The sequence below is a fragment of the Salinisphaera sp. S4-8 genome, assembly GCF_040361235.1.
Classification (GTDB): domain Bacteria; phylum Pseudomonadota; class Gammaproteobacteria; order Nevskiales; family Salinisphaeraceae; genus Salinisphaera.
Genome location: NZ_APNF01000010.1, coordinates 57672 through 113989, shown reverse-complemented (window position 1 = coordinate 113989; position 56318 = coordinate 57672). Strand labels below are relative to the sequence as shown.

General features: G+C 62.6%; 55 protein-coding genes. 30 read left to right on the top strand and 25 right to left on the bottom strand.

All coding sequences use genetic code 11. The features are described 5' to 3' along the window. Positions 1-89: 89 nt before the first annotated feature. On the bottom strand, positions 90-758 hold the full coding sequence (locus S4A8_RS15000; RefSeq protein WP_353220746.1) for a YoaK family protein: 669 nt from the start codon (positions 756-758) through the stop codon (positions 90-92). A gap of 344 nt (positions 759-1102) precedes the next feature. Between S4A8_RS15000 and S4A8_RS14995 the strand changes: the two genes are divergently transcribed. Both S4A8_RS14995 and S4A8_RS14990 read left to right on the top strand, forming a co-directional pair. After that, positions 1103-1669, top strand: coding sequence for a manganese efflux pump MntP (locus S4A8_RS14995; protein ID WP_353220745.1), 567 nt, complete (start codon positions 1103-1105; stop codon positions 1667-1669). Positions 1670-1699: 30 nt separating this feature from the next. Then, positions 1700-2515 carry a DUF72 domain-containing protein gene (locus S4A8_RS14990; protein WP_353220744.1) on the top strand — a complete coding sequence of 272 codons (816 nt, stop codon included), beginning with the start codon at positions 1700-1702 and terminating at the stop codon, positions 2513-2515. A gap of 342 nt (positions 2516-2857) precedes the next feature. Here the strand turns inward: S4A8_RS14990 and S4A8_RS14985 are convergent, their stop codons facing one another. The 3 genes from S4A8_RS14985 to S4A8_RS14975 form a co-directional block, all read right to left on the bottom strand. Further along, on the bottom strand, positions 2858-4594 hold the full coding sequence (locus tag S4A8_RS14985; RefSeq protein ID WP_353220743.1) for a SulP family inorganic anion transporter: 1737 nt from the start codon (positions 4592-4594) through the stop codon (positions 2858-2860). Positions 4595-4812: 218 nt separating this feature from the next. Next, positions 4813-5820 carry an NADP-dependent oxidoreductase gene (locus S4A8_RS14980; RefSeq protein ID WP_353220742.1) on the bottom strand — a complete coding sequence of 336 codons (1008 nt, stop codon included), beginning with the start codon at positions 5818-5820 and terminating at the stop codon, positions 4813-4815. A 124-nt stretch (positions 5821-5944) separates the two neighbouring features. Further along, complete coding sequence (locus S4A8_RS14975) at positions 5945-6730, bottom strand: thioesterase family protein (protein ID WP_353220741.1); 786 nt, start codon at positions 6728-6730, stop codon at positions 5945-5947. A 117-nt stretch (positions 6731-6847) separates the two neighbouring features. On the opposite strand from S4A8_RS14975, the gene S4A8_RS14970 reads away from it, so the two are divergent. The 3 genes from S4A8_RS14970 to S4A8_RS14960 all read left to right on the top strand — a co-directional run bounded on the left by S4A8_RS14970 (position 6848) and on the right by S4A8_RS14960 (position 10244). Then, entirely contained in the window at positions 6848-7816 is a 969-nt protein-coding gene (locus S4A8_RS14970) for a YihY/virulence factor BrkB family protein (RefSeq protein ID WP_353220740.1), read from the top strand. Between the two features lie 130 nt (positions 7817-7946). Further along, positions 7947-9134 carry an acyl-CoA dehydrogenase family protein gene (locus S4A8_RS14965; protein ID WP_353220739.1) on the top strand — a complete coding sequence of 396 codons (1188 nt, stop codon included), beginning with the start codon at positions 7947-7949 and terminating at the stop codon, positions 9132-9134. Between the two features lie 12 nt (positions 9135-9146). Further along, positions 9147-10244 (top strand): acyl-CoA dehydrogenase family protein, encoded by a 1098-nt coding sequence (locus S4A8_RS14960; RefSeq protein WP_353220738.1) that lies wholly within the window; start codon positions 9147-9149, stop codon positions 10242-10244. A gap of 66 nt (positions 10245-10310) precedes the next feature. On the opposite strand, the gene S4A8_RS14955 is transcribed toward S4A8_RS14960, so the two are convergent. The 6 genes from S4A8_RS14955 to S4A8_RS14930 form a co-directional block, all read right to left on the bottom strand. Continuing rightward, positions 10311-10745: an EF-hand domain-containing protein gene (locus S4A8_RS14955; RefSeq protein ID WP_353220737.1), complete on the bottom strand. Its 435-nt coding sequence runs from the start codon at positions 10743-10745 to the stop codon at positions 10311-10313. Between the two features lie 79 nt (positions 10746-10824). Then, on the bottom strand, positions 10825-11487 hold the full coding sequence (locus S4A8_RS14950; RefSeq protein WP_353220736.1) for a DUF799 domain-containing protein: 663 nt from the start codon (positions 11485-11487) through the stop codon (positions 10825-10827). A gap of 1 nt (position 11488) precedes the next feature. Further along, a complete protein-coding gene (locus S4A8_RS14945; protein ID WP_353220735.1) occupies positions 11489-11869 on the bottom strand; it encodes a DUF4810 domain-containing protein in 381 nt (126 codons plus the stop codon). Then, positions 11866-12558: a CsgG/HfaB family protein gene (locus tag S4A8_RS14940; RefSeq protein ID WP_353179768.1), complete on the bottom strand. Its 693-nt coding sequence runs from the start codon at positions 12556-12558 to the stop codon at positions 11866-11868. The genes S4A8_RS14945 and S4A8_RS14940 overlap by 4 nt, the downstream gene beginning before the upstream one ends. A 234-nt stretch (positions 12559-12792) precedes the next feature. After that, the gene (gene rsgA / locus S4A8_RS14935; RefSeq protein ID WP_353220734.1) at positions 12793-13887 is read right to left on the bottom strand and encodes a ribosome small subunit-dependent GTPase A; all 1095 of its coding nucleotides are present in this window, start codon (positions 13885-13887) and stop codon (positions 12793-12795) included. Positions 13888-13917: 30 nt separating this feature from the next. Continuing rightward, positions 13918-14472 (bottom strand): DUF2058 family protein, encoded by a 555-nt coding sequence (locus S4A8_RS14930; protein ID WP_353179772.1) that lies wholly within the window; start codon positions 14470-14472, stop codon positions 13918-13920. A 169-nt stretch (positions 14473-14641) separates the two neighbouring features. On the opposite strand from S4A8_RS14930, the gene S4A8_RS14925 reads away from it, so the two are divergent. After that, a complete protein-coding gene (locus tag S4A8_RS14925; RefSeq protein WP_353220733.1) occupies positions 14642-15421 on the top strand; it encodes an MBL fold metallo-hydrolase in 780 nt (259 codons plus the stop codon). A 518-nt stretch (positions 15422-15939) separates the two neighbouring features. On the opposite strand, the gene S4A8_RS14920 is transcribed toward S4A8_RS14925, so the two are convergent. Both S4A8_RS14920 and S4A8_RS14915 read right to left on the bottom strand, forming a co-directional pair. After that, positions 15940-17229, bottom strand: coding sequence for a sensor domain-containing diguanylate cyclase (locus S4A8_RS14920; protein WP_502950749.1), 1290 nt, complete (start codon positions 17227-17229; stop codon positions 15940-15942). A 24-nt stretch (positions 17230-17253) separates the two neighbouring features. Next, the gene (locus S4A8_RS14915) at positions 17254-17382 is read right to left on the bottom strand and encodes a hypothetical protein (protein ID WP_353220732.1); all 129 of its coding nucleotides are present in this window, start codon (positions 17380-17382) and stop codon (positions 17254-17256) included. 179 nt (positions 17383-17561) lie between these two features. Here S4A8_RS14915 and S4A8_RS14910 point away from each other — a divergent pair, with 179 nt between their 5' ends. Both S4A8_RS14910 and S4A8_RS14905 read left to right on the top strand, forming a co-directional pair. After that, positions 17562-17966 (top strand): hypothetical protein, encoded by a 405-nt coding sequence (locus S4A8_RS14910; protein ID WP_353220731.1) that lies wholly within the window; start codon positions 17562-17564, stop codon positions 17964-17966. Positions 17967-18216: 250 nt separating this feature from the next. After that, entirely contained in the window at positions 18217-18648 is a 432-nt protein-coding gene (locus S4A8_RS14905) for a 3D domain-containing protein (RefSeq protein WP_353220730.1), read from the top strand. A gap of 27 nt (positions 18649-18675) precedes the next feature. Here the strand turns inward: S4A8_RS14905 and S4A8_RS14900 are convergent, their stop codons facing one another. Both S4A8_RS14900 and S4A8_RS14895 read right to left on the bottom strand, forming a co-directional pair. Beyond that, positions 18676-19437: an ABC transporter permease gene (locus tag S4A8_RS14900; RefSeq protein WP_353220729.1), complete on the bottom strand. Its 762-nt coding sequence runs from the start codon at positions 19435-19437 to the stop codon at positions 18676-18678. Beyond that, the gene (locus S4A8_RS14895; RefSeq protein ID WP_353179783.1) at positions 19434-20384 is read right to left on the bottom strand and encodes an ABC transporter ATP-binding protein; all 951 of its coding nucleotides are present in this window, start codon (positions 20382-20384) and stop codon (positions 19434-19436) included. Before S4A8_RS14895 ends, S4A8_RS14900 begins: the two co-directional genes overlap by 4 nt. Before the next feature lie 166 nt (positions 20385-20550). Here S4A8_RS14895 and S4A8_RS14890 point away from each other — a divergent pair, with 166 nt between their 5' ends. From S4A8_RS14890 to S4A8_RS14880, 3 genes are all read left to right on the top strand, one after another. Then, positions 20551-20922, top strand: coding sequence for a VOC family protein (locus S4A8_RS14890; RefSeq protein ID WP_353220728.1), 372 nt, complete (start codon positions 20551-20553; stop codon positions 20920-20922). Between the two features lie 42 nt (positions 20923-20964). Next, complete coding sequence (locus tag S4A8_RS14885) at positions 20965-21495, top strand: cytochrome b (protein WP_353220727.1); 531 nt, start codon at positions 20965-20967, stop codon at positions 21493-21495. 231 nt (positions 21496-21726) lie between these two features. Beyond that, a complete protein-coding gene (locus S4A8_RS14880; RefSeq protein ID WP_353220726.1) occupies positions 21727-21912 on the top strand; it encodes a CsbD family protein in 186 nt (61 codons plus the stop codon). Positions 21913-21993: 81 nt separating this feature from the next. Here the strand turns inward: S4A8_RS14880 and S4A8_RS14875 are convergent, their stop codons facing one another. From S4A8_RS14875 to S4A8_RS14865, 3 genes are all read right to left on the bottom strand, one after another. Further along, positions 21994-22386 carry a hypothetical protein gene (locus tag S4A8_RS14875; protein WP_353220725.1) on the bottom strand — a complete coding sequence of 131 codons (393 nt, stop codon included), beginning with the start codon at positions 22384-22386 and terminating at the stop codon, positions 21994-21996. A 104-nt stretch (positions 22387-22490) separates the two neighbouring features. Then, the gene (locus tag S4A8_RS14870; protein ID WP_353179793.1) at positions 22491-23660 is read right to left on the bottom strand and encodes an MFS transporter; all 1170 of its coding nucleotides are present in this window, start codon (positions 23658-23660) and stop codon (positions 22491-22493) included. 55 nt (positions 23661-23715) lie between these two features. Beyond that, entirely contained in the window at positions 23716-24288 is a 573-nt protein-coding gene (locus S4A8_RS14865) for a DUF421 domain-containing protein (RefSeq protein WP_353220724.1), read from the bottom strand. A 384-nt stretch (positions 24289-24672) separates the two neighbouring features. Between S4A8_RS14865 and S4A8_RS14860 the strand changes: the two genes are divergently transcribed. The 3 genes from S4A8_RS14860 to S4A8_RS14850 all read left to right on the top strand — a co-directional run bounded on the left by S4A8_RS14860 (position 24673) and on the right by S4A8_RS14850 (position 26870). Continuing rightward, positions 24673-24942: a DksA/TraR family C4-type zinc finger protein gene (locus tag S4A8_RS14860; protein WP_353220785.1), complete on the top strand. Its 270-nt coding sequence runs from the start codon at positions 24673-24675 to the stop codon at positions 24940-24942. Positions 24943-24974: 32 nt separating this feature from the next. Next, on the top strand, positions 24975-25172 hold the full coding sequence (locus S4A8_RS14855) for a hypothetical protein (protein WP_353220723.1): 198 nt from the start codon (positions 24975-24977) through the stop codon (positions 25170-25172). Between the two features lie 63 nt (positions 25173-25235). Further along, positions 25236-26870, top strand: coding sequence for an acyl-CoA synthetase (locus S4A8_RS14850; RefSeq protein ID WP_353179799.1), 1635 nt, complete (start codon positions 25236-25238; stop codon positions 26868-26870). 54 nt (positions 26871-26924) lie between these two features. Here the strand turns inward: S4A8_RS14850 and S4A8_RS14845 are convergent, their stop codons facing one another. Together S4A8_RS14845 and bhcB are read right to left on the bottom strand one after the other, a co-directional pair. Beyond that, on the bottom strand, positions 26925-28193 hold the full coding sequence (locus S4A8_RS14845) for a dicarboxylate/amino acid:cation symporter (protein ID WP_353220722.1): 1269 nt from the start codon (positions 28191-28193) through the stop codon (positions 26925-26927). A 180-nt stretch (positions 28194-28373) separates the two neighbouring features. Next, positions 28374-29321, bottom strand: a complete 948-nt coding sequence (gene bhcB / locus S4A8_RS14840) for a beta-hydroxyaspartate dehydratase BhcB (protein ID WP_353220721.1) — start codon at positions 29319-29321, stop codon at positions 28374-28376. Positions 29322-29500: 179 nt separating this feature from the next. Here bhcB and S4A8_RS14835 point away from each other — a divergent pair, with 179 nt between their 5' ends. Further along, positions 29501-30745, top strand: a complete 1245-nt coding sequence (locus S4A8_RS14835) for a magnesium transporter (protein WP_353220720.1) — start codon at positions 29501-29503, stop codon at positions 30743-30745. Beyond that, entirely contained in the window at positions 30742-31287 is a 546-nt protein-coding gene (locus S4A8_RS14830) for a DUF427 domain-containing protein (protein WP_353220719.1), read from the top strand. Before S4A8_RS14835 ends, S4A8_RS14830 begins: the two co-directional genes overlap by 4 nt. A 153-nt stretch (positions 31288-31440) precedes the next feature. Here the strand turns inward: S4A8_RS14830 and S4A8_RS14825 are convergent, their stop codons facing one another. Next, entirely contained in the window at positions 31441-32334 is an 894-nt protein-coding gene (locus S4A8_RS14825) for a LysR family transcriptional regulator (RefSeq protein ID WP_353220718.1), read from the bottom strand. A gap of 142 nt (positions 32335-32476) precedes the next feature. Between S4A8_RS14825 and S4A8_RS14820 the strand changes: the two genes are divergently transcribed. From S4A8_RS14820 to S4A8_RS14810, 3 genes are all read left to right on the top strand, one after another. Further along, complete coding sequence (locus S4A8_RS14820; RefSeq protein WP_353220717.1) at positions 32477-32983, top strand: (R)-mandelonitrile lyase; 507 nt, start codon at positions 32477-32479, stop codon at positions 32981-32983. Positions 32984-33187: 204 nt separating this feature from the next. Beyond that, positions 33188-33589, top strand: coding sequence for a (R)-mandelonitrile lyase (locus S4A8_RS14815; RefSeq protein ID WP_353220716.1), 402 nt, complete (start codon positions 33188-33190; stop codon positions 33587-33589). Positions 33590-33636: 47 nt separating this feature from the next. Next, positions 33637-34383 (top strand): SDR family oxidoreductase, encoded by a 747-nt coding sequence (locus S4A8_RS14810; RefSeq protein WP_353220715.1) that lies wholly within the window; start codon positions 33637-33639, stop codon positions 34381-34383. Positions 34384-34444: 61 nt separating this feature from the next. Here the strand turns inward: S4A8_RS14810 and S4A8_RS14805 are convergent, their stop codons facing one another. Next, positions 34445-35239: an SDR family NAD(P)-dependent oxidoreductase gene (locus S4A8_RS14805; protein ID WP_353220714.1), complete on the bottom strand. Its 795-nt coding sequence runs from the start codon at positions 35237-35239 to the stop codon at positions 34445-34447. A gap of 218 nt (positions 35240-35457) precedes the next feature. Between S4A8_RS14805 and S4A8_RS14800 the strand changes: the two genes are divergently transcribed. The 3 genes from S4A8_RS14800 to S4A8_RS14790 all read left to right on the top strand — a co-directional run bounded on the left by S4A8_RS14800 (position 35458) and on the right by S4A8_RS14790 (position 39630). Next, positions 35458-36369 (top strand): LysR family transcriptional regulator, encoded by a 912-nt coding sequence (locus S4A8_RS14800; protein WP_353179814.1) that lies wholly within the window; start codon positions 35458-35460, stop codon positions 36367-36369. 134 nt (positions 36370-36503) lie between these two features. Continuing rightward, positions 36504-37499 (top strand): TAXI family TRAP transporter solute-binding subunit, encoded by a 996-nt coding sequence (locus tag S4A8_RS14795; protein ID WP_353179816.1) that lies wholly within the window; start codon positions 36504-36506, stop codon positions 37497-37499. A gap of 115 nt (positions 37500-37614) precedes the next feature. Beyond that, positions 37615-39630 (top strand): TRAP transporter permease, encoded by a 2016-nt coding sequence (locus tag S4A8_RS14790; protein WP_353220713.1) that lies wholly within the window; start codon positions 37615-37617, stop codon positions 39628-39630. Between the two features lie 447 nt (positions 39631-40077). On the opposite strand, the gene S4A8_RS14785 is transcribed toward S4A8_RS14790, so the two are convergent. Both S4A8_RS14785 and S4A8_RS14780 read right to left on the bottom strand, forming a co-directional pair. Then, complete coding sequence (locus S4A8_RS14785) at positions 40078-40521, bottom strand: hypothetical protein (RefSeq protein ID WP_353220712.1); 444 nt, start codon at positions 40519-40521, stop codon at positions 40078-40080. A gap of 18 nt (positions 40522-40539) precedes the next feature. After that, positions 40540-41706: a porin gene (locus tag S4A8_RS14780; protein ID WP_353220711.1), complete on the bottom strand. Its 1167-nt coding sequence runs from the start codon at positions 41704-41706 to the stop codon at positions 40540-40542. A gap of 457 nt (positions 41707-42163) precedes the next feature. On the opposite strand from S4A8_RS14780, the gene tadA reads away from it, so the two are divergent. From tadA to S4A8_RS14765, 3 genes are all read left to right on the top strand, one after another. Next, a complete protein-coding gene (gene tadA / locus S4A8_RS14775) occupies positions 42164-42619 on the top strand; it encodes a tRNA adenosine(34) deaminase TadA (protein ID WP_353220710.1) in 456 nt (151 codons plus the stop codon). A 112-nt stretch (positions 42620-42731) separates the two neighbouring features. Next, a complete protein-coding gene (locus tag S4A8_RS14770; RefSeq protein ID WP_353220709.1) occupies positions 42732-43880 on the top strand; it encodes an isocitrate/isopropylmalate dehydrogenase family protein in 1149 nt (382 codons plus the stop codon). Positions 43881-43998: 118 nt separating this feature from the next. Then, positions 43999-45261: an aspartate aminotransferase family protein gene (locus S4A8_RS14765; RefSeq protein WP_353220708.1), complete on the top strand. Its 1263-nt coding sequence runs from the start codon at positions 43999-44001 to the stop codon at positions 45259-45261. A gap of 251 nt (positions 45262-45512) precedes the next feature. Here the strand turns inward: S4A8_RS14765 and S4A8_RS14760 are convergent, their stop codons facing one another. Further along, positions 45513-46532 carry an alpha/beta fold hydrolase gene (locus S4A8_RS14760; protein WP_353220707.1) on the bottom strand — a complete coding sequence of 340 codons (1020 nt, stop codon included), beginning with the start codon at positions 46530-46532 and terminating at the stop codon, positions 45513-45515. A 157-nt stretch (positions 46533-46689) separates the two neighbouring features. Here S4A8_RS14760 and glnT point away from each other — a divergent pair, with 157 nt between their 5' ends. The 5 genes from glnT (at position 46690) to ybiO (ending at position 55380) form a co-directional block, all read left to right on the top strand. Next, positions 46690-48048 (top strand): type III glutamate--ammonia ligase, encoded by a 1359-nt coding sequence (gene glnT / locus S4A8_RS14755; RefSeq protein WP_353220706.1) that lies wholly within the window; start codon positions 46690-46692, stop codon positions 48046-48048. 45 nt (positions 48049-48093) lie between these two features. After that, a complete protein-coding gene (locus S4A8_RS14750) occupies positions 48094-49149 on the top strand; it encodes a putative urea ABC transporter substrate-binding protein (protein WP_353220705.1) in 1056 nt (351 codons plus the stop codon). Between the two features lie 79 nt (positions 49150-49228). Beyond that, a complete protein-coding gene (locus S4A8_RS14745; RefSeq protein ID WP_353179831.1) occupies positions 49229-49858 on the top strand; it encodes a TetR family transcriptional regulator in 630 nt (209 codons plus the stop codon). A 106-nt stretch (positions 49859-49964) separates the two neighbouring features. Continuing rightward, a complete protein-coding gene (locus S4A8_RS14740; RefSeq protein WP_353220704.1) occupies positions 49965-52649 on the top strand; it encodes a DUF8508 domain-containing protein in 2685 nt (894 codons plus the stop codon). Positions 52650-53007: 358 nt separating this feature from the next. Continuing rightward, positions 53008-55380, top strand: a complete 2373-nt coding sequence (ybiO, locus tag S4A8_RS14735; protein ID WP_353220703.1) for a mechanosensitive channel protein — start codon at positions 53008-53010, stop codon at positions 55378-55380. 493 nt (positions 55381-55873) lie between these two features. Here the strand turns inward: ybiO and S4A8_RS14730 are convergent, their stop codons facing one another. Then, on the bottom strand, positions 55874-56272 hold the full coding sequence (locus S4A8_RS14730; protein ID WP_353179836.1) for a tautomerase family protein: 399 nt from the start codon (positions 56270-56272) through the stop codon (positions 55874-55876). Between the last annotated feature and the right edge of the window lie 46 nt (positions 56273-56318).

Sequence of the window (56318 nt, the reverse complement as noted above, 5' to 3'; positions counted from 1 at the left end):
GGCGGTATCGGCGCTGCGCGGCGCGGACTTAGGAATAACCCATAGGTTTATCCAATTCAAGCGCGCATGGGCAGCATGTCGGCTTGGTGCTAACGCTGTGCCGAGGCGCCAACGCCCTCGTCGGCATTGATATAGCGATGCGCCGCAAGGCCGAGCGCGGCCGCGGCCAGCGCGGCGAACCAGAGCCCATCGAGGCCGATGAGGGTATAGACACGCGTGCCGATCAGCGTGCCCATGACCAGGCCCAGCCAGAGCATGAGATACCAGGCCCAGGCCAGGCGATCGCCCTGGCCGAGCAGGGCGGCTGTAATACGTTGGCCGAGTTTGACCAGCGTGCCGGTCATATAGGTCAAACCGATGGTGACCTCGCCGTTGCGCTCGAACACCGTGTTTTCAGCCCCCATGGCCAGCGCCATGCACATGATGGCAAGCGTGCCCAGGCCCACGTCGTGGCATATTGCGGCGATGCCCAGCAGCAAGGCGACGACCGCCACCACCGCGCTCGGGCGCCGGTGGCGCGCCCGCTGGCCGATGAGCGTGCCCAGCATCACGCCGGCGACGAACAGGCCGATCAAGGCCGCTGGCAGCGCCGCTTTCGACCAGGCGCTTTCAAGCCCGACACCCAGGCGCGTGGAATTGCCGCTCATGAAAGAGACGAAGTAACCGCCCAGGGCGATAAAACCCATGGCATCGACATAGCCGGACAGGGCTGTCAGACCGGCAGCAATCACACGTTCGCGGCGACGATAGCTGATCACGGAAGCGGGTTTCGTTGGCGAAAGAAGGCGCAGATTCTGCGGCGTCGATGGCGGGAGTACAACCGCGCGGTGCCCTGTGCGCACGGGCACCACGTGGTGGGGACATCGCGGCTGCGCGGTTTTTGCGCGCCCGCATGCCCGCGTCACTGCTTTTCGCTACCGCGCTTGCCGGTTTGCGGCCGGGTGGTGCCGGCCAAACCCATGAAAAGAGGACGGATTATCGACGCGCGGTAGCGTTTCTGAGCATAGGCTGAATATATGAGTCGAGCGTAAAAACTTGTTTTCACGAGGGTTTGAATTAATCTCGCCGCCGTCCGAGCTGCCGCGAAGAAGCGGGATAGGCCATGTCACTCGTTACATCTTTTTCCTTGGGGCTAAGCCTGTCGATGGATGCCTTTGCGGCTTCGGTAACCCAGGGCGCACGGCAACGTCATACGCCGATGACCGAAGCGCTACGGGTCGCGTTTTATTTCGGGACCCTGGAAGCGTTGTTGCCGCTCATCGGCTGGTCTTTGGGGCTGGCTCTGGGGTCCATGATCGCGGCGGTCGATCACTGGATCGCCTTCGTGCTGTTGCTGGGTATCGGTACGAAAATGATCTACGAGGCCGTGCGTTCTGGCGGCAGGCAAAGCGCATCGACCGCCCCCGCCAGTACGGCCCGTATGCTGCTACTGGCGCTGGGTACGAGTATCGATGCCGCCGCGGTCGGCATGCCCTTGTTGGTGCTCGGGGTACCGATCGTGCCTGCGGTGCTGATCATCGGCGCCACCACCTTTGCGATGACCTGTCTGGGCTTCATGCTCGGTGGCGTGGCCGGCAAGCGCGTGCCGCGCTACGCCGAAGGGTTTGGGGGCTTTGTGTTGATCGGTATCGGCACAGCCATTCTGATCGAGCATGTCGGTCTGGTGTAGGTTGTGTGCAGGCACAACGACGACTGATTGATGGTGAGCGCGGCATATCGTATTCGTACCGGCATCGGTGGCTGGACCTACAAACCGTGGCGGGGCAGCTTCTACCCGCCCGATTTGGCCCAGAAGGATGAGTTGGCCTATGCCGCGGGCCAGCTCGCGACTATCGAGATCAACGGCACCTATTACCGTACGCAGAAGCCGGCCACCTTCGAACGCTGGGCGCAGGCGGTACCGGATGGTTTTGTCTTTTCGCTCAAGGCGCCGCGCTATGTGGTCAACCGCAAGCACCTCGACGAGGCCGGCGAGGGCATCGCGCGTTTCGTCAACTCCGGCATCGTAGCGCTGGGCGATCGGCTTGGCCCGATTCTGTGGCAGCTGCCGCCGACCAAGCCATTCGCAGCAGACGAATTCGGCGCCTTCCTCGACGCCCTGCCGGATTCGGTCGACGGCATGGGTTTGCGCCATGCCGTGGAACTGCGGCATGACAGCTTCGCCTGTAGCGAGGCGATTGCTCTGTGTCGCGCGGCCGGCGTGGCGATCGTCTATGCCGATAGCGACGACTACCCGGCGATCGCCGATACCACCGCGCCGGATTTTGTCTACGCAAGGCTACAGCGTGGCGACAATGACTGCAATACCGGCTATTCGCCGGCCGCGCTCGATGACTGGGCTACGCGCTTGCGAAACTGGGCCGAGGGCAGCCAGCCCCAGGATTTGCCCTGTTTCGATACGCAGGCGAGTCCGAGTACGGCGAAACCCAAGGATGTATTCGCCTATTTCATACGCGAAGGCAAGGTGCGTGCCCCGCAGGCGGCAATGGCCTTGCAACAGCGTATCGACGCGTAAAGGGTCGCGCTTGTTTCCCAGCTCATCGACGAACGCGCGCATGTACACGGTTCCGGAAGTCATGTCTCCGCAGATTACACAGATCGAAGAAGAAGAATAAGAAACCGCGTTCGTTCGCTGTGATGTAGCGCACCGGCCGCGCGCTTTTTCATCTGCGGAATCTGCGAAATCTGTGGTTGCTCTTGAAGAACGAAGCCGTCACACAGTCGAGGACCGAAATGCGAATACAGCGTGCTGCGTCTGCGGATTGTCTTTAGCGCAATCCGTCTTTGCCTTATTCGCGTGTTTTCGCGTTCATTCGCGGACAATCTACCGGCTTGAGGACAGCCCGTTACGTTGCCATCAGCGACTGGATGGCGTGTCTTGCACCAGCGTGCGCCAGGCGTCGTAGGTGCTCAAGAAGACGTTACCGTTGAGTCGCTTTAGAAATGCGGTGTGCTGGAGCCGGTCCATGACCGGGCCCTTGACCTCGGCCAGATGCAGTCGTACGCCGTGGCGTTCGAGCTTGTCGCTGATCAGCTCCAGGCTCTCCAGGGCTGAATAATCGATGAAATTGACTGCCGGACACATCAGCACCAGATCGGTCAGACCCGGTTGCTGGCGGCGAATCTCGTCGACCACCTGCTCGAAAAAACGGGCGTTGCCGAAATAAAGACTTTCGTCGATACGCAAAATCGTGACGTGTTCGGCGGTTTGGACACCGTGACGACGAACATTGCGAAAATGTTCAGAATTCGGCATCAGGCCGACGATGGCATAGTGCGGTTTCGACGTACGATAGATATAGATCACCAGCGACAACGCCACACCGATCATCAGCCCGCCACTCACGCCTAGAATCAGCGTGACTGCAAAGGTCGCGAGCTGGGCGAAGCCGTCCTGCCGGCTATAACGCCAGGCGCGGATAAACGAGCCGGTGCCGATCAGGCTCTGCACGGCCACGATGATGATGCACGAGAGCGTGACCAGTGGCAGATAGGCCAGCAGCGGCATCAGAAACAACGCGCTGGCGGCCACGCCGACCGCGGTCAGCGCCCCGGCGGCGCGGGTGCGGGCCCCGGCTTCGTCGTTGACGACCGAGCGCGACAGACTGGCGCTTACCGGAAACGCGCCGGACAGGGCCGACACCATATTGGCCGCGCCCAGCCCGGCCAGTTCGCGATTGGGCGCGACCTGCTCGTTGCGGGGGCCGGCCAGGGTCTGGGCCATGGACACCGACTCGGCAAACGTCACGATGCTGATCAAAAGCGCGGGCAACCACAGATACTGCAGCGATGCGATCGGCGGCAACGGCAGGGCCAGCGCGGGCAGACCAGCTGTCACCTTGCCCACGGTGGCGATGCCGTGACCGTCGAAATCGAATGCGGCACTCGCGGCAGTGCTCGCCAGCACGAGCAGAATCGGGCCGGTACGGCCGAGCAGGCCAGCGGTGGTTTCGCCTATGCCGAGCGCGCTCAACAAGGCGGCCAGATACCAGCGGGTCGCGATGAGCCAGGCCAGACAGGCGCCAGCGAGGAGCACGGTCAGCGGTTCGAACGCCGCGCGATGTTGCCAGAGGGCTTCGACGATTGCCCACAGGGTCTGGCCGCTGGCCGGCACGCCGAGCAGGCGGCCGAACTGACTGGCCGCGATCAACACGCCCGAGGCCGCGATAAACCCGTAAATCACCGGCCGGCTGAGGAAGTTGATCAGAAAGCCCAGGCGCAGCGTGCCCATGGTCATGAGCATGACGCCGGAAAGCAGGGCGAGGGTAATGGCCGCGCTGGTGCTATCGATATCGGTATGGGCCGCCACCTGGGCCGCCGCCGCTGCGGTCATGATCGAAACCACCGCGAACGGGCCCACGGCCAGCGTACGGCTGCGTCCGAAGATGGCATAGGCCACCAAGGGCAGCATGCTGGCATACAGCCCGGTTTCGGGTGGCATGCCGGCGAGCAACGCATAAGCCAGCGCCTGCGGGATGAGCAGGGTGGTGACCACGAGCGCGGCGAGCAGATCCGCGACGAGCGCATCGGGTGGGTAGCCGCCGGGCTTCAGGCCCGCCCATAGCCGATCGAACTGCAACCGGCGCTCTCTCATGCGCGGCTGGCAGGGATCGATCGTTCGCCGCGATGGGCGGGTCTGCGATTCATGGGCTCAAGGTCGCGCGTAGTCGATAGCACGGACTATAGAGCTTGGCGCGCTCGTGTACGAGCCATGGCCCCGAGGCGCTGTTTCCGACAGGCGCAGAACGACTCGCTCGACGCCTGGGCGTTCGCCTCGCGCGCTATGGCGGCGAGGCGAATGCCGGCGCATGGTCAGACCTTGAGCACCAGTTTGCCGAAGTTGCTGCCTTCGAAGAGCTTGAGCAGCGTATCCGGGAAGTTTTCGAAGCCTTCCACGATATCCTCTCGATGCTGGATCTTGCCTTCGGACAGCCAGCCGGCCAGGGCCTTGGCGGCCTCGCCGTAGCGATCGGCATAGTCGAACACCACGAAGCCTTCCATACGGGCGCGGTTGACCAGCAACGACATGTAGTTCTTGGGCGCATACATGCCGTCGGTGGCGTTGTACTGCGAGATCGCACCACAGATCACGATGCGTCCCTTAAGGGCCAGATTGGCCAGGGCGTAGTCCAGGATCTCGCCACCGACGTTGTCGAAGAACACATTAATGCCCTCGGGGCAGTGTTGCTTCATTGCCTTGTAGACGTTTTCGTTCTTGTAGTCGATGGCTGCATCGAAGCCGAGGTCTTCGCTGACATAGCGGCATTTCTCCGCGCCGCCGGCGATGCCGACCACGCGCGCGCCCTTGAGTTTGGCGATCTGGCCGACCAGCGCGCCGACCGCGCCGGAGGCCGCCGACACCACCACGGTTTCGCCTTCGGTGATACCGCCGACATCCAGCAAACCGAAGTAGGCGGTCATGCCCGGCATGCCCAATACACCGAGATAGGCCGGCAGCTCGGCCAGGCGGGTGTCGACCTTGCGCGCATCGCGCCCGGCGACCACAGCATGGGTCTGCACACCGAAGTTGCCGGTCACCTTGTCGCCCTCGGCAAAGTCGGCGTGGTTGGACTTGAGCACGATCCCGGCGGTGCCGGCACGCATCACTTCGCCGATTTCCACGGGCTTGATATAGGACTTGCCGGCGTTCATCCAGCCGCGCATGGCCGGGTCCAGCGAAATATATTCGACAGCGACGAGGATCTCGTCGTTGCCGGGCTCGCCGATGGCCTCGCTGACCAGGTCCCAGTCACTATGCTTGGGCAGGCCCTGCGGACGTTCGGCAAGACGAAATTGACGATTCTGATCGGTCGCACTCATGAAATAACGCGCTCTTGGCTAAACAAGTGTCCTGCACCTTAGAAGCTCGCAGGCCCGTGGGCAAGGGAAATCGAACGTACGTTCGATGGGCTCGGGCGTCGCGCCACGCCGCCGGCGCGACATGCTAGCGTTTGCGAATCAGCAGATTCTGGTGTGCGTGGCCGATCACGCCGCTGGTGTCGTAAAGCGTGGCGCTGCTCAAACCGATGCCGCTGGGCTGGGCGATGGTTTGCGCGTCCACGCCGACCCATTCGCCTGCCGGCATGCGATGTAGATAGACGGTCAGATCGGTGTTGGTAAACAGGTAGCGGTCGAAGGGCAGTACCCAGCTCAGGCCGTTGCCGAAATCGGCGGCCGCCGCCGCGCGCATGGCGCCGGTGGTCGCGATACCGTCGATCGCCGGAACGCGCAGTCGTAGCCAGGCCGCTGCCGGCCCGGCTTCACGGGTACTGCCACGGGCCAGGCGAATTTCCATGCCCTGCTCATGAAAGAAGGCACCGCGTGGCATGCCGGCTATATCGAAACCGCCGTCGCAATCGGCGGGCGCCGGTTCCAGCGTCTTGTCTGGCTGTGGCGGTACGGCCACGGGTTGTTCGCACAGCATGACGGCAATTGCGCGGGCAACCGGCGCGCCGTCGTGTTCCATTTGCAGGGTTATCCGGCGCGCGCTGCGCCCGCGACTGGCCTCGGCTTTTACGCGCAGTGCTGCCAACGGCACCGGGCGGGTGAGTTCGATCGTCAGGCGAGCGAGCGTGAATTCGGCGCCCGCGGTCTGTTCGGCCACATGCGCCAGCAGGGCAGCCGGCGCGCCGCCATGCAGGGCGTTTTCGTCCCAGGGGCCGCGGGCGAGTCGGGTCGGCACAAAATAGTCGCCGTCGCGTTCGAAAATGCTGTGTGTCGTGTCGTTCACTGTCGCAACCCTGGGTCGATATTCAACAACGCCTGCGGCGGTTATGCTGCCACGATTCATACGCGTTACGGTGTTCGCTTTCGTTGGGACAGCGGGCGCCCGATAACGGATTCGCCTATGTCCGATTCACATCGACATCGTTCGCAGACCGGGCCCCGTAATGCCCGTGGGCCGGTGCAGATCGGTTGGCGCGGCTGGTGGGCGATCGTGCGAAGGGTCAGTCGCGAATTCAACCGCCACGATATGACCATTACAGCCGCAGGCGTGTCCTTTCTTGCCCTGTTCGCGGTGTTTTCGGCCTTGGCGGCCTTTGTTGCCCTCTACGGGCTGATCGCCGACCCGCGTGCGATGGTCCAGGACATGCGCGCGCTCCAGGGCTTCGTGCCGGCGGATGTGGTGTTGTCGCTGGTCGACCAGATGCGTTCGGTATCCAGCCGTTCGTTACCCAAGCTCGTGGCTGCGGGTGCATTCAGTCTCGTGGTCGCGGTGTGGTGTGCCCAGCAGGGCGTGGCGGCGCTGCTGCTCGCGCTGAATACGGCCTACCACGAGGATAGCGAGCGTGGTACCTGGTGGCGGCTGCTGAAGTCGTTGCTGGTGGCGATCGCGGTGATCATCGGTCTGACGATTACTGCCGTGCTGGCGATCGGCCTGCCCGTGGCCGCTTCGCGCCTGGACTGGAGTCTGTGGCAGGTCGAAGCGGTGCGCGCCGCGGGCATGGCGGTCGGCGGGTTGATTTTGTTGTTCGGTCTGGCGGCACTCTATCGCTGGGCGCCGGATCGACGCCCGCCACGCTGGCGCTGGGTCGGCGCGGGTGCTGCGGTCGTTGTTACGTTCTGGACCGTGGGTTCGCTGCTGTTTTCCTGGTTCATGGCGTATTCGAACTCGTATACCGCCCTGTACGGTTCGCTGAGTGCCGTGGTGATCCTGCTGACGCTGATTTACGTCACCGTGGTCACGGTGCTGGTGGGCGCCGAGTTCAATGCCCAGATGGAATACGAGGTTGCAGAGGATACGACCGTGAACGCGCCGCGTCCGGCGGGCGAGCGCGGCGCCCATATGGCCGATCACTCGGCCCGGTCACGGTAACGTGGCCTACCGTGTGAACGGTTGACCGACTGGTGTTGTCGCCAGATACTTCGCATTCCTGAAATCTCGTTTCACAAAAGAACCTCCGATCTTGAATAGATCGCAGGTTTCCAAAATAAACAGGTGGCGCATGCGCGATATGGAGGCATTCAGGGCCGAGGTTCGGTCCTGGCTGGAAGAAAACTGTCCGGAGGAAATGCGCCAGCCGCTGGCCTCCGACAAGGACCACGTCTGGGGCGGGCGCCAGTGGGAATTCGCCTCCGACGCCCAGCGGGTCTGGTTCGAGCGCATGGTCGCCAAGGGCTGGACTGCGCCGGCCTGGCCGATCGAATATGGCGGCGGCGGCATGAGCCCGGCCGAGCACGACATCTTCAAAGCCGAGATGAAGCGCATCAACGCGCGCAGCCCGGTCAGCAACTTCGGCTTCTGGATGCTGGGCCCGGCGCTGCTGAAGTTCGGCTCCGAAGAACAAAAACGCGAGCACCTGCCGGCGATCGCCCGTGGCGAAATCCGCTGGTGCCAGGGCTATTCCGAGCCCAATGCCGGCTCGGATCTGGCCAGCCTGAAAACATCGGCGGAAATCGACGGCGACCATTTCGTGGTCAACGGCCGCAAGATCTGGACCTCCTATGCCGACCGCGCCGACAAGATGTTCTGTCTGGTGCGTACCGATCCGAACGCCAAGAAGCAGGCGGGCATTTCCTTCATCCTGCTGGATATGCAGACCCCGGGCGTATCGACCCGGCCGATTCAGCTGATTTCCGGCGAGTCGCCGTTCTGCGAGACCTTTTTCGACGACGTACGCGTACCGCGTGCCAATCTCGTGGGCGAGCTCAACCAGGGCTGGACGATCGCCAAGTATCTGCTTACCCACGAGCGCGACAATATTGGCGGTGAGCCGCCGGGTCTGCTCAAGGGCCGCGATCTGGCCAAGATGGCGCTCGAAGCTGTGGGCGCGGATGCGCAGGGCCGGCTCGACGATCCGATGCTGCGTGCGGATATCGCGCGCCTGGAGATCGACGCCATGGCATTTCGTGCCCTGGTGGAACACACCCGCGCCAAGGCAGAAGCGGGCGAGGGCGTGGGCGCACGCTCGGCGATGCTCAAGTATTACGGCACCGAGCTGAACAAGCGTCGCTACAACCTGATGATGGACGCCATGGGCGGCCAGGGCCTGGAATGGGACAGCCAACGCACCCAAGGCGGGCGTTATGCACGCGAGTGGTTGCGTTCGAAAGGCAACTCCATTGAAGGCGGCACCTCGGAGATCATGCTGGGCATCATCTCCTCGGCCGTGCTCGAACTCCCCAAAGGTTAGCGAGGCATTCCCATGATTCTGAACGAAGAACAACAGATGCTCGCGGATCTGGCCGAGCGTCTTTTTGCCGACAAGGCGAGTGTGGATACGTTGCGCGCCATTCGTGCGGGCAGCCACGGTAGTGATTACGATCGCGAGCTCTGGCAGGCGATGGTGGAGTCCGGGCTGACCGGTATTCTCGTGCCCGAGGACCACGGAGGCATGGATTTCGGCCTGGTCAGCGCGGGGCTGGTCGCACGGGAAGTCGGCCGCCGGCTCGCGCTCACGCCGTTTCTGTCGACGGCCGTGCTGGGCGCGCTGGCGATCAGCCGTGCCGGCAACGAAGCACAGAAAAGCCGCTGGCTTGGCGGGATCGCCTCCGGTGAATGCATCATGGCGCTGGCCGTCGACGAGCATGCCAAGCATCGGCCCGAGCGCGTATCCACCCAGGCCACAGCTTCCGGCGACGGCTATACGATTACCGGCTACAAGACGCTCGTGCTCGATGCGGCGAATGCGGATGTGCTCATCGCCAGCGCCATGCTGGACGATAAGCCGCGCCTGTTCGCCATCGAGGCCGCGGATGCCGGCGTGGATATCGAGCCGGTGGTGTCGCTGGATACCCGCAGCATGGCGGATGTTCACCTGGACGGCGCGAGCGGTCAGTTGCTCGATGGCGACGAGGCGGTACTGGATACCGTGCTCGATGCCGGTCGTGCGATGCTGGCCATGGAACTGGTCGGCCTGGCTCGGGCGGTGTTCGAACGCACCTTGTCGTATCTGCGCGAACGCAAGCAGTTCGGTCAGCCGATCGGTGCGTTTCAGGCGCTCCAGCACCGGGCTGCGCATCTGTCGGTGGAAATCGAGATCAGCGAAGCGATGGCGTTTCAGGCGCTTGCAGCGTTCGATACACAGGCCCCGGATGCCGGCAAGCAGATCCTCGCGGCCAAGGCCCGTGCGGCCGAAACGGCGCGTCTGGGCAGTGCCGAAGGTGTGCAGATGCACGGCGGCATGGGCATGACCGATGAGTTCGATATCGGTTTCTTCATGAAACGCGCCCGTGCTGCCAGCGAACTGCTTGGCGATGCCAATTTCTGTACCGAGCGTTTCGCCCGCGCCAGCGGTTATTGAGCGCGCATAGCGCTAAGGAAAACGAATCCGCCGGCATGAAACCGGCGGATTCGTATCGCCGACTCGCTATTGGCCGGGCTTTTTGGGTTGAATACCCGTGCCCTTGACCCGTTCCATAGTGCCGTCGGGAAAGACCAGAATCGTCTCGCCGCCGGAAGCGGCGGGGCCGATGGTGCCGCCCTTGGCCAGCGCCTGCATGCCGGCCTCGAACTGTTCGCGGGTAATGCCATCGGCCGAACTGTTCTTGTCTGCGTTTTCGATCGTGGCCGAGGTATCGAAGGAATCGTAGAGATTACCGATTTCGTAATCCGCCTGCGCTTCTTCGCGGCTGAGTAACCCGTCGTCATTACGATCGAGCTGGCGGAACTTGTCAGCGATACGGATATCGCCGGTCCCGTCCGCACGGGCGGATTCGACGGACGACGTTGACTGCGCGAAGCTGCTAGCAGCCACACTGGCGAGTATGGCAATCGACAGGGCAGTGGTGATTTTCGAGCGCATACGATTCACACGGGTTCGGGCCTGAACTGAATTTATCGCGTCGCTCGCCGTTGCGCCAGACGCGCGCGCCGACCCGGGTTTACTGGCGACGCGGGTCGGTGACGTGGTCGGGGTTGTAAGGCCCCAGCGGCAGCCCCTCGCTACGATCGCCCACCATATTGAAATTCGCCATCCGTGCGACTTCGCGCGTACGCCCGGCGCTGGTATCCACGATCTGTTCGACCAGGGCGACGATCACCGCACCCAGCAGACCGCCCTGATTGTTGTTCGAGCCTTCGACCGCCCGCGCCGAGCCATCCCAGAGCAGGGTGCCGGTATCGGCATCGATCAGCCGTGCCGATACATCGACGGTCGTATCCGACGAGAGCACGTGATACTTCTGGCCCCAATCTTCGATGGTGGTATAGAGCACGGCATCCGGGCCGATGATCCGGTCGATCTTGTCCAGCGGTACCGACTGCATCTCGGCCGGCTCCGAGATCCCGTTTTCCTTCATGAAGGCATCCACCACGGCCACCGGATAGACGTAATAGCCGGCTTCTGCCAACGGGCGGGTCACGGTCGACAGGTAGACATAGGGCGCCTCCACGTCAACGGAATTGTTGACCGGTGGCAACACCAGAATCGAACGCGGCGGATCGGCACGATAGGCGCTGTAATCGTAGCCGGGTGAGGTCGCACAGCCGGTTGCCAGCAGTGCGCCCGCGAGCGCGGCACAAAAAGCGAGATAGCGTCGAATCATGTCAGCTCCCGGTCTCGATGCGTTCGATGAACGTCGTCATGAATGCGCTGGACTCGGGATAGAGGCGGCGTTCGATCGCGAACTGGTCGACGGCGGCGGCCTCGTTGCCCTGCATGTACTGCATGTAGCCCAGCTGGGCATGGACGCCCGGCGGCACGCGCTTGCCCTCGGCTTCGCTGCGTTGGATATCCGCCTGTAGTTTCTGTACCTGCAGGCCGGGTTCAGCCGCGCCCGGCTGGGTATACATCGTATAGATCAACTGTTCGTATTCGCCCCAGCGATAGAGCGGCTCGGGCTGGGTCACGCAGCCGGACAGTACCAGCGTGGCCAGCACGGCGGCCGCTGCGCTGGTGTAACCACGGTATGTTCGTGCGCCGCTCATGAGCCACGCACCGGCGACCAGGCGCCATTTTCCATGGCCTGGGTGAGCTTGTTCACGGCCTCGGTGATGGCGAGATTGAGCACCTTGCCGTTGAGCGTGGCGTCGTAGCCGGCCGTGCCGCCAAAGCCGGCGACCTGACGATTGCTGAGTTCGTATTCACCCGCGCCCTGAACCGAATAGATGATTTCCGATGTCGAGACATCGACCACGTTGAGTGCGACCTTGGCATAGGCGAGTTGTGTCTTGCCGGCGCCGAGAATGCCGAACAGCTGCATGTCGCCGGTGGTACGCCGGCCGAACTCGGTGACATCGCCGGCGATTGCGACCTGGGCGCCCTTGAGTGTTTGCTGCTGGCCGCGAATGCGGGCTTCTTCGGCGATCTGCCTCATGTTGTCGCGATCGACCACGGCAAAGCGGTTGGTCTGTTGCAGATGCGTCTTGAGAATGGTCTTGGCCTGGCTGCCGAGACGATCGGTGCCATCGCTGAACAGGCCCTGACGGTAGGTCGAGCGATTTTGAAAATTGCCGACCACGAGCACATAGCGCGGCCCGTTATAGGCCGTGCCGTAGCTGGCGACCGTTTCCGGCTGCACGCTCCGATGCGATTCCGTGGCACAGCCGGCCAGTAGCAACAAACCGATGACGAGCGCGACCAATACGCGCGCCGACGCTGTATGACGATTCAACATCTCGATGATCCCCTAGTACGACAACGAGGCGGTTTTCTGGTGCTCGTGTCGTGTGCCCCGAATACTGGTTGCACTATAAACGGTCGGCCGGCCTGTAAGGCAAGCGCGTTTTCCTCGCCGAAGCCGCTAAGCACAAAGCCATTGGCGGACAAGGCTGGCCAAAGACCCTGCCGAAACGCCTACTGTGTAAACGGCGTACCAGGCGCCGGATAACGCGCGTTACCGTAGCGTGGCTCAGCGTGGGCGCTTGCGCCGCTTGGCCGTGCGCGATGGTTTCCTGGGGCCGCTGTTTCGTGTATTCCGGCTGGCGAGTTGCGCCGCGGCCTGGCCGATTTCGCTACCCAGCTTGCGATAGTTTTCGAAGCGGGCAGCATCGAGTTCGCCTGTGTCGATCGCGGCCCGGATCGCGCAACCCGGTTCGCCGATATGCCGGCAATCGCGAAACCTGCATTCCAGGGCGAGCGCCTCGATATCGGCAAAGCCGTCTTCGCGCAGGTCTTCCTCGCCGGTGGGCTTGAGTTCCCGCATGCCGGGGGTGTCGATCAGGCAGGCATCGCCGGCAAGCGCGATCAGGCACCGGTGGGTGGTGGTATGGCGTCCACGCGCATCGCTCGTGCGTACCGCGCCGGTTTTCATGACCTGTTCGCCGGTTAGGGTGTTGGTGAGCGTGGACTTGCCGACCCCGGAACTGCCGACCAGCACCGCGGTAATGCCCGGCGCGAGCCAGCGCTTGAGCACGTCCACGCTCGCAGGATCGCGTGCGTTGAGCGTACACACCGCAACGCCCAGGGCGGCGAGGGCGTTGGTCGCGCGCGCGATGACGCCCGGGTCGTGATCGTCGGCGATATCGGCCTTGGTGAGTACCACCACCGGCTGTGCGCCGCCGCCCACCAGTAACAAATAGCGTTCGATACGGCGGATATTGAAGTCGCCATCCAGACTGGAGACGATGAATACGATATCGATATTCGCGGCGATGATCTGTTGGCCGTAGTGCTTGCCGGCGCTGCTGCGTTTGATCGCGCTACGCCGTGGCAGCAGGGCGAGCGCCCGGGCCAGACTTTCCTCGCCGCCGGTTACCAGCAGCCAGTCGCCCACGGCGGGGCGTTGTTCGGCGTGTAGGCGCGGGCGCTGCCAGTCCGGCAGCGATTCCACCGGGTAGCTGCGCTCGATATCTTCGGCCACGAGGTAGCCGCTGCGATGCTGTTCGACCACGCGGGCCGGGCGGGCCAGCGAATATTCGCTCTGCAGCGCGGCCCACGGCCCGTCGGCTGCTCGCGTCGTTGCATAGGGCCAGCCGATCTGGCGCAGCGCGGCGATATCAGGCATCGCCGCCGTCGCCCATGCCGTAACGCACGGCTACCACATCAGATCGTCGGGCACCTGGTAGTCGGCATAGGGATCATCCGGGTCCGGCGTGTCGTCGGCCGGCGTCGCCAGCCAGATCCGATTGGGGATGAGCGGCTCAAGGCGTTTGGCGACCTCGGCGCTCACCAGCGACGTCTTGCCCTGATAACGCACGATGGCCATACGTCCCGCCGCCAGGGCCTTGCGCTGGCTGTCGCTGACCATCAGCCGCTTGATCTTGCCGTTGACGTTGTAGTTGTAGGCCACGGCTTGCTCGTTGTCGCCTTCGGCGGCCACGCGATTGCGCTCGATGATCTGCACCGCTTTCTGCTGGCGTTCCTGGGCTTCGCGCTGGGCCTTGCGCTGTTCGTTCAGGCGCCGGTCGTAGTCGCGTTTGCCGGCCTCTTTGGCGGCGACTTCGCGTGCCACCTGATCCTGTTCCTGTGCTTTTTTCGGATCGCGGCGCGCGGCCTGGGCCTGGCGGGTCTTGTCACGGCGAGCCTTCTTGGCCTGCTTGGGTTTGGCAAGACCGGCTTGCAGCAATTGTTCCTGCAGGGATTTCGACATCGGGTGTCTCGATACGAGCGTTCGTGGCTTGGGCCATTCTAGCGAAGGCGGGCACCCACGCGCAGCCATCGGTCATGGCGCCGTGATTGCCGCTGGCATGAAAAGTTGCTGAGACGGCTCGGTTTGGCGCTACGCTGGGGGCCTGCGCATCTGCAGGGAGAAATCGCTGATGAAATTTTTCACATCCATGCTTTCGATCGGATTACTGGTTTTCGCGGCCAATAGCGCAACGGCCGCGCCGCAGGGCGAGACGGCGACGCAAACCGCCCAGGGCCCCGTTACGCTCTATCCGATTCAACACGCGAGCTTCGTGCTGGAATGGAACGGGCAGACGATCTATGTCGATCCGACCCAGGGCGCGGGCGCCTATGCGGGGCTGGGCACGGCGGATATCGTGTTGCTCACCCATGCGCACGGCGACCACCTGGATCGGGCCACGCTCGGCGGGCTGGATCTGCGCCGCGCGCTGGTGGTCATGCCGCAGTCGGTGGCCGATGAAATCGGCGACGACTACGGCTATGCACAGACGATCATGGACAACGGCGAGACGGTGCACACGGATGCCGGCGTGGGTATTCATGCCATGCCCATGTACAACCTGCCGCCCAGCGAGGACGCCTATCATCCGAAGGGATGGGGCAACGGCTATGTGCTCACACTGGCCGACAAACGCATCTATATTTCCGGCGATACCGAGGGCATCGACGAAATGCGTGCGCTCGAGGATATCGATGTCGCCTTCGTGTGCATGAACCTGCCCTATACGATGGGCGTCGAACAGGCGGCTGATGCCGTGGCCGATTTTGCGCCGGCGGTGGTCTATCCCTATCACTATCGCGGTCAGGACACCGCCGTATTTCGCGACCGACTGGCCGAAGCCGATGTCGCCACCGACGTCAGGCTACGCGACTGGTATGCGCGATTAATCCAATCCGGCGACAAACAGTGACTTGGGCAGTGCTTTTTAACGCCATCGAACAGTAAAAGTGGGCTTGGTTGTGGATGAAACGCAGTTGGCTGCGCGCAAGCCAGTCGGTTGTCCGCCAATGAACGCGAAGACACGCGAATAAGACAAGAAACAGAGCGCGCGAAGGCGGTCGCTGTGCTGTTCGCGCCACCTGTTCGCATCATCAGCGGCTGTCTTGTATTCGCGTTTATTGGCGTGCATTCGCGGACCGTTTTCCTTGTTTTACGAAGAAAAACCGTCGATGTCGCAATATGGGTGACCGACGACGTCGCGCCGGGGCGCCGACCCAGCAACTCGCACCGATTAAGCGTGCGATCAAGTCAGCAGGTTGTCCGCAAATGAACGCGAATACGGTGAAAGACAGATGCCTTAAAGGCCAGATGGTTTGCTGTTTACGCTGCCTGCTCGACTGTTCACATAGTCAAGCACCGCCTTGTATTCGCGTTTATTCGCGTGCATCCGCGGACCGTTTTTTTTTTGTTTTTATGTCGGGTTGATAATCAGGCCTTGGCAACCTGATCACGGCCGTCGCGCTTGGCGCTGTACATGGCCAGATCGGCCCGTGCAACCAGCGACCGCAGCTCCTCGGTGGGCTGGTATTCGGCCGCACCCACGCTAATGGTGCAGTCGATGATCTGTTCGCTGGCGCGCATGGGATGAAGGGCGACGGCCGCACGGATGGCATCGGCCACGCGTATGGCATTGGCAAGACTGCAATCGCCCAGCAGAATCAGGAATTCGTCGCCGCCCCAACGACACAGGGTGTCGTTGTCGCGCAGATGCGAGCGGAAGATATCGGTCAGCGTGTAGAGCACGAGATCGCCCGCGGCATGCCCGTACTGGTCGTTGATCTGCTTGAAATGATCGATATCGATCGCCAGCAGCGACAACGGCGCATTGTTGCGTATTGCATGATTACGCACCTGATTGAAGATGGCCTCGAACAGGCGCCGGGTCGTGCAGCCGGTGAGCGTGTCGGTGCCGGCCATCTGCTCCAGCCCCTGCTGGTAGTTGCGTACCGCATACCAGCCCAGCGCGACCACGAGTGCGGCAATGGCCAGGGCGACGGCAATGTTGATGAGCAGTGCACCCAGCACCCGGGCCTCGGTCGACGACTGGGCCTGCTGCACGATCAGATACCAGTTGAACTCCGGAATCAGGCGACTGTTGACATAAACACGCCGGCCGTCGTCGTTTTCATAGCTCACCGATGCGCTCGGGTTGGCCAGGATCGTGGTGGCGATATGCTGCATGCCGGGTCGGTCACGCAGGGTGTCCGGGCCTACGAAATGGGGCCCGCGCAGGGTGACGCGCCCCTGGCGGTCGGTCAGGTAGATTTCGCGGTCGTAGCGGGTCTGGTAATTGGCAATGAGCCGGGCCACGGAGTCGACCGATAGCCCGATACCGGTCACGCCGATCAGGCGGTCCCGATAGTCGGTCACGCGATAATTGACGAAAATGGTCAGGCGACTCAGATCCGCCGTATCGGTGTCGACATTGATTTCGTAGGGCGCATTGAGCTTGCGTGCACGAAAATACCAGGCGTCCTGCGGGTCGTCGCGGGATACCTGTTTGAGCACACCGTCGGCGTGGTAGTAGTTGCGTGTCTTTTCGGAGACATAGAACGCCGTGGTGGTGTCGTATTTCTGCTGGATTTCCTTGAGATAGCGGACGATCTTCTCGGGCTCGTCCTCGCCGTCGATAGTCCAGTCGCGCAGCAATGTATCGTGCGCCATCAGCGATGAAATGAGCACCGAACGCAACAGATCCTGCTCGATTTCCGAGTAGATGTTGTCGCTGGTCAGCGGCAGTGTCTAATCGGCAATATGGCCGCTGACCGAATCCTCGGCCAGGAAATAGCTGATCACACTGGTGGCAATAAAACCGAGCACAAGTACGCCCGCCAGCGCGATCGCCGAATAGAGTTTCTTTCGACCCAACATTGATTCGTTCCGAAGTCGGTCGGATGGCCGCAGGTAGCCGCTGGCGGCGACTGCCGTATCGCCCCGTAGGTTCCCCCTGGGCAAGCTTAATCGCTTGGGCCGGCCTTGGGTAGCATCGCCGGCTGGTAGACATTCAGCCGTGGCGTTCTAATCTCATGAATAACCGATGGATTGGTCAGATGAAGCAAATGAAAGGTCCGGGCGCCGCGTTCGTATCGAAGCCGGGCATTCTCCTGGCGGTGATCTGCGTAGTACTTGTGCTTGCCGGCTGTTCCGGCGCGCCCGACGCAGACGATGTGGCGCCCTTGCTCGAGAACCAGCTAAGGCAACAACTCGATAGTGCCGAATCGACGATGCGCGCGCTCGGCGGCGAATCGGGCGTGGATCTCATGCGCGCCATGGGCGCGCCCGATCCCGCGGACATTCATGTCGAAAATGTCGAAATTCTCGAGTCTCGCGCGCTCGAGCACGACGACTACGAGTTGGATATGCGCTACGACATCGTCACGGCCGACGCGCGTCGGGTTCAAACAACCACGGTGCGCGTCAACGAGGGCGATAACGGTTGGCGTTTGCTGCCCTGAGCGCCGATCAGGAAAGCTCGGCGTTGCGGTTCGCGAGGGCGCGAGCCGCCACGAACCAGCCTTCACGCGGGTGGTCCCGACACGCCGTTGGCGACCGGCAAAAATACCGTGCAGACCGAGAGATAGCGCCGTTCTGATCGCAAGCAATCGCAGGTAACATCTCAACAGATTCGGCTATCTTGATGAGAACATGGTATTAATTTTGCTTTGACATGTTCTTCGAATATAAGTGACCGGCAAGGAGGCGACCGTGCCAGACGACCAACGGCCATACCCGCGCCGCTTCGCGCTCGTGGGGATCGCGCTCGCGATCGGGGTACTCGGCTGCTCGAGCAGCCAGGCCGATAGCGACGCCGGCTGGCAGACGCTCGAAGTGACGGCGACTTCGTTCACCCTTGCCGAGGAAGAAACCAAGCAGGGCAATATCGGCCTCACCGCCTTCGGCGATCAGCTCGAGCCGGGCGACAAGGCGATCGCCGTATCCCGCGACCTCATCCGGCTGGGGCTCACGCACGGTACCAAGGTGCGCGTCGAGGGCCTGCCGGGCACCTATACCGTGCAGGACAAGATGCACCGCCGCTGGCGCAACAAGATCGACATCCTGTTCAAGAAACGCAAGCGCGCGCTCGAATGGGGGCGCAAGAACATCGAGATCCAGTATCAGGTCGCCGATGCGGGCTGACGCGAGGCCGCGCCGTGCGTGGCGTTTCTACGATTTCAGGCGATAGCCGGTTTTGAAGATCCAGGCCACCAGCACGAGACAGGCGGCCAGGAACACCCCGATCATGCCCAGGCTGACGAAGACGTTGACATCGGCCACGTCGTAGAAGCTCCAGCGAAACCCGGAGACGAGATAGACCACAGGATTGAGCAGGGTGATCTTCTGCCAGATCGCCGGCAGCATGTCGATGGAATAGAACGTGCCACCCAGAAACGTCAGCGGCGTGACGATCAATAGCGGCACGATCTGGAGTTTTTCGAAATTGTCGGCCCAGATGCCGATGATGAAGCCGAACAGGCTGAACGTGATCGCGGTCAGCGCCAGGAACAGCAGCATCATGAACGGGTGCGCGATGTGGATATCCACGAAGAAGAACGACGTGCCCAGAATGATCAGCCCCAGTGCGGCCGACTTGGTGGCCGCCGCCCCGACATAGCTGATCACGATTTCCACATAAGACACGGGTGCCGATAGCAGCTCGTAGACGGTGCCGATGAACTTCGGAAAATAGATCGCGAACGAGGCATTGGAAATGCTTTGTGTCATCAGCGAGAGCATGATCAGCCCCGGCACGATGAACGCGCCGTAGCTCACGCCCTGGATTTCGTTGATACGCGAGCCGATGGCGGAACCGAACACGACGAAATACAGCGACGTCGAGATCACCGGCGAGACCACGCTCTGAAACAGCGTGCGCCAGGTGCGCGCCATTTCGAACTTGTAGATCGAGGCGATGGCGTGGAGGTTCATGCGTCGTTCCTTGTGTCCGGGGGCGTCGGAGCTTTCACCAGATCCACGAAGATTTCTTCCAGCGAACTTTGCTTGGTGTCGACATCGCGCAGGCGCAGGCCTGCGTGGTCCAGATCGCGAAACAGCGCGTTGATGCCGGTGCGCTTGTCGTTGGCGTTGTAGGTATAGACCAGTGCATGGCCGTCGTCGCTACGCTCCAGCCGATGCGCATTCAGGGCGTGCGGGATCTGCGTGATCGGTGTCTCGAGTTGCAAGGTCAGCCGTTTTTCGCCGAGCTTGGTCATCAACTCGTGGGTCTGTTCGACGAGCACGATTTCGCCAGCGTTGATGACGCCGATGCGATCGGCCATCTGCTCGGCTTCTTCGAGATAATGGGTGGTCAGGATGATGGTCACGCCATGCGCGCGCAGCGAGCGCACGACGTCCCACATGCTGCGTCGCAGTTCCACGTCCACCCCCGCCGTGGGTTCGTCGAGAAACAGGATTCGCGGTTCGTGCGACAGCGCCTTGGCGATCATCACCCGGCGCTTCATGCCGCCGGAGAGCGTCATGAGCATGTCGTTGCGCTTGTCCCAGAGCGACAGATCCTTGAGCACCTTTTCGATATGTGCGGGGTTCTTGGGTTTGCCGAACAGCCCGCGCGAAAAACTTACCGTCGCCCACACGGTTTCGAAGGCATCGGTGGTGAGCTCCTGGGGAACCAGCCCGATCAGCGAGCGTGCGGCGCGATAGTCGCGGATGATGTCGTGGCCGCCGGCCTCGACCGTACCGCTGCTGGGATTGACGATGCCGCAGATGACATTGATCAGCGTCGTCTTGCCGGCACCGTTGGGCCCGAGCAGGGCGAAGATATCGCCGTCGGGAATATCCAGGTCGATGCCCTTGAGTGCGTGAAAGCCCGACTCGTAGCGCTTTTCCAGGTTGCGAATCGATATGATCGGAGCCAACGTTTCGTCCTTGTCGTGGGCGGCGTATACGAACCAGCGTCGATGCGCCGCGCCCGGGCCAAGCGCGTAGGTTACGGTGCTTTGCGTACAAGGCAAATGAAAAGCCCCTGCATCCGTTCGCCGCGCGACTGGTGTAGGCTCGATACAGTCTTTCAAGGAGTGACGAATGATTGGCTATGTGACCCTCGGCGTAAGCGACATGACCCGTGCCAAAGCGTTCTATACGGACCTGCTCGCGGATCTGAACGCGCGCGTTCTACTGGATATGGGGCGTATCTGCTTCATCGGCCAGAAGATGAGCGAGCCCATGCTGGCTGTGTGCATACCCTACGACGAACAGCCGCAACATCCGGGCAACGGCACGATGGTCGCCATTCCACCCGGTTCCAAGGCCGCGGTCGATGCGATCTACCACAAGGCCATCGAGCTTGGTGCGCAGTGTGATGGTGAGCCGGGCCAGCGTATCCCCGACCAATTCTACGGCGCCTACGTGCGTGACCCCGATGGCAACAAACTCGCCTTCTATCATTTCGGCTGAACGCATAGGCATACCTTGCGCGATCGGTAACGGGGGCCGGCCATGAGCGGCGCCTCGTCGATCGCCACGTTTCATCCGTTGCTCAAGGCGTTTCACTGGCTCGTGGCGGTGCTGGTGTTCGCAATATGGCCGCTGGGCAAGGTGATTTCGTTTGTGCGCGACGATGCCAAGACCGGTTTCTATCTGTGGCACGAGTCGCTGGGTTTTCTCGTGCTCTGGCTGATGCTCGCGCGCCTGTGCGTGCGTTTTCTCACCGAAACCCCGGCCCGCGAACCCATGCCGGCCGCTCAGGCATGGCTTGCCGACAGCGTGCAATGGGCGCTGTATCTCGTACTCATCGGCATGCCGATCAGCGGCTTTCTCGCCACCAATGCCCACGGTTTTGCGCTGCAATGGTTCGGCGTGCTGCCGGTATGGAGTCCGATCGACAAATCGCCGGCGATCGCGCCGGTGCTATCGGCCGTGCACTACTGGCTGAGCTGGATGCTGCTGGCGCTGGTGACGCTGCACATCGCCGGGGCGCTGTTTCATCGTGTCGTACGCCGCGATCGCACACTCGATCGCATGCTCTAAAAGCAGCGTCCACAAGCGTGGCCGGCTCCGTAATCGACCGGATACTGCACCCTGCAAAACCGGACCAAAGTAATCGAACACACATGCAATCCCGCATGTGTCTGCGCGGCAGGTGTGCCGCCGTATGCAGTCGCCGTCCGCTATGCCCTTGGGCCGCGGCGTGGCCGCTGTATCCGAGAATCCAACCGTTCGGCACGCACGAGCGCGCGCCGACGTTTACGGAGTACTCCCATGGTCGATGATGATCGCAAGAAAGGTACGGCCGACCGCGTCAAGGGCGCAGTCAAGGAAGGCGTCGGCAAGGTGACCGGCGACGAAGAAAAAGAAGCCGAAGGCAAGGCGCAACGCAAGACCGGCAAGGTCCAGGACAAGGTCGGCAAGGCCAAGGACAAGGTCCGCGACAAGCTCAAGGACTAGCCTGTCGCCGGCGGCGGCCCAAGGCCGCGAAGCCGTAGACCCAAAGCGCGCCAGGTTCTGCCTGGCGCGTTTTTTTTTGCGCTAGTTGTCGCTCGACTCGAAGGCCCTGCGACGTTGTTCGATCTTGTCGCTCAAGGGCCGCGATTCGGATTCGAACTGGCTACGGCGGGTATCGAGCGGGCTGTTGCGTACGCGGCCACTGTTGGTGACGCCACTGGAATAGCTGCTGCTGCCAGCGGATATGCCGAGGTTGGTACGCCTGTCGCTGCTGTCGATCACCGACATATTGCCCGAGCGCGATGTGTCGTCATTGTCGATCGCACGTTCACTGCCGGTAATAGCACGCTCGCTGCCGGTAATCGCGCGATTGCTGCCGCTGATGGCGCGCTCGCTGCCGGTAATCGTGCGCTGGGCAAACGCATTGCCGGTTACGCCGAGCAAGACACAGGTAATGGCGAGAATACGAAGGGTCATGGCGATCTCCCGGCCCGTGTGGACCGTTCGGGATGTTGCGGGCCGCCGCGTGGTGAGGCGACGGCCGTCGAGACTTCGATTATGGCGCGGCCGCTGCTTGCATGCTACAGGCGTGTGCGGGCTCGGGCATGCAGAACGGCGATCATCCAGATCGCCAGCCCACCCAGCGCAAGCAGACTGCCCACGAGGCCGGTCGAACGCAGCCCGAAACCGGCAGCCAGTGCCAGGCCCGCGACCCACGGCCCCAGCGCGTTGGCCATATTGAAGGCTACATGGTTGAGCGCGGCGGCCAGATTCTGTGCATCACCGGCCACATCCATCAGGCGGGTCTGCAATACCGGTCCGAGCGCACCACCGATGCCGATACAGAATACGTTCACGCTAATCAACCAGGCATTGCCCGCGGTCAGTGGGAAACAGGCCAGGGCAATCGCACTCCAGACCAGCAGCGCGCCGGCCGTAGGCATGAGTGCGCGGTCGGCGAATCGTGGCAAGACGGCGTTGCCGAACGTCATGCCCAGCCCGAAGATACACAGCACCAGCGGAATCCATTGTTCGGACATGCCGGTAACCTGTTCCAGTGTCGAGGTTACATAGGTGTACACCGCGAACATGCCGCCGAAGCCGACCGCGCCGATGGCCAGGGTCAACCAGACCGACGTCCGAGCAAGCGCGCCCAGTTCGCGTATGGCGCTGGCGTTTTGGGCGGCGCGGTCGCGGGGCGCATAAATGGCGATCAGCGCGACCGCGGTCAAGGCGATGGCGGTAATCACCCAATAGCCGCTACGCCAACCTGCGGCATGCCCCAGCCAGGTGGCCAGCGGCACACCGACCACGGTCGCACTGGTCAACCCGAGCATCACGTAGCCGACCGCCTGGGTGCGCCGGGCGGGGTCGACCACCGACGCGGCCACCAGCGAAGCAAGGCCGAAATAGGCGCCGTGCGGTATGCCAGCCAGAAACCGGCACAGCATGAGCGAACCGTAGCCAGGGGCGATCGCGCTCAGGGCGTTGCCCAGCGCAAACAGCGACATCAGCACCAGCAGTAACGGTTTGCGTGCGACCCGCGCGGCGAGCACCGTGATCACCGGCGCACCGAACACCACACCGAGCGCATAGGCGCTGATCAGATGACTGGCGGTGGGTGCATCGATCCCCAGGCTGTGCTCGATGAACGGCAACAGGCTCATGGTGGCGAATTCGGTGGTGCCGATCGCAAAGGCGCCCGTGGCGAGCGCGATCAGTACAGGCAAGGCGGACAGTTTTACAGGCATGGAAATCCAGCAGCGACCGGGCAACGCCAGTACATCGTTTCGACTCGCCGGGCTTTCAAGGGCGCGTGGGCGGGCAATCCTCGCCACGTACGAGATGCGCCAGCCGTTCGGCACCGCGTACCCGTTTGACAAGCCACGGGTCGATCGCATCGTCGCCGGCGATGACCGAGCAGTCGCCGGTGGTCTCGAAGATCACTGCCAGCACCTGGTTGCGATCGTTGACACCGGCCAGGCGCAGTTTCGAGCGCAGGTCATCTTCGGTCACCCGCGCCGCTGCCAGGTTTTCGTGCAGCACCTCTCGCCCGGCCATCAGCAGCAGTGGTTCGTTGTCGACCAGCCGCTGGATCGCCGGGCTGGCATGGCGCGCGCGAGAGACTGTGTATTGCAGGCCATACAGCACCGCCAGACCGAACGCGGCACTCGCCAGCGGCGGATTTTTCGATAGCAGCGTCGAGGCGATGATCGAACCGAACGCCACCGTGGTGGCGAAATCGAAACTCGACATCTTGGAAAAACTGCGCAGCCCGGTCAGCCGGGTTAGCACGAGCAGGGCGATATAGATTCCGATCGCGGAGAGCAGCACCATCCAGAAAGTGGTGGCACTGCTGGTCAGCCATTGCGCATCCATCGGGCGCGTCCTCGGCAGATGAAAATGAAAGCCCGCAGATATGAACCGGTCCCGATGTGGCGGCCGGCCTGTGGGTAATGCGGGTGGCCGTGCGAACGCCGGCCATGGCTCATGATGCGGCTTTTTACACATCGGCGCTGGACGAAGCTGTGGATAAGCCGTGCGCGAATGCTGCGAACGCCCGGCGGACAAGGCCCGATGACGAAGCGGTTAAAATTTGACCAGTCTATGGGCGTCGCCGTACAGGCGGGTGATGCGCCCGGGCACAGGCCGACGGGGCATTGGTTTTCGTTACGTGAGCGCGCGAGGTGGGTGAAAAGGCGTATTGAAACCACGCCGCGCATGGGTAATGCTGATCGTTCTCGCCATGTCGAGGAGAATACGATGGCCACCGGTTGGGCGCGCGAAGGCGCCGTTCAGGAACAAATCGATAGCACTGTCGCCGAAGGTGTGGAGCTTGCCCGCTCACGGCTGGGTCAGGCGGGCGAGAGTCTGGAATATTGTGCCGAATGCGGCGACGAAATTCCGCAGCGCCGGCGCGAGGCGATCCCCGGCGTGCAGCTGTGCGTGGCCTGCCAGGAAGAGGCGGACCACAATTACCGTCACAATGCGGCGTTCAATCGCCGCGGCAGCAAGGACAGCCAGCTGCGCTAGCAGCGTATTTTCACGCGACGATCGACAAGCCCATGATGCGTTTCGTCTGCGAAATCGGCGGCGAGGAACATCTCGTGGATGCCGACACTTTCGAAGCTGCAGCCGAAGCGGCAGTGCGCGCGCATGCCGGCACGCGGGCCGGTACCTATACCGTCAATGTGGCCGAGGCCAACGAGGCCGATTTCCCATTGGTCACCGGCTCGGACTACACGGTCACGCTGCCCGGCTAAGCACGCTCAACAATACGTGGTTATGGCAGCATGTACGGCTCATACCCGTACGAGCCTTTCACGATGAGCCAGTCCAATCCGTTCGAGAGCCTGCCGCAGAACGCGGCCAACTACGCGGCGTTGTCGCCGGTGAGTTTTCTGGCCTGGGCCGGTGAAGTCTATCCCGAGCACACCGCGCTGATTCACGGCGAACTGCGCCAGAGCTGGGGCGAAACCTATGCCCGTTGCCGTCAGCTGGCCAGCGCGCTGGCCAAACGCGATATTGGCGCCGGGGACACCGTGGCCATCATGGCGCCGAATATCCCGGCCACCTATGAAATGCATTTCGCCCCGGCGATGATCGGCGCGGTGCTCAATGCGCTCAACGTACGCCTGGATGCTGCGACGCTGGCGTTCATGCTCGAATTCGGCGAAGCGAAGATGGTGTTCGTCGATCGCGCCTTCGCACCGGTCATGGCCGATGCCGTCAGCCGACTCGACAATCCGCCCACCGTGGTCGATATCGACGACCCGGTCTACGACGGCGACGAAGCGCCGATCGGCGAGATCGAATACGAAGCGCTGGTCGCCGAAGGCGACGCCGATTTTGCCTGGCAGCTGCCGGCCGACGAATGGAACGCCATCTCGTTGAACTTTACCTCCGGCACCACCGGCAACCCCAAGGGCGTGGTCTATCACCACCGCGGCGCCTATCTCAACGCCATGACCAATGCCATGGCCTGGGATATGCCCACGCATACGGTGTATCTGTGGACATTGCCGATGTTTCACTGCAACGGCTGGTGTTTTCCCTGGACCCTGGCGGCCAAGGTGGGCACCAATGTGTGCCTGCGCCAGGTCGCGGCCGATCCGATTATTGACGCGATGACCGAGCACGGCGTCACCCACTACTGCGGCGCCCCCATCGTGCATTCCATGCTCGTCAATGCCGATGCGCAAAAGCTCGACGGCATCAAGCAGACCGTCTACGGGCTGGTCGCGGGCGCTGCGCCGCCGGCGGCGATGATCGAAGGTATGGAACGAATCGGCTTTCGGCTCACCCATGTTTATGGCCTGACCGAAACCTACGGCCCGGCCGCGTTGTGCGCCAAGCACGCATCCTGGGACGATGTCAGCCTCGACGAGCGGGTGCGTTTGAATGGCCGCCAGGGCGTGCGCTACCCGACCCAGGCGGCGCTGACGGTGGTGGATCAGGACAGCGGCGAGATCGTGCCGCACGACGGCAAAACGATGGGCGAGCTGGTATTCGCCGGCAATATCGTGATGAAGGGGTATCTCAAGAATCCGTCAGCCACGGAGGAAGCCTTTGCCGATGGCTGGTATCACACCGGCGATCTCGGCTATATCGAGCCCGACGGCTATATCAAGATCGCCGACCGGGCCAAGGACGTGATCATCTCCGGTGGCGAGAATATTTCCTCGCTCGAGGTGGAAAGCGTGCTCTCGCGCCATCCCGCGGTGGCGTCGTCGGCGGTGGTCGCCAAACCCGACGAAAAATGGGGCGAAACCCCCTGTGCCTTCATCCAGCTGCGCGATGGCTACGAAGCCAGCGAAGAAGAAATCATCGCCTATTGCCGCGAACACATGGCGAAGTTCAAATGCCCCAAGACCGTCGTGTTCGGCCCGCTGCCGACGACCTCCACCGGCAAGGTGCAGAAATACGAACTGCGTTCGCAGGCGGGTGAGCTCGACGACTAAGCGCGTGTGAGCGCATATCGGGCAGGCACGAGCGTGCCTGCCCGTGCTTCGCGGCTAGCGTTTGATACGCCGGTTGTAGACGTCCTCGTCGAGCTCGCCTTCGCTCTTGGCCACCAGAATGGTGACCATCAGATCGCCAGCCACGTTCACGCTGGTGCGTGCCATATCCAGAATTCGGTCGATGCCGGCCACCACGCCGACCGCTTCCAGCGGCAGGCCCACCTGGGTGAGTACGATCGACAGCATCACCAGCCCCGCGCCCGGCACGCCGGCCGTACCGATCGAGGCCAGCGTGCCGGTGAGGATAATCATGCCGTAGTCCGCCCAGGACAGATCGATACCCACGAACTGGGCCACGAACAGTGCGACCACGCCCTGGTAAAGAGCGGTGCCGTCCATGTTGATGGTTGCCCCCACCGGCAGTACGAAACCGGCGACACCACGCGACACGCCGTAGTTGTCCTGTGCGCAACGCAGCGATACCGGCAACGTACCCGAGGACGACGCCGACGAATAGGCCACGACCAGGGCATCGATACTGCCGCGGAAATACCGGATCGGATTGAGCCGGCCGAGCAGGGCGATCAGCCCGGTATAAACCACGAGCACGTGCACCACGCAGGCGAGATAGGCTACACCGATGACCTTGGCCAGCGGTATCAGCACATCGAGGCCATACTGGCCGGCCACATTCGCGATCAGCCCGAATACGCCGAACGGCGCGAAGGCCATCACGATTTCGGTGAGCTTGTACATTGCCTCGGCAAAGCTTTCGAATACGCGGGTGAGCGGCGCGCCGCGTTCGCCGATCAGCGTGAGCGAAATCGCCAGGCCGATCGCGAAGACGATGATCTGCAGGATATTGCCCTCGGCCAGCGCATCGATCGGGTTCTGCGGCACAAGCCCGACCAGGATTTCCACCATCGAGGGCGCCTCTTTCGCCTCCACCGACGACTCGAACGGCAGATCCAGACCCACGCCGGGCTGGAAGATGGTCGATGCCAGCAAGCCGATTGCGATCGCGAATGCGGTGGTGAACAGATACAACGCGATGGTGCGCAGGCCGATCCGGCCCATCTTCTGCGGATCGCCCATGCCGGTAATACCCACCACCAGCGTCGAAAACACCAGCGGCACGATCAGCATCTTGATCGCACTAATGAAGATATCGCCCAGCGGCTTGAGCAGGCTCGCGTTGTCGCCGAGCAGCGCGCCGGCGATCGCCCCCAGCACCAGACCCGCCAGGATCTGGGCCCATAGCGGGATACCCGGGATGAAGGTCATCGGCCGGGCGTCGTCCTTATCCTGCGTGGAACTATTCATTTTTCATCTCCCCCCGATTCGCTGGCGTTCCGTAGTGGAAGTCCACGAAATGAATTTCGCGCGATTTCGCGGGGCAGGCAAGACGAGCGACGAATGATCGCGTGGCTAAAGTTCAACGCTGCATGGCGCAAAGAAAAGGCGAAATAGTGCGATGAATTTCGTTACAGGAGGCGAGATGGCTTATAGCCAGGGCAGGCGCTCCAGATCGACATTACCCCCGGTCAGAATCACGCCGACGCGTTGATCTGCAAAGTGTTCCGGGTTATGCAAAATCGTGGCCAGGGGCACCGCGCAGGACGGCTCGACGATGATTTTCATCCGTTGCCAGATCAGGCGCATGGCTTCGATAATTGCGTCTTCCTCGGCGAGCAGTATCGTGTCGACGTCGCGGGTGACGATGCCCCAGTTCAATTCACCCAGCGAGGCTTTCAGCCCGTCGGCGATCGTGTCGGGCGCATCCTCGATGAGCCGTTGTCCGGCCTGCACCGAACGATAGGCGTCATCGGCATTTGCGGGTTCGGCCGCGTACACCTTTGTATGCGCCGATAACGCGCGCGTACTCAGCGCGGTGCCGCCGATCAGGCCGCCGCCGCCGATGGGCGCGATGACGATATCCAGCTCCGGAACGTCCTCGAGCAGTTCCTTGGCACAGGTGCCCTGACCGGCGATCACGCGGGCGTCGTCATAGGGTGGTACGACGTTGGCACCGCTTTCAGTCACGAGTGCGTCCAGGGTTTGCTGGCGAGCGGTATTGCGCGGCGCGCAGAATACGATTTCGCCGCCATAACCGCGTACCGCCTCGACCTTGGCGCGCGGCGCGGTTTCCGGCATCACCACCGTGCAGGCGATGCCGCGGCAGGCCGCTGCCCGGGCCAGCGCCATGCCGTGATTACCGCTCGAATGTGTGGCGACGCCGCGCTTGGCATCGGTCTCGTCGAGCCCGAACACGGCGTTGACCGCACCGCGCGACTTGAAAGCGCCGGTCTTCTGGAAGTTCTCGCACTTGAAGAAAAGCGTCGCGCCGGTCATGGCATCGAAGGTGGCACTGGTGAGCACCGGCGTGCGGTGAATCCAGGGCGTGATGCGCCGATGCGCGCGGCAGACGTCGTCGTAGTCGGGTAGATGCATGGCAGGGCTCGCAGGCGATCGAGGCTTCATCTTGCCCCACGCTGGTGGATCAATGAAAACGCGGGCGTGCCGGTGGACCGGCAATCGTGGCCGATACGAAATGCTTGAATAAAAGCTCGCGCGCGACCTAATAATGAGCAATCGATTGTTCACTGCAGCCTTGCTGTGCCGAGGTTTTCATGGCCGGACCCCAGTCTTTCGACCCCGATCGCGACGTGATCGACGGCCCGCTCGATGGCCCCATTGATGGCCCCACTGATGGCCAGAGCCCGGAAGAGGCCGCTCGAACCCTTGCCGATCTGCCGCCCGATCAGGTCGCGCAGGTGCTCGCCAGCCTGCCCCACGACGAAGCCATCGCCGTGGCCGCGCGCCTGGCAGGCACGGCCCACGAGCGCGCCGGCGATCCGTCCGGCGATGACGCCGCCGAGCAGGCCACCGAATCGGCCGCGGCCGATATCGATGCCACCATCGACGAATTGCTGGAAGCTGCGCCCGCCGTGCTCGAATCCAGCCGTACTGCGGCCGAGGCGGTCGCCTTTCTCGTACAAAGCGAGGCGGTGGCCGACATCACCTATATTTTTATTGTCGATAACGACACGCTGGTCGGCGTGGTGGGCATGCGCGATATCGTGCTGGCCAAACCCGGCCAGCCGCTGGCCGAGATCATGGTGCGCGAACCGTTCGCCTTTAAAAGCGGGACCGGCGTGGACGTTGCCGTGCGCGCGGCGTTGGCCCGCCATTACCCGGTCTATCCGGTGGTGGACGGCGAGGGCCGCCTGCTCGGCTGCGTACGTGGCTGGCAGTTGTTCCAGCGCGTGGTGGTCGAGGTCACCGGCCAGGCCGGCGCCCAGGTCGGTGTGTCGCGCGAAGAGCAGGTCAACACCTCGATTCTGGGTGCGTTTCGTATGCGCCATCCCTGGTTGCAGGTGAATCTGCTCACCGCGTTCGCGGCGGCCTTCGTGGTGAGCCTGTTCGAAGACACGATCACCCAGATCGTCGCCCTGGCAGCGTTCTTGCCGGTACTGGCCGGCCAGAGCGGCAATACCGGTTGTCAGGCGCTGGCGATCACACTGCGCGGGCTTACCCTCGGCCAGCTCGATGAATATCCGGTCGGCAAGCTGCTGCGCAAGGAAGTCTTGCTGGGGGCGTTGAACGGCCTCGTGGTGGGTGTGGTCGCGGGGCTGGCGATGTGGCTGTATGCGCGCTATTCGGGCGAGCCGAATGCGGTGATGCTGGGGTTGGTGATTCTGGTGGCCATGGTAGGGGCATGTACCGGCAGCGGTATCTTCGGGGTCATTGTGCCGTTGACGCTCAAGCGCCTGGGCGCCGATCCGGCCATGGCCAGCAGTATCTTTCTGACCACGTTCACCGATATCCTCGGCATGGGTTTGATGCTGTTTCTGGCCAGCGCGATTCTTTTGTGAACGTAAGCAACGACGACGATACCTTCGGCTGGCACTACCGCGGTGGCGAGCGCCCGCCGTTCGCGATCGAGCCGGGTCCGGGTCAGGAATCGGTGTGGGACTACCCGCGCCCGCCGGCGATCGTGGCCTGCGACAAACGTATCGACGTGCGGCTGGGCACACGGCTGATCGCCAGTACGCGGGCGGCGTTTCGCGTGCTCGAGACGGCTGGCGCGCCCACGTACTATCTGTCGCCCGAGGCGGTGGATTTCGATGCCCTGATCGCGGCCGATGCCCAGAGTTTCTGTGAATGGAAGGGCACGGCACGCTATTGGGACGTGACCGACGGCCGGCGCCGGGTTGCGCGTGCAGCGTGGAGCTATCCCGATGCGGTCGATCGTTTCGCCGCGATCGCCGGCTGTATCGCTTTCTACTGCGATCGCCTGGATTGCCGTGTGGATGGCCAACGTGCCTTTGCCCAGCCCGGCGGCTTCTACGGCGGCTGGGTAACCCCCGATATTGTCGGTCCGTTCAAGGGCGAGCCCGGTACGCAACGCTGGTAGTTGACGCAGTCCAGGCCCGCGGCGAGGGCGGGTGTATTGCGGGCTGATCGAGCCTGCTTGCCACGACGGGTTGGCCTCGCCGCAGCGCAGTGGTCTGGCGCGCGGCCGCCCAGTCGAATGCGCGGGCCGGGTTTCGAGCAGTGGTCGGGCGCTCTAGCGTACGAGTCGCAGGCCGTCGACGACCGTACGCAGCGCATGCGAGGACTGGCGACGCGACGGATAGTAGAGATGATGCCCAGGCCACACCGGGGCCCAGTCGTCGAGGGTGGTCTGTAGCCGGCCGGCTTCGATATCGGCGTGCACCATTTCAATTGGCATGAAGCCGAGCCCGAAGCCGCGTCTAACGGCGTGACGAATCTGGTAGAGCGTGTCGAAGACCAGCCGTCCGGGCACCCGAACCGCGGTGTGTTCGCCCGCGCGTTCCAACTCCCAGGCATAGATTTCGCCGCGTGTGGGCAGGCGCAGATTGGCGGCCTGATGACGGGCCAGCTCGTCTGGCGTTCGCGGCTCGGGGTGGCGGGCAAAATAGGCGGGCGTACCCACCACCACCATACGTTGTTGCGCCTGTAGCGGGATGGCGACCATATCCTGCGCGACGGTCGGGCCCAGCCGTACGCCGATATCGAAGCGACTGGCCACGATATCGGTCAGCCCGTAGTCGGTGGCGATTTCTACCGCGATATCGGGAAATCGCTCGATGATTGTTTCCAGACGCGGCCAGAGGATGTATTCGGCGACGAAGTCGAAGGTGTTGATTCGAATCGTGCCGGCCGGGCGTTGCTGCTGCGATTGCAGGTCGGCGAGCTCGGCTTCGATATCCGCAAAGCGCGGACCGAGCATTTTCAGCAGACGATCACCGGCCTCCGTGGTGGAAATGCTGCGCGTGTTGCGTGCCAGTAAGCGCAGGTCGAGACGTTGCTCGAGTGCCTTCATGGACTGACTCAATGCCGATTGCGACATCCCGAGCTGGGCAGCCGCACGCGTGAAGCTGCCCGCGCGGGCGATCGTGACGAAGGAAAACAGATCGTCGTAGTAGCGGCGAGGCATGGGTGGACCGGCTCCGGGGTTTGATTGATAAGCAAGGCTAATAGACCTATTCGTTTTTCGACTATGGATAGGCCGCGCCTTGCCCGCAACAATCCTCGCATGCCGGGTTCGATCCCAGGCCCTTCATCGAGGAGACCGCCCCATGCAAAACCGTTATCGCCTTGCCGCTTCATTCATGCTGGTGACAAGCGCCGTGATAAGCCCGGCCCAGGCCACCGAGACCACCCAGCACGATGCGCCGCGCGATCAACTACAGATCACCGATCTGGCGGATCGCGCCACCCGAACCGATTTGTCGGACTACTTCACCGGCCGGGCGCTGGTGAACCCGCTGTTCACTGCCGAGGATGATTCCAACACCACCGCGGCCGAAGTCATCTTCGAGCCGGCCGCGCGCACCAACTGGCATGTGCACCCGGTGGGCCAGCAGCTCGTGATCACACAGGGCATCGGCCGGGTCCAGATCGAAGGTCGGCCCGTGCGTCAGATGCGCGCCGGCGATGTGGTGTGGATTCCTGCCGGCGTTCGCCATTGGCACGGTGCAAGCCCCGATCACAGCATGACCCATATCGCCATTCAAGAGCGCCGCGACGGCCAGAACGTCGAATGGGGCGACGCCGTCAGTGAGGCGCAGTACAACGCCGAGTAGTAATCGGGCACCCGAAACAGCCGACTTGGTCGGCTGTTTTCAATGCCAGCGAACAATAAACGCCGACACGAAGCCGTTGTTTGTTTTCAATGGCTTCGCAGTCGCTGGCTGCGGTGGTCATGGTTTTACATGCCCGTTTTATCAACCCGAACACTCATCCATTTCTATGCCGGGTTGATAAGACACGAAAAAGGGACCTACGTCATGGATATCAGCAAGAACAGCAGCCGTGCCTCGGTCACGCCGCCGGCGGAATATTTCACCGGCCAGGTACGCCTTGACCCGTTGTTCGACAGTACGCACCCGGCACGCACGGCCGGTGCGAGCGTGACCTTCGAACCCACCGCACGAACCGCCTGGCATACCCATCCGCTGGGCCAGACATTGATCGTAACGGCCGGATGTGGCCGCGTTCAGCGTAAGGGCGGGCCGATCGAAACCATCGAGCCGGGCGATGTCGTGTGGTTTGCCCCGGGCGAGAAACATTGGCACGGCGCCGGGCCGGATACGGCGATGACGCATATCGCGATTCAGGAGAAAGGCGAAGAGGGGCCTGTGACCTGGCTGGAGAAAGTCACCGATGCCCAGTACGAAGGCCGCGACTAGGCGGGTTGCTTTCCAATCCCATTCAATCCATTCCCGAGGAGTTCGCCATGCGCGACACATTGACCGACCACGTCATCGTTATCACCGGTGGTAGCAGTGGTTTGGGCGAAGCCACTGCCCGCCATCTCGCCGCTCACGGCGCGCGTATCGTGCTGGGCGCGCGCCGACTCGATCGCATGCAGGCGATCGTCGCCGATATACAGGCCGAGGGCGGCAAGGCGCTCGCCGTGCAGACCGACGTCACCGACCGTCACCAGGTCCAGAATCTTGTCGATCGCGCCGTCGCCGAGTTCGGACGGGTCGACGTCATGCTCAACAATGCTGGCCTGATGCAACAGTCCGCACTCGAAAAACGCAAGATCGACGAGTGGGACAACATGATCGATATCAATATCAAGGGCACGCTCTACGGCATCGCGGCCGTGCTGCCGCAGATGCAAAAACAAAAGAGCGGACACGTGATCAACGTATCGTCGGTGGCCGGGCACAAGGTCACGCCCGCCGGCACGGTCTATTGCGCGACGAAATATGCCGTTCGTGCGATCAGCGAAGGGCTGCGCCAGGAGGTCAAGGACTACAACCTGCGAACGACCATCATCTCGCCCGGCGCGATCGATACCGAGCTGCCCAGCCATATCACCGATGCGCAGGCCGCGCAGGCGATCAACGACTTCTACCGGTCCGCCGCCATTTCGGCGGATTCGTTCGCACGCGCGGTGTACTTCGCGATCAGCCAGCCGGCCGATGTCGATATCAACGAAATTCTGTATCGACCCACCGCCCAGCCGTTGTAAACGCCAGAGCCGGCATAGGCCAGAGTCCAGGCGCGGGCGCGACACCGCGCGCCCGCGGCCCTCAAGCGATGCTGTCGACCACGCCGCCGTCCACACGCAGGGCTGCGCCCGTGGTGGCCGAGGCCTGTTCGGATACGGCATAGACGACCATGTTGGCGACTTCTTCCACCGTGGCCGCGCGTTGGATGATGGAGCTCGGCCGGGCTTTCTGGACGAACTCGGCGGCCACCTGTTCCATGGGCTTGCCACTTTCGGCCTGCTGGTCGGCCAGCATGTCCTGTACGCCCTCGGACAGGGTGGGCCCGGGCAGTACCGCGTTTACGGTGACGCCGGTGCCGGCCAGACGCTTGGCCAGCCCGCGCGAGACCGACAGATTGGCGGTCTTGGTCATGCCGTACTGAATCATTTCGGCTGGAATGTTCAACCCGGATTCCGAGGACAAAAACACCACGCGGCCCCAGCCGGCCTCGACCATGGCCGGGGTATAGGCTCGGGACAGGCGTACGCCGGACATGATGTTCACGTCGAAGAACTGTTGCCATTCCTCATCCGGGATTTCGTAGAAATCCTTGGGACCGAAGATGCCGAGGTTGTTGACCAGGATATCCACCCGCGGCTCGGCATCGACCAGCGCCTGACAGCCTTCCGCGGTGCCGAGATCCGCTGCCACGCCGCGTACATCGGCGCCGGCCACCGTGTCGATGAGTTTGGCGCGGGCGTCGTCCACGCGCTCGGGTTTGCGACCGTTGATGATGACCGTCGCGCCGGCACGCGCGAGCCCGGTGGCGATGGCAAAGCCGATGCCATGGGTCGAGCCGGTGACCAGTGCGGTCTTGTTGTCGAGTTGGATATGCATGCGTAATCCCCTGTGTTCCTGGGTCGGATTCGAGTGTGTGCGTGTGGCCTGCGCCGTGCATTGCAGCGTATGCGCTCGCATCGGGCGTGGCGCTCGATTGACGTGCTAGCGGTGATAGTGGGTTTTGTCTGGCACAAGGCCAACCGGCACGATCGCGAATGGTTTATTGCGCAGTATGCAATAATTCATGGGTTTGAATTGAGCGCGACGATACGCCGATGGCCGATGAACTCATTCAGATGCGCGTATTCGTGCAGGTGGTGGAAGCGGGCAGTCTGTCGGCCGCTGCGCGCGAGTTGGGGCTGTCGCCGGCGGTGGTGAGCCGGCGGCTGGCCGCGCTCGAACAGCGTCTGGGCGTACGCCTGATCAACCGCACCACGCGCAGTCTGGCCCTGACCGACGAGGGGGCCGCGTTTCAGACCCGCTGCATACGTATTCTGGCCGATATCGACGAGGCCGAAACCCAGGCCGCGATCGGCGCCCAGGCTGCGAGCGGGGAGTTGCGTGTGACGTCCACGGTGGCGTTTGCGCGCCGGCTGGCCCCCTTGCTGTACGAGTTTCAGCGCGTGCATGAGGGCGTACGCGTACGGCTGCACGCCAGTGACTCGGTGGTGAATATCGTCGAGGGCGGCTTTGATCTGGCGGTGCGTTTCGGGGCGCTGGCCGATTCCAGTCTCATCGCCCGCGAACTGGCGCCCAATCGGCGCGTGATCTGTGCCGCGCCGGCCTATCTGGCCCGGTATGGCCGGCCCAGCCATCCACAGGAGCTGGTGCATCACGATTGCGTGCTCATGGGCGATCCGGGCCCGGGCGTCTGGCAGTTCGCCGATGGCAGCAGCGTGCGCGTGAATGGTGCATTGGCCAGCAACGACGGCGAGATTGCCCATTTATGGGCGCTACAAGGCGCCGGCCTGGTGCTCAAATCGATCTGGGACGTACAACAGGATCTGGATGCCGGCCGCCTCGAAACGGTACTGGATGCGCATCCGCTGGCCTGTGCACATATTCATGCCATGTATCCGCATCGTCGATTCGTCGCACCCAAGGTGCGTCTTTGCGTGGATTTCCTGCGTGCACGTTTGGCGGAACAGGCGGTTGAAATGACTGGATTACAAGCAGTTTCGGCGTGATGGCCGGTGCGGGCCCCGCTGTTTGGGCAACCTGGCGCGCTCCTTGCGTTTATCGTCGCCTCGGCTAGACTCGATTGATCGGTCGCGGCCTGATCCGTGACCGCACATCCTGTTTTTAAAGGGGGCTTATCGCCATGTTGACGCGAATTCTCAAAACGCTTGCCGTGGCCACGGTGGTGCTGGGCGTCGCCCACACCGCGAGTGCGCGCACGTTCATTACCATCGGCTCGGGTTCGACCACCGGCCTGTATTACCCCACGGCAGTGGGCATGGCCAAGATCGTCAACGAGGCCGGCATCGATATCCGCGCCAACGCGCGTTCGACCGGCGGTTCGGTATTCAACGACCGGGCCGTGGGCGCCGGCCAGCTGCAGATGGGCGTCAGCCAGAACAACGTCGCCTACTACGCCTATAACGGCAAGGGCGTGGAAGCCTTCGACGGCAAGCCGGTAGAGAATCTGCGCGGCGTGGCCGTGCTCTACCCGGAAACGATCCAGGTGCTTGCACGCAAGGACGCTGACATCGAAACGCTGTCCGACATGAAGGGCAAGCGCGTTTATGTAGGCGATATCGGCTCGGGTACGGAACAGGACGTCAAGAACCTGTTCGGCGCCTTCGATATGAGCATCGACGATCTCAAGGCGCCGGTGCGTGGCAGCGCGGGCAGTGCCGTGGGCCTGCTGCGCGACGGCCAGATCGATGCCATGTTCTATACCGTCGGCCTAGGCGCGTCGGCGATCACGGAAGCGGCCCAGACCGCGCCGATCGAGCTGGTCTCGATCGCGCCGGAGAAGATCGAGGCCTTGAACGCCAAGTATCCGTTCTACACCCAGATCGACATCCCCGAAGACACCTACCCGAACATGGGCGAAGCGACCGCGGTCACCCTCAAGGCCATGCTGGTAACGTCCTCGGAGCTATCGGAAGACGCGATTTATCAGTTCATGAATACCGTGTTCAATAAAAAGAAGGACGCTTTCTACAACGATATCGCCAACCCGAACCTGAAGAAGTACTTTACGCTCGATACCGCCCTGGAAGGCATGTCGATTCCGCTGCACCCGGGCGCGGTGAAGTTCTTCAAAGAACAGAATATCGACGTCAAGGACAGCCTGCTACCGCCGTCCTGAAACCGCGTTGTAGCGTTGTAGCCAATCGAAACCCCGACCGGGATGGTCGGGGTTTTTTCGTTTTCGGGGCCGTGCGGGGATGCGCGGCCTGTGCAAGACAGGACAGGGGCGATTGATGAGCGAACACGTATCGCGAGAAGCCGAAGACATCGTCAAGGCCACGGAATACGGCGGCCGCGAACCGAAGCTCGCCTGGCAGCGCTGGCTGCTGGTGGCGATTGCGGTGGCCTGGAGTCTGTTTCAGCTCTATGCCAGCTACTTCGGCACCCTCAATCCGCAGAAGATCGGCTCCATCCATCTGGCGTTCGGCTTCGCGCTTGCGTTTCTGGCGTACCCGCGCAAGCGCGGGGCGGTCGATCGTATTCCCTGGTACGACTGGATACTCGCCGCGGCCAGCGTGGCCAGTGCGCTGTATATCCTGTTCAACTACTACAACATCGTCATGATCCAGGGCGGGCTGCCCGTAGCGCGCGACGTATGGGTCGGGTCGGCGCTGATGCTGTTTCTGGCGATTGCCTCGGTTCGCCTGCTTGGCTTTGCCCTGCCGGTGATCGCCGCCATCGTGGTGATTTATGGCGTGACCGGGCCGGCCGGCATCATTCCGCTCACGCCGCCGGATGTGATCTATCTGCATAACGGCTATCAGTGGTCGGAGATCATTCAGCAGCTCTATATCACTACCGAGGGCATCTGGGGCACGCCGATCCAGGTTTCGGCAACCTTCGTATTTCTGTTCGTACTGTTCGGCGCGTTGCTGGACAAGGCCGGTGCCGGCCAGTATTTCGTGGATCTGGCCTATAGCGGGTTGGGCACCTTCCGCGGCGGGCCCGCCAAGGCCTCGGTCGTGGCGAGTCTGCTGACCGGTGTGATCTCGGGTTCCTCGACCGCGAATACGGTCACGACCGGTACCTTCACGATTCCGTTGATGAAAAAGATCGGTTATCCGCCGGTCAAGGCCGGCGCGACCGAGGTCGCGGCGTCCGTGAATGGCCAGCTCATGCCGCCGATCATGGGCGCGGCCGCGTTCATCATGGCCACCTTCATCGACGTGCCGTATTCGCAGCTGATCGTCTACGCGCTGGTGCCCGCGGTGCTTACCTATCTGGGCCTGCTCTACGTGGTCCATCTGGAAGCGCTCAAGCTCGGCCTGGAAGGGCTGCCGCGCTCGGAGCTGCCGCCGTTCTGGCCGACCTTCGTCAAAGGTGTGCATTACCTGATACCGGTCGCATTTCTGCTTTACGAGCTGATGTGGGCCAATCTCACGCCGGAACGCAGTGCGCTCAATGCCACCGTCGTGCTGGCTGGGCTGATCCTCGTTCAGGAGGCGGTCAAGGGGCTCAAGGGCGACAACGGTATTGTCGACGGGCTCTGGCAGGGGCTGCGCGCGATTGCTGCTGGCCTGGAAAGTGGTGCTCGCAACATGACCACGATTGCCATCGCCACGGGCGCGGCCGGCATCATCGTGGGCATGGTCACGATGACCAATCTGGGTTACGGCCTGACCCAGGTGCTCGATGTGCTCTCGGGCGGCAATATCTGGATCGTGCTCATCCTGTCGGCGATCACCTCGCTCATCCTCGGCATCGGTTTGCCGACCACGGCCAACTATATTGTCATGGCCGCGCTGGTCGCGCCGGTGATCTCCAGCCTGGCTGCGGATGCCGGCATGAACGTACCGCTGGTGGCGGTGCATCTGTTCGTGTTCTATTTCGGCATTCTGGCCGACGATACGCCACCGGTGGGCCTGGCTGCCTATGCGGCGTCGGCCATTTCCCGGGCCGATCCGATCGCCACCGGCGTACAGGGCTTCATCTACGATCTGCGGACCGCGATTCTGCCGTTCATGTTCTTCTTCAATCCCGAATTGCTGCTCTATAACGTCAGCAACTGGTACTACGCGGGTTGGGTGATCGTGACTGCGCTGGTCGGTATGCTCGCCTTCGTGGCTGCCACGCAGGGGTATTTCAAAATCCGGATGACCTGGTACGAACGCCTGGTCATGCTCGCTGGCGCCTTGCTCATGCTCAAGCCCGGCTCATGGACCGACTTCGTAGGCATTGGCCTGTTGATCGCGGTGGGGCTGTTTCACCATATGCGCGCCGCGCGACAGGCCAGGCCGTATGCTGCGTGATCGACAGCTTGCCCGCCCATGAATGCGAAGATACGCCCATAAGGTGATTGTCCGCAGATCGACGCAGATCAACACAGATCTAGACAGGCTGTTTGGCCGCGTCCTGAACGAGCGCCAACGAGGCTCCCGCGCTTCTCTTCGGCGTGAATCGGCGTCGATCCGCGGATGCGGCTTCGAAAGAACGCATCTCGTGGCGCGAAATCATATCCGCTGGGCGGTGGGTGGATGCGCGCGACCGATTTTTCCCGGGTTCGCGTTATGGATACGCCACCCAAACAGCGGCCGGGGTCAGCGGTTTTTAATGGCGTCGCAGCCGCGGGTCGCGCTGCACGGGCGCTGACATGCACGCTGTATCAAGCCGAATCATCGATTTTCGAACAAAAAAAAGCCGATCGACGCCCGGTTGCGAACCGTGCGATCGATCGGCCCTAGCAGCCAGGCGTGGGGCTAGCGTTGCTGGCTATCCTTCCACTGCTGGTACTGCTTCCATTCCTGCCAGTCCTTGAAACGCTGGTATTCCGGCGAGTCTTTCGGCATGTTGCGAAAACGCTGATATTCCTCGTAATCAGCGAATTCCTGCTGCTGGGCGGCACTGGGCGTCGTCGCCGTAGTCGCCGCTCCTGCGTCGTTACGCTGAGCGGTTTGCCGGCGACGCGAATCGCGGTTGATCAGGGCCGGTTTCGAGGCATCGTCCGAGTAGACACGAACACCGTCGTCGTACTCGTCACCACGCGCCGGACTCATCAATCCCGGGCCTTCGGCCATCTTGTCACCCGAGCCCGGCAGGTTTTCATAGTTCGCCGGTGTGCCGGTGCCAGCGCAGCCTGCAATAAGCAGGCTGCACAGGGCGACACAAAGACCGGAGGCCGCGATTTTCAGAGAGTGCTGCATACGGTCTTCGACTCGACTTTAAAGGAATTTCAGGCGGGTACCGACAAACAGGATATCAAGATCCTGGGCGTCGCCGGTGGCGGTGATGTTGATGTCATCCCCGGCTGCGTCGGTTTCGGTATAGCTGTAACTCGCATCGTCCAGCGTCAGGTGATGATAGGAGGCGAACAGCTCGACGCTGTCGATCACGTCATAGACATAGGCCAGACCGTAGCTGCGACCCTTGCTGCCATCGCCGGCCAGATCGTTGGTCTGCATGTAGCTGGCTTCGAGGTGGTGCTTGTCGAGCACGTAACCCACGCCGCCGAAATAGTTTTCTGCGGTGGCGCGATCCTCGGCCATGTAGTCGCGCTGCTTGTAGGACGCCGTCAGGGTGATGCCGGAGGGCAGCAGCACCGAACCGGTGCCACCGGTTTCCTGGAAACGCGGGCTGTTGTCGTTGACGGTACCGTCGGGGTCGATATCGAAGTCCTGATCCTCGGTATCGAGATGCGAGAGCACGAAACCGGCCTTGCCGCCGTCGGCGAACGGGGTTTCGTAACGGGCTGCCAGTTCGTAGGCATGACCGTTGTCCAGCGAAGCCGACAGCACGGCGCCGCCGAGGCTCGGCGAGTCGTAGCGCACGCCGTTCTGGCGCGAAATGCCGTCGAAGTGGTTGGAGGCCGCCGACAGATTGGTGATCACGCGGCCTTCGTCGTCGAGAAAGCTCACGCCGCCGGCATACATGGAAATACCCTGGCCGCCGCCGAGATACATGGTGCCGCTATAGTTGAGCTCGGAAGAGCCGTTGGCCGCGCCGTCGAGCTTGCCGAATGTGAAGCGACCGAAGTCGCCTTCGACATAGACATTGGCGAGACGGTTGTCGAGGAAATCGTCCTCGCTGCCGCCGCCGTTATTGACGTCGAAAGAGGTGGACGGATTTTCGTTGAGCCCGATCTCGTAGGCGAAACCGAGGTTGTAACCGTTGTCCAGTGCCTGTTCACCGGTAAAACGGAAACGGCTGTTGGAACCGACGTTGTCGACGAAGCCGATATCGCGATCTTCGCCATTATCGGCGGCGATAGCAGCCCGGTCGACCTGGCCGGATACCTTGAATTCGAACGCATGGGCGGGCACGGCGAACGCGAATACGGTCGCAGCCGATAGTGCCGATGGCACCAGGTAACGTGAGTGCAGGGTCTTCATGGTGGCTCTCCCCGAGCGGTTAGTTGATCGGCAGGCACGATCGCGAAAGGGCCTTTTCGACAGCGTAGATTTCAACGCCTGGCACGTACACGGCGCCAGTCAACGGCCCGTGCGAAGACGCATTATGACGAGATCCCCGATACGCGGTTCGGTCGAGCGGGTGGCCGGGCTCGATGGTCGATACAGCTCAATTGATGGGTCGACAAGCTCCGTTACCCCAACGGATGTCCAAATGCCGATTGCCACCAATAAGTTGTGCCCAATATTTAATGTGTGTTCAAAACCGTACGGCGGTGGAAAGTAGCGCGCCCCTCGCAGGCCAGAAATTAGACTTTGGTCGTATATCTCGATACGGCTCCATACGAGCGCTCGACTGAGGTTCGCCAGACCGTATGGGAAAGGCGTTCGCGTAGAATGCGCAACACGGCTCGCGTAACCACGACAGCAGCAACAACACATGAGCGATACGCAGTGGATGCGCCATGCCCTGGCGTTGGCGCGCCGCGCCGAAGCCGAAGGCGAGGTGCCGGTCGGGGCCGTTGTAGTGCGCGATGACACCATCCTGGGTGAGGGTTGGAATTGCCCGATCGCCCGGCACGATGCCACCGCCCATGCCGAAATCCAGGCCCTTCGAGCGGCCTGTGGCGCGGTTGGCAATTATCGGCTGCCGGGTGCCACGCTCTATGTCACCCTCGAGCCCTGCGCGATGTGTGCGGGCGCGATCGGCCATGCGCGTATTGCGCGTGTGGTCTACGGCGCCGACGATTTCCGTGCCGGCGCAGTGCATTCGATCTTCAACGTATTCGACGAGCCGCGTCTGAATCATCGAGTGGCCCATGTGGGCGGTGTGCTGGGCGATGAAAGCGCAGCCCTTTTGCGTGCATTCTTTCGAGCGCGCCGCGCGCGGGCGTGATCATGTTTGCGACCTAAAGCGCCGGGCAGGGCCGGCACCGAGCACAACGAATTGCATCGTCAGATCAACAAACCCATGCGTATGGAGGCAGGTCGGTGATAGCCTGCGGCGCATGAATACGAAAAAGACATGGCGCGTAGCGGTTCTGCCCGGTGACGGGATCGGTCCGGAAGTCATTGCCCAGGCGGTCCGGGCGATCGATGCCCTCGTGGCCGGCGATCCGGATCTGGCGATCGACTACGAAATCTTCGACTGGCCCTCGCATGCCTGGCACGAAAAGCATGGTGAGAGCGCGCCGGCCGATTATCTCGAACAGCTCGAGCAATTCGATGCGATTTTGCTGGGCGCGCTGGGTGACCCGGGCCCGATCGACGATCCCGATCGTTATCTATTGTCGGATGCGGTATCGCTGTCGCCGTTGCTGGAGATCCGCAAGGGGTTCGATCAGTGGTGTTGCGAACGCCCGTGCCGGCCGATGGCGGGTGCGCCCCAATATCTGGCCGATCCGCGCGCCAACGATATCGACATGCTCGTGATTCGTGAAAACAGCGAAGGCGAATACGTCAATCAGGGCGGTCGGCTGGCCGTGGGCACCGAAAACGAGATCGCCACCCAGGTCGCGCTGTTCACCCATCGGGCGACCGATCGTATTATCCGCCATGCCTTCGAACAGGCACGCGTGCGTGCGGCCGAACGCGCCGCCGAAGGGCGCGAGCGCAGTTTCGGCCGTGATCAGAAAGCTAGCCAGGTGTGCATGATCACCAAACGTAACGCCCAGCGTTTCTGGGGCGATATGTGGACTGACATGTTCGCCGAGATCGCGACGGACTATCCGGATGTGGCGACCCATCACGAGCTGGTGGACGCGGCCTGCATGAAGTTCGTCAGCCACCCCTGGGCGTTCGATGTGGTGGTCGCTTCCAATCTGTTCGGCGACATCCTGACCGACCTGGCGGCGGTGCTCAATGGCGGCATGGGCGTATCGCCCTCGTCGAATATCAATCCGTCGGATCGCACGCGCCCGCCCATGTTCGAGCCCACCCACGGCAGCGCGCCGGATATCGCCGGTCAGAACATGGCCGGGCCGGCAGCCATGCTGCTGACCACGGCGATGATGCTGGAATGGATGGGTGTCGAGGATACGGCCGCCGATCGGGCCGGCAAGCGCTTGCGGGAAATCGTCGCAGCCGATCTGGCCGCGCACGGTCGCGAGCGTCGCGCGACCGACGAAATCGGCGACGCCATCGTCAACGCACTTTGATTTTTCACGTTTTTCGCTAAGGTTGGCGCGACGGGCGCTGTACAGGCGTTGAAACTCGTATTCATCCCGTCTAGGCTCGCGCGCAATCTGTAACAAGGCCATCCAGGAGTGCCGTCAAATGATAGGAAGCAACAAGAGCAATCTATCGCCCCTGCTCAAGCAGGCCACCGACGTCCATGTCGATCGCGGCGAAGGCTGCTACCTGTTCGACACCGACGGTAAGCAATATCTGGATTTCACCGCCGGTATCGGCGTAACCAGTACCGGGCACTGTCATCCCAAGGTGGTGGCGGCCGCGCAGGAGCAGGTCGGCAAGCTGATCCACGGCCAGTACACCACGATCCTGCACAAGCCGATTCAGGATTTGTCGGCGCGTCTGGCCGACAAGATGCCCGGCGATATCGACTCCATCTTCTATGCCAGTGCCGGCACGGAAGCCGCGGAATCGGCCATGCGTCTGATGCGTCATGCCACCGGCCGCCCCAATATCGTGGTCTTTCATGGCGGCTTCCATGGTCGCACCATGGGTTCGGCGTCCATGACCACCTCGGGTACGGCCTACACCTCCGGCCTGCAGCCGTTGATGGGCGGCGTGATCGTGGCCCCGTTCCCGGCCGCCTTCCGCTATGGCTGGTCCGAGGATCAGGCCACCGATTTCTGCCTGCAGGAACTCGATTACATCCTGCAGACGATCAGCGCGCCGGGCGACACCGCCGGCATGCTGATCGAGCCGATCCAGGGCGAGGGCGGCTTCATTCCGGCCAACACCCGTTTCATGCAGGGTCTGCGCGAGCGCTGCGACAAGCACGGCATGCTGCTGGGCGCCGACGAAGTACAGGCCGGCTACGGCCGTACCGGCAAGTTCTGGTCGCATAGCCACTTCGACGTGGAGCCGGACATTGTGGTCACCGCCAAGGGCCTGGCCAGCGGCTTCCCGCTGTCGGCCTGTGCCGCGCCGCGCAAGATCATGGAAAAAGGCCGGCCCGGTTCGCAGGGCGGCACCTATGGCGGCAACGTCGTCGCCTGTGCGGCCGCACTCGCCACGCTCGACGTGATCGAGGAAGAGGGGCTGGTCGACAACGCCGGCACCCAGGGCGCGCACCTCAAGGAGCGTCTGGAGCTGCTCGCCGACAAGGACGGTGGCATTGGCGATGTGCGCGGCAAGGGCCTGATGGTCGGTGTCGAGTTCGCCAAGGATGGCAGGCCTGACGGCGAGCGCGCCGAGAAGGTCGCCAAGGAATGCGAAAAGCATGGGCTGTTGCTGCTGCGCTGCGGGCCGGGCAAGCAGGTCGTGCGCTTCCTGCCACCGCTGATCGTCAGCCGCGGCCAGATCGACGAAGGCGTGGATATCTTCGCGAAGGCCGTCGAGGCGACACGCTAATCGGCGACAAGTTGCGTTAGCAAAAGCCGCCGTGTTTCACGGCGGCTTTTTTATTGCGCGGCGCCAATGGCCGCGGCTGATTGCGGTGTGACGCGTACAACACCTGCGATCCGAATAGCGCCACGGCGCGAAGTCGGATCCGGCCGACCGGTACCAAACTGGTATGGGCGAAATCCTGTGTTCGCGCGCGACGTGGGCATGCGCAGCGGCACGCGCTGGCGGCGGCCTAAGGCAGCGCTTACAGCGTGCTGTTATGCCGTTCGTTCTAGCAACGCCTGCATGGCGTCCAGGATGCGGCGTGTCGATGTCGGTTCGTAGCCGGGCCCGCCGGCACAGTGGCCGAAATCGGAATCGAGCACGCGGCATTCGCTGCCGGCGATATGGCTCGCATCCGCGGCCGCATCTTCGGCGGTGAAGTAGAGATCGCTGCGGCAGGGCATGACGATGGCGGGGGCGTCGATACGCGCCAGGGCCGCGACCGTATCGCCGCCAAAGCCGGGCATGCGGGCGATATCGCCGGTCTGCCAAGTCGCGAGCATGGCCAGCAGGTTATGGGCGTCCGCTCGCAGATGGTCGGCTTCCCAGTGGGCGACGAGCGCATCGATCGTGTCGAAGCCGAGCGCGCGATAGCCGCCATCACGAAAAAAACGCTGCGAATAGGCCCAGCCCACATACACACGTGCGAAGGCTCGCAGGCCGCGTTCGGCCAGGCCGCCCGCAGCCAATGCCGGGTCGGCTTCGAGCGCGGCCTTCACGCCGTCCAGAAACACGGCGTTGTGCGGATAACAGTGCGCCGTAGCACAGACTGCCAGCAGGCTGCCGACACGCTTCGGATAGAGGCTGCCCCATTGCAGGGCCTGCATGCCGCCCATCGACCAGCCTGCGACCAGGCGCGGCGCGGCGTCGTCGAAGCGTTCGGCAATCAATTGCCGTTGCGCCCGAACGTTATCGGCCAGGCTGACCGGCGGGAACGCCGCCCCGCGCTGGCTCGGCGCCGCGTTGCTGGGAGAAGAGGACTCGCCGTTGCCGAACAGCGCCGGAATCAGCAGGCAATAGCCCTGGGCGAGTGGGCTGTCCGGAGCCTCTGCCCAGGCACGGTTGGCGTTCATCGCACCGCCATAGTGCGTGGGCAGCACCACCAGGTTGTCGGCTGCGCTGTTTAACGTACCGGCGACGCAGTAGGCGAGATAGGCGTCGCGCAGGACTGTGCCGCTGTCGAGTACGAAATCGCCGAGCGGAAAAACACGTTCAATCCATTTTTTATCAGTCATTTATCTTCGCCTTGGCGTGTGGTCAGCCGGTCGGTATCTACAATTAAATATACAGGCTGGCATGTATATTGTAAGTGGTTTGGCATGGCGCCGTTGTGCCAGATGGGCCGGGCGAGCGCCCGCTGACGTTTTCCAGACCAAACCAAGGACCGATTCGATGGGACATACCGTGGATGCCGCCTCGCTACAGGCGAGTCTTGCAGAACAGGGCGTGAAATACGCGATGGCCGGCTATGTGGATATCCACGGCTGCGTAAAGGGCAAGTTCGTACCGCTGGATCATCTCGACAATATGTTCGGTGGCAGCGAGCTGTATACCGGCGCGGCGCTGGATGGCGTACCACAGGATATTTCCGACAATGAGGTCGCGGCCATGCCCGACCCGGCGACGGCGACCGTCTGCCCCTGGGATAACCGCCTCGCGTGGTTTGCAGGCGATCTACATCTCGATGGTGCGCCGTTCGAGGCCTGTTCGCGCACCATTCTCAAGCGCCAGCTCGAACGCGCCAAGGCGATGGGTTTTACCTTCAATCTGGGTATCGAGACGGAGTTCTTCCTGTTTCGGGAAACCGAAGACGGCGGGTTTGCGCCGATTAGCGACCGCGATTCGCTGGCCAAACCCTGCTACGACCCGCGCGGGCTCATGGATAACCTGCCCATCGTCGATGAACTGGTCGATGCCATGAATACGCTCGGCTGGGATGTGTATTCGTTCGACCACGAAGACGCCAATGGCCAGTTCGAAACCGATTTCAAATTCGCCGATGCGCTGACGATGGCGGATCGCTTCGTGTTCTTTCGCATGATGGCCAACGAGATCGCCCGCAAGCACGGGGCGTTCGCCAGCTTCATGCCCAAGCCGTATTCCGACAAGACGGGCAGCGGCGCGCACTACAACATGTCGCTGGCCGATATCGATACGGGCGAAAACCTGTTTTCACCCGCCAAGGGGGACCCGTACGGCTGCGGCGTCTCCGAGCTGGGTTATCAGTTCATTGCCGGCGTGCTCAAGCATGCCCGTGCCATCAGCGCGGTGATCGCGCCCACGGTCAACAGCTACAAGCGCCTGGTTCGCCAGGGCAGCATGTCGGGCTCGACCTGGGCGCCGGTGTTCGCCTGCTACGGCAATAACAATCGCACCAACATGATTCGTATCCCCGGCGTGGGCTCGCGGGTGGAATGCCGCGCGGCGGATATTGCCTGCAACCCCTATCTGGGCGCCGCACTCGTGCTGGCCGCGGGGCTGGAAGGCATCGAACACGGCATGGATGCTGGCAAGCCGCACCGCGAAAACATGTACCGCTACAGCGATGCCGAGATCGATGCCATGGGCGTGACCATGCTGCCGCGCACGCTGGGCGAGGCGATCACCGATTTCGCGGCCGACCCGCTGGCACGCGATGTGTTTGGCGATCGCATGTTCGATGCCTATGTCGATTTCAAGCGCGGCGAATGGGACAGCTATCACACAGCCGTCTCGAACTGGGAAATCGAACGCTATCTGAAATTGTTCTGAGTCTTTGTTGTTGCGTGACTGGACCGACCACCGGGAGACATACCGATGCACTTGAAGAAAACGCTAACGTTGGCGATCGGGACGATCGCACTTGTGGCCGGCATGGGCACAGCCCAGGCCGCCGAAAAGCGCGATTCGTTTCGTATTGCCTGGACCATCTATGCCGGCTGGATTCCCTGGGACTATGTGAAGACCTCGGGGATCATGGATAAATGGGCCGACAAGTACGATATCGATGTCGAGATCGTGCAGATCAACGACTATATCGAGTCGATCAACCAATACACGACCGTGGTCGCCACCAGTATGGATGCGCTGTCGATTCCCGCGGCTTCGGGCGTGGATACCACGGCCCTGATCGTGGGCGACTACTCCAACGGCAATGACGGTATCGTGTCCAAGGATGTCGATAACGTCGCCGATCTGAAAGGAAAGACGATCAATCTCGTACAGCTGTCGGTGTCCCACTATCTGCTGGCCCGTGCCCTGGAAGAACACGGGCTGTCGGAGCCGGACGTGAATCTGGTGAATACCTCGGATGCCGATATCGTGGCGGCATTTCAGGGCAGCACGGTACGTACGGTGGTGACCTGGAACCCGCTGCTGAGCACGGTCGCCGAGACCCCCGGCGCCCACGAGATCTTCGATTCCAGCCAGATCCCGGGCCATATCAAGGACCTGACGCTGGTCAACACCGACACGCTCAAGGCCAATCCGGCGCTGGGCAAGGCCCTGGTCGGTGCCTGGTACGAAATGATGGCCGATCTCGGCGCGGACACGGCCAAGGGCCGCGAGGTCCGGGCCTATCTGGGTGAAGCCTCCGGCACCGACCGCGCCGGCTACGAAGCCCAGCTCGATGGCATGAAGATGTTCTATACGCCGGATGAGGCGATTGCGTTCATCTCCAGCGATCAGGCCTACGAGGCCATGGACAGCGTGCGTCAGTTCTCGTTCGAGAAAGGCTTGCTGGGCGAGGGCGCGGCGAGCGCGGATTTCGTAGGCATCGCCTTCCCGGAGGACCGGGTGCTGGGCGACGAAAACAACGTCAACCTGCGCTTCGATACCACCTATATGCAGATGGCGGCCGACGACGCGCTCTAACCAAAGCCGTAGCGACAGGCGGGCCGCGACGCGGTCCGCCTGTCTTGCGTGCAAGGGTCTCGCACTCGATCATGACACGATGAGACGTACTCCCGAACAGGCCGAACAGACCCGGCTCAAGGTCATCGATGCCGGGCTGCGCCTGTTCAGCCAGTACGGCTATTCGGGCACCACGCTGGCGATGATCGCCCAGGACGCGGGCATGAGCCGCGGGCCGATCTACTGGCATTTCAAGAACAAGGACGAGCTCTTCGAAGCGGTGCTGGCCTATTCGCAGACGCCGCTCCAGGCGCTGGTTCAGGCCGCGCGTGCCGATACGCCCGATCCGGTCACCCGCATGAGCGATTTCATTGCCGGCTGGTTCGACCGGCTGGTCGACGACAAGCGTCATCGCCAGTCGTTTGAAATTCTCATGAACAAGACCGAGCTCACGCAACGCATGGCCCGTACTGTGCGCCGCGAGCGCGAACTCACGCGCGCGATCATCGATCTGTTCGAAAACCTCATCGACGAGGCGCGTGCGCAGGATCTGCTGCCAGCCGGCGATCCCGCCCCGGCGTTGGCCCTGCAGACCTATACCTATCTCATGGGCGTGACCCAGACCTGGCTGTTCGCGCCGCGACTGTTCTCGTTGCGCCAGCAAAAAGCCTATTTTCATCGCAAGTGCCTGGCCACGCTGTACGGTCGGGCCGAGATACCGCCCGTCTGAGGGTGGGCGGCCGCGGCGTTGTCATCGCCGTGTGATGTTCGCGTTCGCAAGCTGTCATCTGACTTGGCCAAGCTGCGCGCTTCGCAACGACAGCCTGGGGATTTCAATGGCAGCTTCCTTGTTCGTGCGGCGCGCGCTGATGCTCGCGACGACGGTGTTTTGTGGTTCGATCGCCAGTATCGGCCACGCCCAATCTTCGATTCTCATCAACGAGATCGATGCCGATACCGCCGGCACCGATACCGAGGAATTCGTCGAACTCAGCGATGGCGGCACGGGCAACACGGCCCTCGACGGTCTGGTGCTGGTGTTCTACAACGGCAGTAATGATCAAAGCTATGCCGCCTTCGATCTCGACGGCACGGTGACCTCGGCTGATGGCTACTATGTGCTGGGCAACGCCGGCGTGGCAGGTGTGGGCACCGTCTTTCCAAGCAACGGGCTACAGAACGGCCAGGACGCGGTCGCCCTGTATGCCGGCGATGCCGCCGATTTTCCCGATGGCACGCCGGTGACCACGGACAATCTGATCGATGCCGTGGTCTATGGCACCGGCGACAGTGACGATCCGGAGCTCGACGTGCTGCTCGTCGACGGCGCGCCGCAGCTCGATGAAGATGCCAATGGCGACAAGAACAACCAATCGCTGCAACGCACGCCCGACAGCAGTGGCACGGGCCGCGATACCCGGAGTTTCACGGTGGCCGCGCCTACGCCGAATGCGGCCACGGGCAGCGCGCCTGATAACGGCAACGACACACCCGATAACGACGATGGCATTCCCGATAACGCGATAACCGGGCTGCGCATCTACGACATCCAGGGCGCTTCCCATCTGTCGCCGCACGAAGGCGATGCGGTGGCCGGCGTGCCGGGCATCGTGACTGCGGTCACCGGCAACGGTTTCTATTTTCAGGACCCGGACGGTGATGGCGACGCGGCCACTAGCGATGCCGTGCTCGTGTTTAGCGGCGGTACGCCCACCCGACGTGACGGAGCGCCCGTGGCGGTCGGCGATGTCGTGGCCGTCGCCGGCACGGTCAAGGAATTCTATCCGGGCGACAATCAAACCAATCTGCCGACCACCGAAATCGCGATCGGCAGCGATGGCAGTACGCGAGCCATCGACGATGTCGGCGCGGTCTTCGATCAAACCGAGATTATGGCCGTGACCATCGGTCAGAGCGGACGTATCGCTCCGCAGGTAATCATCGACAACGATACCGACGGCGACGTGGCGAGTAGCGACACCACGGTTTTCGATCCCGAGGAAGACGGCCTGGATTTCTACGAAAGCCTGGAAGCCATGCGGGTGCGAGTGAATCAGGGCATGGCGGTTGGTCCGACCAGCCGATTCGGCGAAATCTTTGTCGTACCTGACGCCGGCGCAACGGCCAACGGCATCAATGCACGCGGGGGCATTACGCTGGTCGAGCGTGGCGATATCGTGGACTACAACCCCGAACGTATTCAGATCGACGATACGCTGCTCGCCGAACCTATGCCGGCCGTCGATACGGGCGCGTTGTTCACCGAAGTGGTCGGCGTGCTCGGCTACGGGTTCGGCAACTTCGAAATCCTGCCGGATACGCTGGCCGCGCCGCAGCCGTCGAATCTTAACCGGAGCGGGGTGGGCGTGCTGGCGCGCGGCGATACCCTGACCGTGGCCGGCTACAACGTGGAAAACCTCGATCCCAACGACGACGACGGCGATACCGATATCGCCGATGGCAAGTTCGAAGCCATCGCCGACCAGATCGTCGATCAGCTGGGCGCGCCGGATATCCTCGCCCTGCAGGAAGTCCAGGACAACGACGGCTCGGCCTCCGACAATAACGACCCGGTGGTGGCCGCCGATCGCACGCTCGCGCGTCTGGTCGATGCCATTGTCGAAGCGGGCGGGCCGCGCTATACGGCTACGGAAGTCGTGCCCGAGTCTAAAAAAGACGGCGGTCAGCCGGGCGGCAATATCCGCGTAGCCTATCTCTACGATGCCAGTCGCGTGAATCTGGTCGAGGCCCGCGACGGGGTAGGCGATGCCACGACCGCCACGCAGGTTTCGGCGAATAGTGAAGGCCAGCTGGCGCTCACGCTCAACCCTGGACGTGTTCAGCCGCAGGACCCGGCCTTCAATAACAGCCGCAAGCCGGTCGCTGCCCTGTTTGAGTTTCGCGGCCAATGCGTGCTGCTGGTGAACAACCACTTCGCATCCAAGGGCGGCAGTTCGCCCCTGTTCGGTGCGCTACAGCCCTACGAGAACGGCTCGGCCGACCAGCGCAGCGCCCAGGCAGCAGTCGTCAATGCGTTCGTGGATGACGCACTGGCTGCGGTGGACGATGCCCGAATTGGCCTGGTGGGCGACTTCAACGAATTCGGCTTTCTCGCGCCCATGAAAACCCTCACCGGCGCCGATACCGGTACGCCCGTGGTCTCGGATCTACTGGATACACTCGATGCCACGGCACGTTATACCTACGTATACGAGGGTAATTCGCAGGCGCTGGATCATTTCTTCGTCAGCCCCGCGCTCGCAACCAACGCCAGCGTGACGGTCGCGCATGTGAATGCCCAATTCGCCGATCAGGTCAGCGACCACGATCCGATCGTGGCCAGCTTCGATATGACGCCAAGTGGATCGCAAAACGACGACGACAACGATGCTCCGGCCCAGGCCAGCGACGACGACTCGAGTGGCGGCTGTACGCTGGGCAATGGTCATGACGCCAGCCTCGTGCTGCTTTTATGCGCGGCCGTGCTCACCCTTGGCTGGCGGCGCCGTCGCACGCTGTGACCTAGCAGGTTGCGATAACCCAACCCACCCGCGTTCCATGATCACGCCCCGGTTTGGCGCCGGGGCGTGTCGCGTTCAGACGCCCTGCGCGGTGACCGCCGCGGGCGGCCGGCTGACGGCATTACCCGCAAGGCGTAGGTAAGCGCGGTATCGATCGCTTCGCAACCCCCTGCGAAGACGGGGCGCAATTTGTCACTGCGCACTGCTGCAGTCATGATATGCGCCGTACTACGGTTGGCCGGGCCGTCTTTGGGCGCGGTAATAGCCGTTACGCTGTACCGTGTCTGGAAAGGAAAGACGCAATATGAATCGAGTCTGTGCTTCGCGATCGGCGTTCGACGCCGTGCGGATATTCGTTGTGTTTGTTGTACTCATGGTTGCGTTGATCGCCCCGCAGGCGATGGCCCAGCAGTCCCAGGGCGATACCGCCGGGGGCGACGCCGCCAAGCAGGCCCTGCCATTGACCCAGCTGGCGGACCTGCTCGAAAACGACGAGGCACGAGCCCAGATCGTCGATCAACTGCGCCAGGCCGCGCAGTCCGGCAACGCCGAGGCCACCGATAGCGCCTTGCCGGCGCCGCCCGAGTCCGGCAAGGACCCGGCGCTGGAAAAAGCCCCGGACGGGGAAGGGGCCGCGGCCGAACAGGCGGCCGCCAGCCAGGAGCGGGTGTCGTTCGCGCGCCGTTTCGCCCAGACGACGGCCGGCTGGGCCGAGGTGATCGGCGAGCGCGTATCGGCGACCTGGGCCATGCTCACGTCGCTCGACGAAGACCGGGGCCCGGGCCCGGAATTCGATATGTCGGTGTTTATCGCCGCGGTCACCACCTTCGCCCTGGTGGCAGTCGCTACCGTGGTGTCGTTTTTCGTGTTGCGCCTGCTCGCCGGTACGCTGTTCTCCGCCATTGGGCGCTTTTCGCAACGCGCCGAAACCGGCGCGGGCGTTCTGATTCGCCGGGGCACGGCGATCGTGCTCGCGCTGATCGTGGATGTGGCAGTGGTACTGCTGGCCTGCGGCGCGGGTTATCTGGCCGGGCTCTATGCCTTCGGTGAAACCGGCAGTATCGGTACGCGCGAGTCGCTGTTCATCAATGCCTTCGCGCTGATCGAACTCACCAAGGTCGCCATCCGCGCGGTCTTCGCAGCCCGCTATGAAAGTCTGCGTCTGCTCAATATTCCCAGCTCGGTGGCCGAGTGGTGGAGTGTGCGCCTGCGCTGGTTCGTGGGCATTATCGGTTACGGGCTGCTGGTGCTGGTGCCAATCATCAACGTCCAGCTGTCGTTCTTCCTGGGCGCGGTCGTGAGCTTCGTGCTCATGGGCGGCGCCTATCTCTATGCGTTGGTCGTCATCTTCCGCAATCGGCAGCTGTTCAACGATCGCCTGCAGCGGATGTCGGAAACCGCCTCGATCGGTTTCTTCGGCGTGCTGTTCAAGCTGATGTCGAAGCTGTGGGTGATTCTGGCCGTGGCCTATTTCACCACGCTGTTCGTCTCCAGCCAGGTCGACCCCAACGACGCATTGCCGTTCATGCTCTCGGCCACCCTCGAGACGCTGGTCGCGGCTGCAGTGGCACTGGGTATCTCGGGGCTGCTGTCGAAGGCGATCGGCAAGCGGGTGACCTTCTCCGACAACGTGCGTGCCAAGCTGCCCATGCTCGAAGCGCGGGTGAATTCCTATGTGCCGACCGCGCTCAAGGTTATCCGCGTACTGATTCTGGTGGCCTTCGCGCTGGTGGTGGCCAATGCATGGCATCTGTTCGATCTGGGCGCGTGGCTGGCGTCCGACGCCGGTCTGACCACGGTATCCACGCTCATCCGGGTGGGCATCGTGCTGTCGGCGGCAGCGTTGCTGTGGTTGATCGCGGCCAGCATCATCGAGCACCGGCTCAACCCGAATACCGGCTCCGGCAAGCCCAGTGCCCGCCAGGAAACGCTGCTCGAGCTGTTCCGCAACGCGCTGGCGATTCTGATCATCACCATGACGTTGATGATCTCGCTATCGCAGATTGGCGTGGATATCGGCCCGTTGATCGCCGGCGCCGGTGTGCTCGGTCTGGCCATCGGTTTCGGTGCCCAGAAGCTGGTACAGGACATCATCACCGGCGTGTTCATTCAGCTCGAGAATGCGATGAATACCGGCGATGTCGTGACCGTGGGCGGGGTGACCGGCACCGCGGAGCGCCTGACCATTCGCTCGGTCGGTATTCGCGATCTCGACGGCTCGTACCATATCGTGCCGTTCTCGTCGGCCAGCACGGTGACCAACTATCAGCGTGATTTCGCCTACTTCCGCACCGAATACGGCATTGGCTATCGCGAGGATATCGACAACGCCGTCTATCACCTGCGTCAGGCCTTCGAGGAGCTCAAGGCCGACGAAAACGTGCGCGACAATATCCTCGAGGACATGACGGTGCCGGGGGTGACGGCGCTGGCCGACAGCTCGGTCAATATCCGCATCATGATCAAGACCAAACCCGGCACCCAGTGGGGTGTGGGCCGTGCCTTCAACCGTCTGGTCAAGATGCATTTCGATCGGGCCGGTATCGAGATCCCGTTCCCGCATCAGACGATCTACTTCGGCGAGGATCGCGACGGCAAGGCGCCGCCGGCAAATCTGCGCATCATCGATGCGCCCGTCGAAGCCCGCGAAGAGTCCGCACCGCGTCGCAAGACACGCAAGGGCGACGATGCGGCGCCCGAGGAAACCGGGGACGCGCCGGCCGACACCTAGTCGCACGCGGGTCGTGCCAATCAACCCGCGGTCTGTTCAGGCCGCGGGTTTTTTTATGTCCGCGATCAGCGAGCGCGCCACGTTTGACCCAACCGCTGGCTCACCGCGTGCAAGCACGCGACCTGCGCCATGCTCGAAATCGAGCGCGCGCGATCCTGCGCGATTGGCGTCTGAGCGCTGCGAGATTGCGCATAAATTCGCCGCTTGTGTGACAGCGCTGTGACGACCGGCGTTTCGGGCGTCTGTGCGCGGTTTGTCCACAGCCTTATCCAAAGGCTGTGTGCACAAACCGGGGGCTTTTCAACACCCGTGCTCGGAACGGTAAAAACACCGTCCGTCAAGGCCTGTAGCGCTTGATCAATAATTGTGCAATACGCCTGTAACGCCGGTCGCGCAAGGGTTTGCGCCAGTTAATGACCGGTTGTCCACAGGCTTGTCCAGCGCGATTGTGAAAACTGTTCACGCCCGCGCGCGCAGCACGGCGCGGGCAGGTTTACGCGCTGGATTCGGCCTCCGATTCGCTCCAGTCGCGGGCCCAACCTTCGTCGTCGCGAAACATCTCGTCGCCGGCGTGCTGGGTGAATTCGATAGCGATGCGTTCGCGGGGTACGTCCAGATGTTCGACGCACAGGTCCAGCAGTTCGATGGCCAGTTGCTCGCGCCATTCGGTGGGACGACCACGACGGATATCGCACATCATCACCACGCCGGGTTCGGGCTCGCCTTCACCACACCGCCACAGGCCACCGTTGGTGAGTTCGCGAAACCCCACGCTCACCCGGCGCGGGGTGGTGTGCATGCGTTCGGCATAGATTTCACCCAGGCGGCGCGCCAGATTGCGCTTGGTGTCCTGGGGATATTCGCTCGGCAGATCGAGTTGCAGGTAAGGCATGAGCGTGTTGCTGGATTTTGAATTGAACGCCCATGAATGCATATCG

Excerpts from the sequence above, each read along its gene's own strand:
- S4A8_RS14995 (WP_353220745.1), top strand. The coding sequence starts at position 1,103 with ATGTCACTCGTTACATCTTTTTCCTTGGGGCTAAGCCTGTCGATGGAT.
- S4A8_RS14990 (WP_353220744.1), top strand. The coding sequence starts at position 1,700 with ATGGTGAGCGCGGCATATCGTATTCGTACCGGCATCGGTGGCTGGACC.
- S4A8_RS14985 (WP_353220743.1), bottom strand. The coding sequence starts at position 4,594 with ATGAGAGAGCGCCGGTTGCAGTTCGATCGGCTATGGGCGGGCCTGAAG.
- S4A8_RS14980 (WP_353220742.1), bottom strand. The coding sequence starts at position 5,820 with ATGAGTGCGACCGATCAGAATCGTCAATTTCGTCTTGCCGAACGTCCG.
- S4A8_RS14970 (WP_353220740.1), top strand. The coding sequence starts at position 6,848 with ATGTCCGATTCACATCGACATCGTTCGCAGACCGGGCCCCGTAATGCC.
- S4A8_RS14965 (WP_353220739.1), top strand. The coding sequence starts at position 7,947 with ATGCGCGATATGGAGGCATTCAGGGCCGAGGTTCGGTCCTGGCTGGAA.
- S4A8_RS14960 (WP_353220738.1), top strand. The coding sequence starts at position 9,147 with ATGATTCTGAACGAAGAACAACAGATGCTCGCGGATCTGGCCGAGCGT.
- S4A8_RS14955 (WP_353220737.1), bottom strand. The coding sequence starts at position 10,745 with ATGCGCTCGAAAATCACCACTGCCCTGTCGATTGCCATACTCGCCAGT.
- S4A8_RS14950 (WP_353220736.1), bottom strand. The coding sequence starts at position 11,487 with ATGATTCGACGCTATCTCGCTTTTTGTGCCGCGCTCGCGGGCGCACTG.
- S4A8_RS14945 (WP_353220735.1), bottom strand. The coding sequence starts at position 11,869 with ATGAGCGGCGCACGAACATACCGTGGTTACACCAGCGCAGCGGCCGCC.
- S4A8_RS14940 (WP_353179768.1), bottom strand. The coding sequence starts at position 12,558 with ATGTTGAATCGTCATACAGCGTCGGCGCGCGTATTGGTCGCGCTCGTC.
- rsgA (WP_353220734.1), bottom strand. The coding sequence starts at position 13,887 with ATGCCTGATATCGCCGCGCTGCGCCAGATCGGCTGGCCCTATGCAACG.
- S4A8_RS14930 (WP_353179772.1), bottom strand. The coding sequence starts at position 14,472 with ATGTCGAAATCCCTGCAGGAACAATTGCTGCAAGCCGGTCTTGCCAAA.
- S4A8_RS14925 (WP_353220733.1), top strand. The coding sequence starts at position 14,642 with ATGAAATTTTTCACATCCATGCTTTCGATCGGATTACTGGTTTTCGCG.
- S4A8_RS14915 (WP_353220732.1), bottom strand. The coding sequence starts at position 17,382 with ATGTTGGGTCGAAAGAAACTCTATTCGGCGATCGCGCTGGCGGGCGTA.
- S4A8_RS14910 (WP_353220731.1), top strand. The coding sequence starts at position 17,562 with ATGAAGCAAATGAAAGGTCCGGGCGCCGCGTTCGTATCGAAGCCGGGC.
- S4A8_RS14900 (WP_353220729.1), bottom strand. The coding sequence starts at position 19,437 with ATGAACCTCCACGCCATCGCCTCGATCTACAAGTTCGAAATGGCGCGC.
- S4A8_RS14890 (WP_353220728.1), top strand. The coding sequence starts at position 20,551 with ATGATTGGCTATGTGACCCTCGGCGTAAGCGACATGACCCGTGCCAAA.
- S4A8_RS14885 (WP_353220727.1), top strand. The coding sequence starts at position 20,965 with ATGAGCGGCGCCTCGTCGATCGCCACGTTTCATCCGTTGCTCAAGGCG.
- S4A8_RS14880 (WP_353220726.1), top strand. The coding sequence starts at position 21,727 with ATGGTCGATGATGATCGCAAGAAAGGTACGGCCGACCGCGTCAAGGGC.
- S4A8_RS14875 (WP_353220725.1), bottom strand. The coding sequence starts at position 22,386 with ATGACCCTTCGTATTCTCGCCATTACCTGTGTCTTGCTCGGCGTAACC.
- S4A8_RS14870 (WP_353179793.1), bottom strand. The coding sequence starts at position 23,660 with ATGCCTGTAAAACTGTCCGCCTTGCCTGTACTGATCGCGCTCGCCACG.
- S4A8_RS14865 (WP_353220724.1), bottom strand. The coding sequence starts at position 24,288 with ATGGATGCGCAATGGCTGACCAGCAGTGCCACCACTTTCTGGATGGTG.
- S4A8_RS14860 (WP_353220785.1), top strand. The coding sequence starts at position 24,673 with ATGGCCACCGGTTGGGCGCGCGAAGGCGCCGTTCAGGAACAAATCGAT.
- S4A8_RS14855 (WP_353220723.1), top strand. The coding sequence starts at position 24,975 with ATGATGCGTTTCGTCTGCGAAATCGGCGGCGAGGAACATCTCGTGGAT.
- S4A8_RS14850 (WP_353179799.1), top strand. The coding sequence starts at position 25,236 with ATGAGCCAGTCCAATCCGTTCGAGAGCCTGCCGCAGAACGCGGCCAAC.
- S4A8_RS14845 (WP_353220722.1), bottom strand. The coding sequence starts at position 28,193 with ATGAATAGTTCCACGCAGGATAAGGACGACGCCCGGCCGATGACCTTC.
- bhcB (WP_353220721.1), bottom strand. The coding sequence starts at position 29,321 with ATGCATCTACCCGACTACGACGACGTCTGCCGCGCGCATCGGCGCATC.
- S4A8_RS14835 (WP_353220720.1), top strand. The coding sequence starts at position 29,501 with ATGGCCGGACCCCAGTCTTTCGACCCCGATCGCGACGTGATCGACGGC.
- S4A8_RS14825 (WP_353220718.1), bottom strand. The coding sequence starts at position 32,334 with ATGCCTCGCCGCTACTACGACGATCTGTTTTCCTTCGTCACGATCGCC.
- S4A8_RS14820 (WP_353220717.1), top strand. The coding sequence starts at position 32,477 with ATGCAAAACCGTTATCGCCTTGCCGCTTCATTCATGCTGGTGACAAGC.
- S4A8_RS14815 (WP_353220716.1), top strand. The coding sequence starts at position 33,188 with ATGGATATCAGCAAGAACAGCAGCCGTGCCTCGGTCACGCCGCCGGCG.
- S4A8_RS14810 (WP_353220715.1), top strand. The coding sequence starts at position 33,637 with ATGCGCGACACATTGACCGACCACGTCATCGTTATCACCGGTGGTAGC.
- S4A8_RS14805 (WP_353220714.1), bottom strand. The coding sequence starts at position 35,239 with ATGCATATCCAACTCGACAACAAGACCGCACTGGTCACCGGCTCGACC.
- S4A8_RS14800 (WP_353179814.1), top strand. The coding sequence starts at position 35,458 with ATGGCCGATGAACTCATTCAGATGCGCGTATTCGTGCAGGTGGTGGAA.
- S4A8_RS14795 (WP_353179816.1), top strand. The coding sequence starts at position 36,504 with ATGTTGACGCGAATTCTCAAAACGCTTGCCGTGGCCACGGTGGTGCTG.
- S4A8_RS14790 (WP_353220713.1), top strand. The coding sequence starts at position 37,615 with ATGAGCGAACACGTATCGCGAGAAGCCGAAGACATCGTCAAGGCCACG.
- S4A8_RS14785 (WP_353220712.1), bottom strand. The coding sequence starts at position 40,521 with ATGCAGCACTCTCTGAAAATCGCGGCCTCCGGTCTTTGTGTCGCCCTG.
- S4A8_RS14780 (WP_353220711.1), bottom strand. The coding sequence starts at position 41,706 with ATGAAGACCCTGCACTCACGTTACCTGGTGCCATCGGCACTATCGGCT.
- tadA (WP_353220710.1), top strand. The coding sequence starts at position 42,164 with ATGAGCGATACGCAGTGGATGCGCCATGCCCTGGCGTTGGCGCGCCGC.
- S4A8_RS14770 (WP_353220709.1), top strand. The coding sequence starts at position 42,732 with ATGAATACGAAAAAGACATGGCGCGTAGCGGTTCTGCCCGGTGACGGG.
- S4A8_RS14765 (WP_353220708.1), top strand. The coding sequence starts at position 43,999 with ATGATAGGAAGCAACAAGAGCAATCTATCGCCCCTGCTCAAGCAGGCC.
- S4A8_RS14760 (WP_353220707.1), bottom strand. The coding sequence starts at position 46,532 with ATGACTGATAAAAAATGGATTGAACGTGTTTTTCCGCTCGGCGATTTC.
- glnT (WP_353220706.1), top strand. The coding sequence starts at position 46,690 with ATGGGACATACCGTGGATGCCGCCTCGCTACAGGCGAGTCTTGCAGAA.
- S4A8_RS14750 (WP_353220705.1), top strand. The coding sequence starts at position 48,094 with ATGCACTTGAAGAAAACGCTAACGTTGGCGATCGGGACGATCGCACTT.
- S4A8_RS14745 (WP_353179831.1), top strand. The coding sequence starts at position 49,229 with ATGAGACGTACTCCCGAACAGGCCGAACAGACCCGGCTCAAGGTCATC.
- S4A8_RS14740 (WP_353220704.1), top strand. The coding sequence starts at position 49,965 with ATGGCAGCTTCCTTGTTCGTGCGGCGCGCGCTGATGCTCGCGACGACG.
- S4A8_RS14730 (WP_353179836.1), bottom strand. The coding sequence starts at position 56,272 with ATGCCTTACCTGCAACTCGATCTGCCGAGCGAATATCCCCAGGACACC.